Origin of the sequence: Type-D symbiont of Plautia stali (genome assembly GCF_001485335.1) — a bacterium.
Lineage (GTDB): Bacteria > Pseudomonadota > Gammaproteobacteria > Enterobacterales > Enterobacteriaceae > Pantoea > Pantoea vagans_C.
The window spans coordinates 1-57,671 of the sequence record NZ_BBOC01000002.1 but is presented as its reverse complement, the minus strand read 5'-3'; the positions used below and the strand labels follow the sequence as shown (position 1 = coordinate 57,671).

General features: G+C 55.3%; 47 protein-coding genes and 2 pseudogenes (1 of these 49 running past the window's edge). 31 read left to right on the top strand and 18 right to left on the bottom strand.

Annotation, left to right across the window (positions count from 1 at the left end):
* Together PSSD_RS01005 and ftsP are read left to right on the top strand one after the other, a co-directional pair.
* Positions 1 to 675, top strand: the 3' portion of a protein-coding gene (locus PSSD_RS01005) for a 1-acylglycerol-3-phosphate O-acyltransferase (protein ID WP_039328606.1). The gene continues 63 nt to the left of window position 1, outside the view; 675 of the gene's 738 nt are visible here — the last part of the coding sequence; its start codon lies beyond the left edge, outside the window; the stop codon is at positions 673 to 675.
* 108 nt (positions 676 to 783) lie between these two features.
* On the top strand, positions 784 to 2,211 hold the full coding sequence (ftsP, locus tag PSSD_RS01000) for a cell division protein FtsP (RefSeq protein WP_058968782.1): 1,428 nt from the start codon (positions 784 to 786) through the stop codon (positions 2,209 to 2,211).
* A 90-nt stretch (positions 2,212 to 2,301) separates the two neighbouring features.
* On the opposite strand, the gene dkgA is transcribed toward ftsP, so the two are convergent.
* On the bottom strand, positions 2,302 to 3,129 hold the full coding sequence (gene dkgA, locus PSSD_RS00995; protein WP_039328609.1) for a 2,5-didehydrogluconate reductase DkgA: 828 nt from the start codon (positions 3,127 to 3,129) through the stop codon (positions 2,302 to 2,304).
* A 206-nt stretch (positions 3,130 to 3,335) separates the two neighbouring features.
* Between dkgA and PSSD_RS00990 the strand changes: the two genes are divergently transcribed.
* Positions 3,336 to 4,244: an AraC family transcriptional regulator gene (locus PSSD_RS00990; protein ID WP_039328611.1), complete on the top strand. Its 909-nt coding sequence runs from the start codon at positions 3,336 to 3,338 to the stop codon at positions 4,242 to 4,244.
* 168 nt (positions 4,245 to 4,412) lie between these two features.
* Here PSSD_RS00990 and PSSD_RS00985 read toward each other — a convergent pair whose 3' ends face one another.
* From PSSD_RS00985 to PSSD_RS00965, 5 genes are all read right to left on the bottom strand, one after another.
* A complete protein-coding gene (locus PSSD_RS00985; RefSeq protein WP_058968779.1) occupies positions 4,413 to 5,075 on the bottom strand; it encodes a DedA family protein in 663 nt (220 codons plus the stop codon).
* 104 nt (positions 5,076 to 5,179) lie between these two features.
* Positions 5,180 to 6,370 carry a cystathionine beta-lyase gene (gene metC / locus PSSD_RS00980; protein WP_058968775.1) on the bottom strand — a complete coding sequence of 397 codons (1,191 nt, stop codon included), beginning with the start codon at positions 6,368 to 6,370 and terminating at the stop codon, positions 5,180 to 5,182.
* Positions 6,371 to 6,503: 133 nt separating this feature from the next.
* Positions 6,504 to 7,790 carry a TRAP transporter large permease gene (locus tag PSSD_RS00975; RefSeq protein WP_058968772.1) on the bottom strand — a complete coding sequence of 429 codons (1,287 nt, stop codon included), beginning with the start codon at positions 7,788 to 7,790 and terminating at the stop codon, positions 6,504 to 6,506.
* A 15-nt stretch (positions 7,791 to 7,805) separates the two neighbouring features.
* The gene (locus PSSD_RS00970) at positions 7,806 to 8,312 is read right to left on the bottom strand and encodes a TRAP transporter small permease (RefSeq protein WP_058968769.1); all 507 of its coding nucleotides are present in this window, start codon (positions 8,310 to 8,312) and stop codon (positions 7,806 to 7,808) included.
* Positions 8,313 to 8,361: 49 nt separating this feature from the next.
* Entirely contained in the window at positions 8,362 to 9,339 is a 978-nt protein-coding gene (locus PSSD_RS00965) for a TRAP transporter substrate-binding protein (protein ID WP_058968766.1), read from the bottom strand.
* Positions 9,340 to 9,692: 353 nt separating this feature from the next.
* Here PSSD_RS00965 and exbB point away from each other — a divergent pair, with 353 nt between their 5' ends.
* From exbB to PSSD_RS00950, 3 genes are all read left to right on the top strand, one after another.
* Entirely contained in the window at positions 9,693 to 10,421 is a 729-nt protein-coding gene (gene exbB, locus PSSD_RS00960; RefSeq protein ID WP_201023795.1) for a tol-pal system-associated acyl-CoA thioesterase, read from the top strand.
* Between the two features lie 5 nt (positions 10,422 to 10,426).
* Entirely contained in the window at positions 10,427 to 10,849 is a 423-nt protein-coding gene (gene exbD / locus PSSD_RS00955) for a TonB system transport protein ExbD (protein ID WP_039328885.1), read from the top strand.
* 183 nt (positions 10,850 to 11,032) lie between these two features.
* On the top strand, positions 11,033 to 12,355 hold the full coding sequence (locus PSSD_RS00950) for an MFS transporter (RefSeq protein ID WP_058968760.1): 1,323 nt from the start codon (positions 11,033 to 11,035) through the stop codon (positions 12,353 to 12,355).
* Between the two features lie 33 nt (positions 12,356 to 12,388).
* Here the strand turns inward: PSSD_RS00950 and PSSD_RS00945 are convergent, their stop codons facing one another.
* From PSSD_RS00945 to PSSD_RS00925, 5 genes are read right to left on the bottom strand one after another with little or no spacing between them, the layout of a single operon-like run.
* A complete protein-coding gene (locus tag PSSD_RS00945; protein ID WP_058968757.1) occupies positions 12,389 to 13,354 on the bottom strand; it encodes a Csu type fimbrial protein in 966 nt (321 codons plus the stop codon).
* The gene (locus tag PSSD_RS00940) at positions 13,351 to 15,786 is read right to left on the bottom strand and encodes a fimbria/pilus outer membrane usher protein (RefSeq protein ID WP_058968754.1); all 2,436 of its coding nucleotides are present in this window, start codon (positions 15,784 to 15,786) and stop codon (positions 13,351 to 13,353) included. The genes PSSD_RS00945 and PSSD_RS00940 overlap by 4 nt, the downstream gene beginning before the upstream one ends.
* Complete coding sequence (locus PSSD_RS00935) at positions 15,786 to 16,484, bottom strand: fimbrial biogenesis chaperone (protein ID WP_201023794.1); 699 nt, start codon at positions 16,482 to 16,484, stop codon at positions 15,786 to 15,788. Before PSSD_RS00935 ends, PSSD_RS00940 begins: the two co-directional genes overlap by 1 nt.
* 25 nt (positions 16,485 to 16,509) lie before the next feature.
* Positions 16,510 to 17,022, bottom strand: coding sequence for a Csu type fimbrial protein (locus PSSD_RS00930; protein WP_058968748.1), 513 nt, complete (start codon positions 17,020 to 17,022; stop codon positions 16,510 to 16,512).
* A 22-nt stretch (positions 17,023 to 17,044) separates the two neighbouring features.
* Positions 17,045 to 17,614 carry a spore coat protein U domain-containing protein gene (locus PSSD_RS00925; RefSeq protein ID WP_058968745.1) on the bottom strand — a complete coding sequence of 190 codons (570 nt, stop codon included), beginning with the start codon at positions 17,612 to 17,614 and terminating at the stop codon, positions 17,045 to 17,047.
* Positions 17,615 to 18,161: 547 nt separating this feature from the next.
* Here PSSD_RS00925 and PSSD_RS00920 point away from each other — a divergent pair.
* The 3 genes from PSSD_RS00920 to PSSD_RS00910 all read left to right on the top strand — a co-directional run bounded on the left by PSSD_RS00920 (position 18,162) and on the right by PSSD_RS00910 (position 24,178).
* Positions 18,162 to 20,264 (top strand): putative bifunctional diguanylate cyclase/phosphodiesterase, encoded by a 2,103-nt coding sequence (locus PSSD_RS00920; RefSeq protein WP_058968740.1) that lies wholly within the window; start codon positions 18,162 to 18,164, stop codon positions 20,262 to 20,264.
* A 157-nt stretch (positions 20,265 to 20,421) separates the two neighbouring features.
* Positions 20,422 to 22,512 carry a putative bifunctional diguanylate cyclase/phosphodiesterase gene (locus PSSD_RS00915; protein WP_058968737.1) on the top strand — a complete coding sequence of 697 codons (2,091 nt, stop codon included), beginning with the start codon at positions 20,422 to 20,424 and terminating at the stop codon, positions 22,510 to 22,512.
* Between the two features lie 250 nt (positions 22,513 to 22,762).
* Positions 22,763 to 24,178, top strand: a complete 1,416-nt coding sequence (locus tag PSSD_RS00910) for an aminotransferase-like domain-containing protein (protein WP_058968734.1) — start codon at positions 22,763 to 22,765, stop codon at positions 24,176 to 24,178.
* Between the two features lie 94 nt (positions 24,179 to 24,272).
* Here PSSD_RS00910 and PSSD_RS00905 read toward each other — a convergent pair whose 3' ends face one another.
* Positions 24,273 to 24,755, bottom strand: a complete 483-nt coding sequence (locus PSSD_RS00905) for a YlaC family protein (RefSeq protein WP_039328872.1) — start codon at positions 24,753 to 24,755, stop codon at positions 24,273 to 24,275.
* 252 nt (positions 24,756 to 25,007) lie between these two features.
* Here PSSD_RS00905 and PSSD_RS00900 point away from each other — a divergent pair, with 252 nt between their 5' ends.
* From PSSD_RS00900 to PSSD_RS00845, 11 genes and pseudogenes are all read left to right on the top strand, one after another.
* Positions 25,008 to 25,622, top strand: a complete 615-nt coding sequence (locus PSSD_RS00900) for a cupin domain-containing protein (RefSeq protein WP_058968731.1) — start codon at positions 25,008 to 25,010, stop codon at positions 25,620 to 25,622.
* 125 nt (positions 25,623 to 25,747) lie between these two features.
* Complete coding sequence (locus tag PSSD_RS00895; RefSeq protein ID WP_039328870.1) at positions 25,748 to 27,187, top strand: circularly permuted type 2 ATP-grasp protein; 1,440 nt, start codon at positions 25,748 to 25,750, stop codon at positions 27,185 to 27,187.
* The gene (locus tag PSSD_RS00890; RefSeq protein ID WP_058968727.1) at positions 27,181 to 28,110 is read left to right on the top strand and encodes an alpha-E domain-containing protein; all 930 of its coding nucleotides are present in this window, start codon (positions 27,181 to 27,183) and stop codon (positions 28,108 to 28,110) included. The genes PSSD_RS00895 and PSSD_RS00890 overlap by 7 nt, the downstream gene beginning before the upstream one ends.
* Entirely contained in the window at positions 28,107 to 28,907 is an 801-nt protein-coding gene (locus tag PSSD_RS00885; protein WP_058968724.1) for a transglutaminase family protein, read from the top strand. The genes PSSD_RS00890 and PSSD_RS00885 overlap by 4 nt, the downstream gene beginning before the upstream one ends.
* Positions 28,908 to 28,926: 19 nt before the next feature.
* Complete coding sequence (locus PSSD_RS00880) at positions 28,927 to 29,631, top strand: proteasome-type protease (protein ID WP_039328866.1); 705 nt, start codon at positions 28,927 to 28,929, stop codon at positions 29,629 to 29,631.
* Positions 29,632 to 29,855: 224 nt separating this feature from the next.
* A pseudogene (gene olsF / locus PSSD_RS00875) lies at positions 29,856 to 31,575 on the top strand (bifunctional ornithine lipid synthase OlsF).
* Positions 31,576 to 32,029: 454 nt separating this feature from the next.
* On the top strand, positions 32,030 to 33,094 hold the full coding sequence (locus PSSD_RS00870) for an ABC transporter ATP-binding protein (RefSeq protein WP_058968722.1): 1,065 nt from the start codon (positions 32,030 to 32,032) through the stop codon (positions 33,092 to 33,094).
* 25 nt (positions 33,095 to 33,119) lie between these two features.
* On the top strand, positions 33,120 to 34,109 hold the full coding sequence (locus tag PSSD_RS00865) for an ABC transporter substrate-binding protein (protein WP_058968720.1): 990 nt from the start codon (positions 33,120 to 33,122) through the stop codon (positions 34,107 to 34,109).
* 2 nt (positions 34,110 to 34,111) lie between these two features.
* Positions 34,112 to 35,854, top strand: coding sequence for an ABC transporter permease (locus PSSD_RS00860; RefSeq protein ID WP_058968716.1), 1,743 nt, complete (start codon positions 34,112 to 34,114; stop codon positions 35,852 to 35,854).
* A complete protein-coding gene (locus PSSD_RS00855; protein ID WP_082672275.1) occupies positions 35,842 to 36,960 on the top strand; it encodes an MBL fold metallo-hydrolase in 1,119 nt (372 codons plus the stop codon). Before PSSD_RS00860 ends, PSSD_RS00855 begins: the two co-directional genes overlap by 13 nt.
* 166 nt (positions 36,961 to 37,126) lie before the next feature.
* Positions 37,127 to 39,969: pseudogene (locus PSSD_RS00845) on the top strand (EAL domain-containing protein).
* A gap of 162 nt (positions 39,970 to 40,131) precedes the next feature.
* Here the strand turns inward: PSSD_RS00845 and ftnA are convergent.
* A complete protein-coding gene (ftnA, locus tag PSSD_RS00840; protein ID WP_038644750.1) occupies positions 40,132 to 40,641 on the bottom strand; it encodes a non-heme ferritin in 510 nt (169 codons plus the stop codon).
* A 238-nt stretch (positions 40,642 to 40,879) separates the two neighbouring features.
* Between ftnA and PSSD_RS00835 the strand changes: the two genes are divergently transcribed.
* From PSSD_RS00835 to mrdA, 11 genes are all read left to right on the top strand, one after another.
* Positions 40,880 to 41,983 carry a M20 peptidase aminoacylase family protein gene (locus tag PSSD_RS00835; RefSeq protein ID WP_058968708.1) on the top strand — a complete coding sequence of 368 codons (1,104 nt, stop codon included), beginning with the start codon at positions 40,880 to 40,882 and terminating at the stop codon, positions 41,981 to 41,983.
* A 302-nt stretch (positions 41,984 to 42,285) separates the two neighbouring features.
* Positions 42,286 to 43,875, top strand: coding sequence for a peptide chain release factor 3 (gene prfC, locus PSSD_RS00830; RefSeq protein WP_039327028.1), 1,590 nt, complete (start codon positions 42,286 to 42,288; stop codon positions 43,873 to 43,875).
* Positions 43,876 to 44,194: 319 nt separating this feature from the next.
* Complete coding sequence (gene osmY / locus PSSD_RS00825; protein WP_039327031.1) at positions 44,195 to 44,782, top strand: molecular chaperone OsmY; 588 nt, start codon at positions 44,195 to 44,197, stop codon at positions 44,780 to 44,782.
* Positions 44,783 to 44,878: 96 nt separating this feature from the next.
* Positions 44,879 to 45,040 (top strand): DUF1328 domain-containing protein, encoded by a 162-nt coding sequence (locus PSSD_RS26170; RefSeq protein WP_013510475.1) that lies wholly within the window; start codon positions 44,879 to 44,881, stop codon positions 45,038 to 45,040.
* A 183-nt stretch (positions 45,041 to 45,223) separates the two neighbouring features.
* Complete coding sequence (locus PSSD_RS00820) at positions 45,224 to 46,267, top strand: patatin-like phospholipase family protein (RefSeq protein ID WP_039327032.1); 1,044 nt, start codon at positions 45,224 to 45,226, stop codon at positions 46,265 to 46,267.
* Positions 46,264 to 47,040, top strand: coding sequence for a TatD family hydrolase (locus PSSD_RS00815; RefSeq protein ID WP_058968705.1), 777 nt, complete (start codon positions 46,264 to 46,266; stop codon positions 47,038 to 47,040). The genes PSSD_RS00820 and PSSD_RS00815 overlap by 4 nt, the downstream gene beginning before the upstream one ends.
* 287 nt (positions 47,041 to 47,327) lie before the next feature.
* Positions 47,328 to 48,107 (top strand): deoxyribose-phosphate aldolase, encoded by a 780-nt coding sequence (deoC, locus tag PSSD_RS00810; protein WP_058968701.1) that lies wholly within the window; start codon positions 47,328 to 47,330, stop codon positions 48,105 to 48,107.
* Positions 48,108 to 48,279: 172 nt separating this feature from the next.
* Positions 48,280 to 49,602 (top strand): thymidine phosphorylase, encoded by a 1,323-nt coding sequence (gene deoA, locus PSSD_RS00805; protein ID WP_058968697.1) that lies wholly within the window; start codon positions 48,280 to 48,282, stop codon positions 49,600 to 49,602.
* A gap of 90 nt (positions 49,603 to 49,692) precedes the next feature.
* Positions 49,693 to 50,916, top strand: coding sequence for a phosphopentomutase (gene deoB, locus PSSD_RS27925; RefSeq protein ID WP_058968694.1), 1,224 nt, complete (start codon positions 49,693 to 49,695; stop codon positions 50,914 to 50,916).
* 33 nt (positions 50,917 to 50,949) lie between these two features.
* A complete protein-coding gene (gene deoD / locus PSSD_RS27920; RefSeq protein ID WP_034828492.1) occupies positions 50,950 to 51,663 on the top strand; it encodes a purine-nucleoside phosphorylase in 714 nt (237 codons plus the stop codon).
* 240 nt (positions 51,664 to 51,903) lie between these two features.
* On the top strand, positions 51,904 to 53,781 hold the full coding sequence (gene mrdA / locus PSSD_RS00790; RefSeq protein WP_058968691.1) for a penicillin-binding protein 2: 1,878 nt from the start codon (positions 51,904 to 51,906) through the stop codon (positions 53,779 to 53,781).
* A gap of 143 nt (positions 53,782 to 53,924) precedes the next feature.
* Here mrdA and PSSD_RS00785 read toward each other — a convergent pair whose 3' ends face one another.
* The 5 genes from PSSD_RS00785 to PSSD_RS00765 form a co-directional block, all read right to left on the bottom strand.
* Positions 53,925 to 54,635 (bottom strand): GGDEF domain-containing protein, encoded by a 711-nt coding sequence (locus PSSD_RS00785; RefSeq protein WP_082672274.1) that lies wholly within the window; start codon positions 54,633 to 54,635, stop codon positions 53,925 to 53,927.
* Positions 54,632 to 55,018 carry a DUF1987 domain-containing protein gene (locus tag PSSD_RS00780; protein ID WP_039327053.1) on the bottom strand — a complete coding sequence of 129 codons (387 nt, stop codon included), beginning with the start codon at positions 55,016 to 55,018 and terminating at the stop codon, positions 54,632 to 54,634. Before PSSD_RS00780 ends, PSSD_RS00785 begins: the two co-directional genes overlap by 4 nt.
* 7 nt (positions 55,019 to 55,025) lie before the next feature.
* On the bottom strand, positions 55,026 to 55,577 hold the full coding sequence (locus PSSD_RS00775; protein WP_058968688.1) for a SiaB family protein kinase: 552 nt from the start codon (positions 55,575 to 55,577) through the stop codon (positions 55,026 to 55,028).
* A 10-nt stretch (positions 55,578 to 55,587) separates the two neighbouring features.
* Positions 55,588 to 56,811, bottom strand: a complete 1,224-nt coding sequence (locus PSSD_RS00770; RefSeq protein ID WP_039327059.1) for a SpoIIE family protein phosphatase — start codon at positions 56,809 to 56,811, stop codon at positions 55,588 to 55,590.
* 139 nt (positions 56,812 to 56,950) lie between these two features.
* The coding region (locus PSSD_RS00765) for a methyl-accepting chemotaxis protein (RefSeq protein WP_153011385.1) at positions 56,951 to 57,671 on the bottom strand (721 nt) is incomplete at its 5' end.

Genomic DNA, 57,671 nt, shown 5'->3' with positions numbered 1-57,671 from the left:
AGTATCTGGTGTCTGTTTTCACCGCGTAATCCGCGTCACGTCGCGACGTTTGGTCATATGCTGGGTCGCCTGTCGACCGTGTTTGGCGTCAAAGTGGAGTTGCGTAAACCGGCCGATGCGGAGAGTTACGGCAACGCGATTTATATCGCTAACCATCAGAACAACTACGACATGATCACCGCAGCGAAGATCGTGCAGCCTACCACGGTTACCGTGGGTAAAAAGAGCCTGCTGTGGATCCCGTTCTTTGGCCAGCTTTACTGGTTAACCGGCAATCTGTTGATTGATCGCGACAACCGCGCCAAAGCACACGGTACCATCGGTGAGCTGGTGGCGCAGTTCAACAAAAAGAAAATCTCCTTCTGGATGTTCCCGGAAGGCACGCGCAGCCGTGGTCGCGGTCTGCTGCCGTTCAAAACCGGCGCTTTCCATGCTGCAGTGGCCGCTGGTGTGCCGATCATCCCGGTGGTGGTGTCTAACACCCACGACAAAGTGAAACTCAACCGCTGGAACAACGGTCTGGTGATTGTTGAAATGCTGCCACCTGTCGATACCAAACAGTTTGAAACCACTTCAGTACGCAAGTTAGCGACCCATTGTCGCGAATTAATGTCTGCTAAGCTGGAAGAATTGAACGCCGAAGTCGCCGAACGCGAAAAAAACGGTAAAATCTAGCCAACCTGGGGCAGTACCGCTGCCCCATGCTCATCACAGCAATAACCCACTAACAAAAACAACATGGACACGGCGTCTTCACGCCCCGCTCAAAAGGTCTGAAGTTTTATGTCTTGCAGCAGACGTCAGTTTATTCAGCTTTCCGCCGGCGTTGCGCTGGCTTCAGGCAGCATGCCTTATGCTGCCCATGCTGCGGCACCGCCAGGCGATGTGCCGCTTCCGATTCCACCATTGATCGAATCGCGTCGTGGTCAGCCGCTGTTTTTGACGTTGCAACGCAGCCATTGGTCGTTCAGCGGAAACAGCAACAAGGTGCCGGTATGGGGTATTAATGGCATGTACCTCGGCCCCACTGTGCGCGTGTACAGCGGCGATGATGTGAAGCTGATTTACAGTAACCGCCTCAACGAACCGGTGGCGATGACCGTCAGCGGGCTGCAAGTGCCAGGTGCGTTAATGGGCGGTGCGCCGCGTTTGATGTCTGCGGGCGTAGACTGGGCGCCAGTGCTGCCGATTCGCCAGGGCGCTGCCACACTGTGGTATCACGCCAATACGCCAAATCGCATGGCGCCGCATGTTTACAACGGCCTGGCCGGCATGTGGCTGATTGAAGATGACGTCAGCAAAGCGCTGCCGTTGCCTAAGCACTATGGCGTCGATGATTTCCCGCTGATTATTCAGGATAAGCGTCTGGATAACTTCGCCACACCGGTTTACAACCCCCCTTCAGACGGCGGTTTCCTCGGCGACACCCTGCTGGTGAATGGCGTACAGAACCCGTACATCGAGGTTTCTCGCGGCTGGGTACGCTTGCGCTTGCTGAATGCGTCCAACGCGCGCCGGTTCGATCTGAGCTTCTCGGACAACCGCCCGTTCACGGTGATCGCCAGCGATCAAGGCTTCCTCGCCGCTCCGGTGGCGGTGCAGACGCTGTCACTGGCACCGGGTGAACGCCGTGAAGTGCTGGTAGATATGTCGCAAGGCGATGAAGTGTCGATTACTGCAGGTACCGCCGCCGGTCTGATGGATCGCCTGCGCGGTCTGTTTGAACCCTCGTCCATCCTGGCAAACACCCTGGTGCTGAGCCTGCGCCCAACGGGCTTACTGCCGTTGGTTACCGATAATCTGCCGATGCGTCTACTGGCGGATCAGATTCTGGATGGCGTCGCGGTGCGCACGCGTGAATTCCGCATCGGAGACAGTGCGCCGGGCATTAATGGCGCGCTGTGGGATATGAGCCGCATCGATACCACCGTGCAGCAGGGCACCTTTGAACGCTGGATTATCCACGCCGATCGTCCGCAGTCGCTGCATATTCAGGGTGTGATGTTATTGATTAAGAACGTCAACGGCGCGCAACCGATGGGCGAGGATCGTGGCTGGAAAGATACCGTCTGGGTTGATGGCGACGTGGAGCTGTTGGTGAGCTTCCCGCAGAGTTCGTCGGATCACTTCCCGTTTGTCTACTACAGCCAGACGCTGGAGTTAGCGGATCGCGGTACGGCAGGGCAGTTGCAGGTGAACTCAGTTCCTTAAAGTAAAAGTGCGCATCAATGCGCACGCTACAATCCCGCGACAAACGCGTAGGGTCGCCATTCATGGCGACCGCTACTGAGCCACATAATCCTACCCGTTAAACTTCTCCGGGTCTGGCCCCAAACGATTGCCGCTATCCAGCTTGGTAATCTCGCTGATCTCCGTTTTTTCCAACCTGAAATCAAACACCTGGAAGTTTTCGCGAATGCGTTCTGGCGTAACGGATTTAGGGATCACTACCAGTCCGCTATCCAGATGCCAGCGAATCACGATCTGCGCCGGGGTCTTGCCATACTTTTTGGCTAAATCGCGGATGATCTCCTGATCGAACACGCCTTTACCGCCTTGCGCCAACGGACTCCAGGATTCTGTCTGAATGTGATGCATTGCATCCCAGGCATGCAGGGTGCGCTGTTGCAGCATCGGGTGTAGTTCAATCTGATTCACCACCGGTGAAACCCCGGTCTCATCGATCAAACGTTTGAGGTGTGCTTCGTGGAAATTACAGACGCCGATACTTTTGGTTAAGCCCTGTTTTTGCAGCTCAATTAAGCCTTTCCAGGCTTCAACATAGTGATCTTTCTCTGGGCACGGCCAGTGCATCAGGTAGAGGTCGACGCTCTCCAGCTGCAATTTCTTTAGGCTGGTTTCCATCGCCGCCTGCCAGTTTTGCTGGTCGTCATTCCACAACTTGGTGGTAATGAAAATATCTTCACGCGCCACGTCGGTATCCTGCAGCGCCTGCCCGACTGCTTCCTCGTTTTTGTAAATAGCGGCGGTATCGATGGAGCGATAACCCACTTTTAACGCTTCCACAATCGCATTGCGGGCATCCTCAATGCTAGCCTGCCATACGCCGAGTCCAAGCTGAGGCATCATATTGCCGTCGTGCAGTTTAATAATGGGTTGCTCTGCCATAGTTGCTCCTTATCTGTCGCAGTGACTTACCGTTAAAAGCGCTGTGGTTAAGTCTAGTCAACAAACTTAACCGAGGAGATCATTGTGGCAATCAAACCGCCGTTTTGCCCTGGTCATTTCTGCCAGAATCTTGCCTGATTCTCCAGAGTGGTGGAGCTTTAAGCAGCATTGCGGCACACTGGATTTTTGCTGCCAGAGAGAAAACCATGCCGAATGATGCCCTTTGCCGCCAGCTGGCGCAGCGAGTGATTGCGTTAATGAATGATGCCCGGCAACCGTTGTGCGCGGTGGATAACGTCAAGCTGATCTATGCCTGTGAAACGCTGCCGCGCACGCCGATGATGTACCAACCCGGCATTGTGATTCTGTTCCAGGGACGTAAAACCGGCTATCTCGGCAGCACGGTGTTCCACTACGATGCCACCAAATATCTGATGCTGACCGTACCGTTGCCGGTGGAGTGTGAAACCGAAGCAACGTTAGAAGAGCCGCTGGCGGGCATGTGTCTGAGCGTGGATACGGCCAGTCTGCAGGATCTGCTGATGGATATTGGCGATGATGAGCAGTTTCAGCCGCAGCTGCATACCTCGGGCATCCATTCGGCTTTTATGAGCGAGGAGATGCTCTGTGCAGCCGAACGCTTGCTGGATGTGATGAACAAACCGCGTGACGCGCGTGTGTTGGGTCCGCAGCTGGTGCGTGAGATTATTTACTATGTGCTAACCGGGCCGATTGGCGGCGCACTGCTGTCGCTGGTGAATCGTCAGACACAGTTCAGTCAGATTGCGCGCGCGTTGCGCCGCATCGAAAACCATTTCTCAGAAAGCCTGAGCGTCGAAATGCTGGCGGCGGAAGTCAACATGAGCGTGTCGGCATTTCATCACAACTTTAAAGCGGTAACGCAAACCTCGCCGCTGCAATACCTGAAGCGCTATCGCCTGCATCAGGCGCGATTAATGATGTTGCAGGATGGCATGAAAGCCAGTGCGGCAGCGGTGCGCGTGGGTTACGAGAGCCCTTCGCAGTTTTCGCGGGAGTTTAAACGCTATTTCGGCGTAACGCCGGGAGAAGAGGCCAGCCGCGTGCGTCTCACGTTACCGTTTGACGCCGCATAAACTCGTTTCACTCGCCTTGAACGTCAAGGTTCTGTCGGTACGGTCTGTAGGGTGCGGTCTTTTGGCCGCCCGTTGCCGCCCATCTGCAACATAACCGTAGCGGCGTGATTCATCGCGCGTGATTCTAAACACGCGCAATAAATTGCGCCCCTATGGAGTGGTGGAGCATCAAGATACTTTCTGGCGTCGCTTTTTCCAAATCACCACAATGCTGCCAGCCAGCCCAACACACAGCAGTACCATTGGCAGCACCATTAGCACGGCCATCACCTGGTCTTCGTGGCGCTTGATAAACGGCACCTGACTGATGCCATAACCCATTGCTACCACAATGCCGACCCACAATGCGCCGCTCAGCCAGTTGAACAGCTGGAAGCGACCATTCTGCAAGCCAGAGATGCCCGCCATGGTTGGCAGCAAGGTGCGTACAAACGCCAGGAAACGACCGACCAGCAGCGCCATCAATCCATGACGGTTAAACAGGTTCCACGCCCGCTGGTGGTATTGCGCGGGAAGGTGCATCAACCAGCTTTTCACCAAACGGGTATTCCCGAGCCAACGGCCTTGCAGATAGCTCAGCCAGCAACCGAGGCTGGCGGCGGTGGTCAGGATCAGCATGGTCGGCACGAAATCCATCACACCTTTGGCAATCATGGCCCCCGCGAGCAGCAGCAGGCTGTCGCCCGGCAAAAAAGAGGCCGGCAACAAACCGTTTTCCAGAAACAGCGTCAAAAACATCACGCCATAGACAACCCACACGACATCTGGATTGGCCAGCGCGGCAAAATCCTGATGCCAGAGCGCGTGGACAATCTCATGTAAAACACCCATCTGCTATCCCATCGAGTCACAAGGATTCTATTTTAACGTTCTGTGGCATCGTATTCGTTGATCTCACCTATGCCACCCAGAACGGTTTAGGTTTTGTTTATTTTTTACTGCTTTAAACGGGCAAAGCCGGCTTTCAGGTCATCTAACAGGTCATCGACATGCTCAAGACCAATGTGCAACCGCACCAGCGTTCCGGTGAAGTCCACGCCGCCCACTGGGCGAATTTCTGCCAGTTCTTCCGGTTGGTTGGCTAGTATCAATGATTCATAACCGCCCCAGGAATAGGCCATGCTGAAGTGGTGGAAATGGTCGAGATAATTTGCCAACTGCTCGCGGCTCAGCTTTTCATGCAGGATAAAAGAGAAGAGTCCGCTGCTACCGTTGAAATCACGCTGCCAGAACTCATGCCCTTTGCATTGCGCTAACGCAGGGTGATTCACGCGTGCCACTTCTGGCTGTGCAGCCAGCCATTCTGCCACCTGCAAACCGCTCTCTTCATGCTGGCGCAGGCGCGTACCCAGCGTGCGCAATCCGCGGCTGGCCATATAGGCGGTATCGGCATCCACCATCTGACCCATCAGGTACGAATTCTCACGCAGCTGAGGCCAGCAACGTTCATTGGCAACGGCGGTGCCGATCATCGCATCGCTGTGGCCAATAATGTATTTGGTGCCCGCCTGGATAGAGATATCGATGCCATGCTCCATTGCGTTAAACAAGACGCCCGCCGCCCAGGTATTATCGATCATGATGATTGCGTCTGGCGCTTTAGCCCGCACCGCCGCCACGATGGCTGGGATATCCTGCACTTCCATGGTGATGGACGCGGGCGACTCAAGGAATACCACGCGCGTATTCGGCTGGACTAATTCACCGATTTCGCTGCCAATGCAGTGATCAAAATAGGTGGTGGAGACGTTCAGCTTACTGAGGATTTTTGAGCAGAAATCCTGCGTGGGTTCATACACCGCGCCGCTGACCAGAATGTGATCGCCTGCTTCAACAAAAGAAAGAATCGCGTTTGACACCGCCGCTGCACCGCAAGGATAAAGCGCGCAGCCTGCGCCGCCCTCCAGTTCCGTCATGGCGTCCTGGAACGAGAAGTGGGTGAGCGTGCCGCGACGGCCATAAAAAAGCTCACCGGATGCACGACCTGCAGTCGCACGTTTTTTGTCAGCAACGGTGTCAAAAACCAGTGACGAGGCGCGTTGAATCACGCTGTTAACTGAGCCCTGAGTGTAACGTTTGCTGCGTCCCGCGCTGACCAGCGTGGTATCAATTTTATTCGTTGCCATCACTGCCTTTCCTGACACTTACCGCAAAACATCCACGTTACCACGAAATGTCTCAGTGGGTTGACCCTGATTGTGGATTATCAGAGTCAGTCGATGAATTGGCCGGGCAAAAGCGCGTCCCTGCGATTTCGCGCTACATCACACCCATGACATGTGGCAACCAAAGCGAGAGTGCGGGCACATAGGTGATTAGCATCAGAATGAAAAACAGCGTGACATAGAAGGGCAGCATGGCTGTTACTACTTGCTCAATTTTTTGTTTACTGACGGCGCTGGCAACGAACAGCACGGTACCTACCGGCGGGGTGATCAGGCCGATACCCAGGTTGGTCATCATAATCATGCCAAAGTGTACGGGATCGATACCCAGGCTGGTGGCAACGGGCAGCAAAACAGGCGTTAAAATCAGAATAATAGGGGCCATGTCCATCAAAGTGCCGATGACCAGCAGCAACAGGTTGATGCACATCAGAATGACGTATTTATTATCAGAGATGCTGGTGAAGGCATCGGTGATCATGGTCGGCAGTTGCATAAAGGTCATCACGGCGCCAAAGCCCGCCGCAAAGGCAATCAAAACCATCACAATAGTGACGGTTTTGATGGTGCGAAACACCAGAATATGCAGCTGAGTCCATTTGAAGTCGCGATAAATAAACATGGTGACAAAAAACGCCCACAGGCAGGCTATCGCAGCCGATTCTGAAGCGGTAAAAATGCCGGAAAGAATGCCTCCCAAAATAATGACGATGGTAAAGAGTCCCCAGAACGCATCGAAGAAGATTTTCACTGCCTGACGCAATGGAATCGCTTCACCTTTGGGATAACCACGCTTGCGTGCGAACGCCAGGCACATCACCATCAGACAGAATCCCAGCATCAGCCCTGGGATAATGCCCGCGACAAACAATGAGGATATGGTGACCACGCCACCGGTGGCCAGCGAATAGATAACGGAGTTATGGCTTGGCGGCGTTAATACTGCCTGCACCGAACCGCTGGCGGTCACGGCGGCCGCAAAGTCCCTCGGGTAACCTTTTTGCTCCATTTGCGGAATCATCACCGATCCGATCGAGGCGGTATCGGCCACTGACGATCCTGAAATCGCGCCAAAAAATGTCGATGCTACGATGTTCACCAACGACAATCCTCCGCGGATAAAACCCACGAAGATATAGGCAAAGTTGACCAGGCGTCGGGCAATCCCTCCTTCAGCCATGATCGCCCCGGCTAAAATGAAGAACGGAATGGTGAGAAGTGAAAATTTATTGACTCCGTTGGTGATTTGAATCACCACGGCTTCCAGTGGCAAATCGATCCACCAGGCGCCAATAAAGGCGGCAAAGCCCACGGCAAAAGCTACCGGAAAGCCGACCAACAACAGCAACACCAAACTACCAACCAGAATATAAGCATCCATTTTAGTGCTCCGAATTTAGTGTGTACCGCCCATCGTTACCAGCGGACGCTGACTTTGGTCGCCATTTAGTATTCGCTCGATCACAAACAGCAAGGTAAACAGCGCGCCGATGGGAATGGGCAGATACATCTCTCCATACGTCACAGCAGGCAAGGCCGCCAGCGGTTGAATCCACATGGCATCGCACAAGCTGTAGCTGGCCTGCAGCAGGATTAAGCACACCGCAATTAGCAGCAGGTTACATAGCCGTTGCGCCCATTTTTGGCCTGTTTCGGAAAGGCGATCGGTCACCATCGAGACACAAATGTGTGTGCCAGCCCGCAGCCCAACGGGCGCGCCAATAAAGGTAAAGATGATCATACAGACGATAGCGACCGGCTCCGGCCATGAGAGGGCACCGTTCAGCACATAGCGCGCGAAGATACCAATGGGAATCACTGCGACCATGATTAACAGCGCTACCGCAGCGATGCCCATGCACAACAGATAGAGCCCATCCATCAAACGGGAATATGCATTCATGCTTCGTTACCTGAACAAGGCGCCACGCGGTCGCGTGGCGCTGAGAGGGTTATTTCACATCAGCAATCTGTCTCATCAGATCCTGATAATTGCCACCGAACTGGTCACGTACCGGCTGTGTGGCTTTCATAAAGTAGTCGCGGTTGGTGTCCTGGAATGTCACGCCGCCGGCTTTCATTTTCTCCACCGACTGCGCGGTGTAAGTGGCCCACAGCTGGCGCTCTTCATCCTGCGCTTCTTTGCCGAGTTTCTTCAGCAACGCCTGATCTTCTGCGGAGAGTCGTCCCCATGAGGCTTTAGAGAACAGGATCATCTCAGGCTGAATAAAATGGCCGCTTAGGGTGTAGTACTTCGCCACGGGCAGATAGTTGTGGGCGACAAAAGTCGGAGGATTGTTCTCTGTGCCATCCACCACGCCGGTTTGCATGGCGCTGAACACTTCACTGACGCCCATAGCCACAGGGTTAGCGCCCATAGCTTTCAGGGTGGCGAGTGAAATGGCACTGTTTTGTACGCGAATTTTCATCCCCTGCAAATCTTCGGGTTTGGTGATGGGTTTTTTTGTGATCATGTTGCGTGTGCCCGCATCGGTCCAGCCGAGGAACACCATGCGCGTGCGGGGGTCGTTATCGAATTTCTCGACAATCTGTTTGCCGATATCGCCATCCAGCACTTTGTGCATATGGTCTTCATCGCGGAATACATAGGGCAGAGTCAGCACACTAGTTTCAGGGGCGATGGTAGTGACAGGAGCCAGAGAGACGCGAATCATATCAATCGCGCCAAGCTGAACCTGTTGTAGCGTTTGATCCTCATCGCCGAGTACCCCCCCGGCGTAAACCTTCAGCTCCAATCGCCCTTGAGTTGCTTCTTTTAACTTATCGCCCATATGTTGCAGAGCGACCACGGTGGGATACCCGGCGGGCTGTACTTCCGCGACTTTTAACACTTTGGCTTGAGCGCCACTCGCCAGCAGCATAACCAGAGAAGAGATTGCAATTGTGAGTTGTCGTTTTTTAGGCGTCATTATTATTGCTCCAGCTTGATGATCATAAGAGGTGTCAGACACACCACAATCGGGAAGGGCTGGCTCAGAATAGAGAAATTGTGCTGACTAAAAAGTGGTCAAATGTTGATTGAATGAAATGCATCACATTTTGAAACGATGTTTTAATAATTTTTCAATTAATGTCACATTTGTAAAACATCAGCCGCGATATCCATAAATACCGTATAAATTGTTGGAAATTGACGCAATAATCGTTTGTAAATAGTAATGAGAACTACTATCACTTCGGTCAATTTTTTTGCTATGATCCGCGCTTCAATCGTGAACTGTGCAACAGAAGTTGGAGACGCAGCGTGGTAGCCAGTGATTTGATGCAAACGGACCTCTCCGTTTGGGGCATGTATCAGCATGCCGATATCGTGGTAAAAATTGTGATGATTGGCCTGTTACTGGCCTCGGTTGTCACCTGGGCGATTTTCTTCGGCAAGTTTGCTGAGCTGAGCGGGGCGAAACGTCGCCTGAAACGCGAACAGCAGGCACTGGGCGAAGCACGATCGCTCGATGATGCTTACCGCGCCGCCGAAAGCTTTAAAAGTAACAGCCACAGTGCTGTGCTGCTGAATGATGCACAAAACGAGCTGGAACTCTCAGCGGGTGCCGACGATCTTGATGGTATCAAGGAGCGCACCAGCTTCCGCCTTGACCGTCGCGTTGCGGCATTCAGCCGTCATGCCGGTCGTGGTAATGGATTCCTTGCCACTATCGGTTCTGTTGCGCCATTTATCGGTCTGTTTGGTACCGTGTGGGGCATCATGAACAGCTTTATCGGTATCGCTAAAACGCAGACGACGAACCTCGCCGTTGTGGCGCCGGGCATCGCAGAAGCGCTGCTGGCCACCGCCATTGGTCTGGTTGCTGCTATCCCTGCGGTGGTGATTTACAACGTTTTCGCCCGCATGATTGCCAGCTACAAAGCCTCATTGGGTGATGTGGCCGCTCAGGTGATGCTGCTGCAAAGCCGCGATCTGGACCTCGGTAACGTGGATACTGCGAAAGAAGCGACCCGTCCGGCGGCGGCACAGAAACTGCGCGTAGGATAAGTATTATGGCGATGCGTTTAAACGATGACTCGGTAGGCGATGGCGAAATGCATGAAATCAACGTGACGCCGTTTATCGACGTTATGTTGGTTCTGCTGATCATCTTTATGGTCGCCGCGCCATTAGCCACGGTGGATGTGCGCGTTAACCTGCCTGCTTCCACCAGCGCACCGCAACCGCGTCCGGAAAAACCGGTCTATCTGTCTATCAAAGAAGATAAGCAGATTTACATCGGTAACGATGCGGTCACCAAAGAAACCCTGGTGAATGCGCTGACGGCACAAACCGAAGGCAACAAAGAGACCACCATCTTCTTCCAGGCTGATAAGTCAGTGGATTACGAAACGCTGATGAGCGTGATGGATCAACTGCGTGAAGCGGGTTATCTGAAGATTGGATTGATGGGTATGGAGACGGTGAAGAAATAATTCACCTTTCTCATCACCCCCGAGGGCCGCTATTCACAGCGGCCCTTTTTATTTGCCTCGCCATTCTAATGTTAATTTCTTGTTACCTTTGGTCTCACTTTTGTAAACTGCAATGGTGAAGCCGATCACATCTATTCCTGACGTATCCGGTTAAAACGGAAGAAAAACCCCAGGAAGATCAATATGAGTGCGAGCCAGTCTTTACAAAAGCCATCGCAAGGCGGTGCCAAAACCATCTTTAGTGTCACCAGCGGTAATTTCCTTGAAATGTACGATTTCATGGTATTTGGTTATTACGCGACGGCGATTGCTAAAACCTTTTTCCCCGGAGATGACCCTTTCGCCTCACTGATGCTCACTTTGATGACCTTCGGTGCGGGCTTCCTGATGCGCCCCCTTGGCGCGATTATTCTTGGTGCTTACATTGACCATCACGGTCGCCGCAAAGGACTGTTGCTGACGCTGGGGCTGATGGCGTTGGGTACGCTGACGATTGCCCTGGTGCCCGGTTATGCCACTTTGGGAGCCGCCGCGCCGATTCTGATTTTGCTGGGGCGTCTGCTGCAAGGCTTCTCTGCGGGTGTCGAATTAGGCGGTGTGTCCGTTTATCTGGCCGAAGTCGCGCCGAAAGGGCGCAAGGGCTTCTATGTCAGCTGGCAGTCTGGCAGCCAGCAAGTGGCGGTGATCTTCGCTGCACTGCTGGGGCTTGGCCTGAACCATCTGCTGGCGAAGGATGCGGTCACCGAGTGGGGCTGGCGTATTCCGTTTGTGGTCGGTTGTATGATTGTGCCGTTCCTGTTCTGGATCCGTCGCATGCTGGAAGAGACCGAGGCGTTTAGCCAGCGTAAGCATCACCCTTCGATGGGCCAGATTATGCGCTCAGTGGGGCAGAACTGGGCTCTGGTGCTGGCGGGGATGCTGATGGTGGTGACTACCACTGTGATGTTCTACATGATCACCGCGTTCACCCCGACCTTTGGCAAAACCGTGTTGATGATGAGTGATGAGCAGAGCTTTATGGTGACGCTGTTTGTCGGCATCTCCAACTTGATCTGGCTGCCGGTGATGGGGTCACTATCGGATCGGATTGGCCGTCGTCCCTTGCTGATCACCTTTACCATTCTGATGATCCTGACGACCTGGCCGGTACTGCACTGGTTGGTGGGTTCACCGAGTTTTGCGCATCTTGTTGAAGCCGAACTGTGGTTGTCCTTCCTGTATGCCAGCTATAACGGTGCGATGGTGGTGTATCTGGCTGAAATCATGCCAGCGGAAGTGCGCGCGTCTGGTTTCTCGCTGGCTTACAGCCTGGCAACAGCCTTGTTTGGTGGTTTTACGCCAGCCGTTTCCAGCTATCTGATCCATGCCACCGGTGATAAAGCGATGCCTGGCGTCTGGCTGTCGTTTGCCGCGGTATGTGGATTGATTGGCACGCTGTTAATTGGCCGTATGGTGAAGCAGTATCAGGCACGCCACAGCGGTTCGCCAGTGAGTGCATCCTTGTAACATCCGGGCGGCCATAAGGCCGCCTTTACCTCTCTAAAACGATAAATCCACCACCACACTATCGGTATAGCTGCCTGCGGCAGGGGTATTCTGCGTGGTCAGAATCTGCGCCGTGTAGGTGAAATTGCGCGTGATGAGATCGCTGTTCAGCGATGTCGCGCTTGCGCTACTCCAGCGATCGGTGCCCGTTGGTCCCCAGCGGGTGGTGGTGGTGGTGCCTTTATAGATGTCATAGGCCAGCCGGTTAGTGCCGCTCGCCATCTGGCGTGTCGTGCCGCTGTAATAACTGCCGTTGCTCAGGCCCACCGTGAAGGTACTGCCTTTCGAACACACCACGTTGATGGTTTGCTGCACGGTAGAGAAACTGCCGACCAGCGGGGCACTGCCGAAACTGACGTTGGGTGCGGTGATGGTGGTGCAATCGTTGGTGATGACCATATTGACCGCAAACGTCATCGCTGTACCTGTGCTGGTTTGCACGGTGCCAACGCACAAACCCGCTACGTTAAGCCCCGCACAGACCGTGTAGCTTACGGTTATCGTCACCATCGTGGTGTAACTGCCTGCCGCCACCACCTGTCCCGGTACGGTGCGGAAATAGAGTGGAATGTTGAAGTTCAGGCTGTTCCCCAAACCCAGCAGTAGCGAAGAACTCCAGGTATATTTCCCACCCTGTTGCAGTTCAGTGGCGCAGGCGCTGTCGATGCATATCTGAAACGGGATAGTATCGGTGCCGATACTGCCGGTTTTCAACGCTGCGCGCGTGCCACTCAGATAGGTTGAGGTGGTAAAGGTGTAGGCCACATTATCGGTGCCCAGCAGCGACAAGGTGCCTGAACCACAGTTAACGTTGGTGATGGTTGAAGTGCTCTGCGCGGTTGAGCCGACGGCAAAGGTGGTAACAGAACCAAAGGTCGCCGTCGGTGCCGATAAGCTACACAGCGCGTAGCTGGTACCCGGCAGAATAAACAGCGCCAGCAACAAAAGTAGCTTTCTCATGGTGAAATCCCTGACTGTGAATTATTGGCCGTACTAATTGCTGATCCCGGCGGTGGCGGTGGCAGCGCACAGGTGAGCGGCCCGTAAGTTTCCAGCGCTTTGGGCTGGCCACCCTCAATGGTCAGCGTGGTGTCGCACGTGCGGCCATCCGGTGTGACCACGTGAATGGGGTTCTCGGCGCTGAGATCCTCCATCCACACAATCCCGTCCCAGCCAACATATTCGGTCGCCTGGCTGGGACGTAAAATCTGGCTGGAGATAGGGATCGGCTGACCGTTGCTGTCGTGCAGCACCACGCTGGCAGCACGCAGACGCTCGACCGGGAAGTGCAGCAGATAACCGCTTTTCCGTTTCACCGCGAAGCGTTGTTCCACTTTGGGTGCGGTCCGGTCAGCAGGTAAATCCAGGGTATCAAGATCGTATTTCGCGCCGTAATAACTGCTGATCGAGGGCACCAGCAAATAGCCCTCTTTATCGGTGCGCCCCATTGACTGGTTCTCATAGCGCACCGTTACATCCGGATAATCGGTTTTCACCACCACAAAGGCATCGTTGATATCGTTGGCGGCGAAGACGCGATTATCCATCAGCACCAGTGATCCCGTTAAATCTGCCCACTGCGTGGTGTTGTCGTTATCCCCGTAGAAACCGGCAGAGGTATCAATTTTGTTGTTGCGATAGCGCAGGCTCGCCTGGCGATAATCTCCGCTATCGCCGCCCTGATTGGCCCACGCGGCATCGTAAGCAAACCCGCCGTCCGTTGGCATGGCGCGTGAAACGTAGACGCGCTGGTTATTGCGGCCTTGCTGATCACGTTCATAGCTGACCGAGGCGCTGCTCTGCTCACCGAAGGGAATGACGAGGGAAATCGCGCCGCTCCAGTCGCCTTGTTCCTGATCGCGGCTGGCCGAGATATACAGGCTGCTGTTGCCCCAGAGATTCTTACTCCATGACAGGTTCCACAGTCGGGTGCGGTCGCCCGATCCGCCAGCGATATCAAAGTAAGCCAGGCCAAGACTGCCGTATTGGTTAAGGGAGACGCTGGCCGTATATTGCGCGCTGCGCCGTGCCAGCGAGTAACTGGTATTGGCGCTGTCACCACGGCTGCCGACCAGGGCCAGGTTGCCGAAATCAGCCGTTCGCAGCGTGTGTTGCGTCCCTAAACTGAACCAGCTGTTGTTGTACTGATAGCCCCAGCTGTATTGCGTGCCCGGTTTGCCCTCCATCTGGCTCTGCGCCAGTGCACCGTTCACCACGCCCCAACTGCCAATCTTCACTAATCCTCCGGCTCCCCCCATCGCCACGCTGTCGCTGCCCTCGGCATGGCTCTCTAATGTCAGCCAGTCGGTTAAGCCATAACGATAAGAGCCGCTGGCGGCTGCCGCCCCGTAATCGAAGTTTTGCAGACCGTAGTTTTCGCGAATCGCACCGGCAGAGAAGGAGTAATCGGATAAGCCCTGACGCAACAAACTGCTGGAAACATAAAACGGCAGCGTGGTCGTCACCTGGCGCCCCACGGCATCGGTAGTGGTGATCACCGCATCGCCCGCACCATTAACAAACGGGACATTGGTAAGTGACCAAGGGCCGGGTTGCACATTGGCCTGGGTGCTGCGATAGCCGTTGATAAACAGATCAACCGACGAGGGAACGGCTGCCTGGCCAGAAAATGCGGGCAGGGGATAGGTCACCAGATCAGGGCGCACGCTGAAATCACGTGCGATCTGCACCCCGCCAAGACGCACGCTGTTGCTCCAGCTTAGCGCGTCAGTGACCAAATCCCCGGCGCGCCAGCTGATGGCATCATTTTCATCTTCGTTACTGAACCAGGTGTCATAGCGGATATAGCCCTCTTGCTGACCGCTCACGCCACCTTCTAACTGCTGGGTGTAAACCCCGTTGGTGGAGAACTGTCCCACGGGACCGAAGAAGCGCAACTCGTTCCAGCTGGAAAGGCGCGAACCTGCGTTATCGGTGCGCGTCGCGTAGAAATCGTAATTGAGTAAGGCACCGTTGCTGGAGCGCCCTGGGTAGCGCGGACCCCGCTGATCTTTGCCAATCACCTGGCCTGGCAGCCATGCGGGTGGAACCGTCAGCAGCAAGCGTTGGCGACGCTCGTCGTAATCCACCTTCACGTCCGCCAGTTTATTGATATCGACTTGCTGGCCCTGCAGCTTCTCGGCGGGAATACCTGCGCGTTGTAAATCGCCGCTGCGTACCCAGAAATCTCCGTTTTTACGCTCGACCGGTACGATGTCACCACGATCGCTCTGGTTAACCACCAGCTCCAGCATATATTGCTGGCCGCTGGCGTTATTTTCCATGGCAGGCGGGGGCGGCAGCTCGGAGAAAGTTTCCGCGCCGCTGGTCAGGGGACTGAGACAGAGTACGCTGGCAACGGCGAGCGCACAGGGATGCAGCGTAAACCTCATTAGCGCGCGGCCGCGCTGCTCCAGTGGACTTTATTCACCTCGGCCGATAGCTCGCCACTCACGCTACTGGTTAACGGCCAGCGGTTGCTGCTGTTGGCGAGCACATAACCGAACAAGCCATTCCCGAGGCGACGACCACCAACAGTGACGTTACTTAACCGCGCATGGCCATTACCCCGGTTAGTGAGTTCTAGCCAGCGTCTGCCACCGCTGTCAATTTGTTGCCAGCTGAGTTGCGGTTTCGCACTGTCGCTGGTGACGCCGTTACCGTAGACAAACAGCGGGACCGAATAGCGCATCTGGAAGGTCAGCCCCGCCTGGTTCTCTCCTGGGGTTCGCGGTGTAGGGATCTCATCCAGCACCACGCGGTAGGACATTTCACGCCCAGCTTCGGGTGGCGTTTGTTTGATCAAACGAACCAACTGTTTCTGACCCGGCTCCAGGCGCACCATGGGTGGGCTCGCCACCACCTGCTGCTGGGTTTGATACTGCTCCTGACCGCCGACTTGCAGCCAACTGAAAATGCGAACCTGCATGATCGTGGTGGCGTTGCCGCGGTTTTCCAGCCACAGTTCGCTGGCCTTATCTTCAGGGTTAATCGCCGGATCGATCGGCCAAATCATCAGCGAATTGGCCGCGTGGGCGACGGGGATTAGGGCCATGACAAACAACAGTAACAGGGCGCGCAGGTTCATGATTATTCATCCTTCTTTAATACTTCCATCACCAACTCAGTGTGACGGTTAAGGTGTCGGTATAAGTCCCGGCGCGCGTCGGGCCGGGCAGCGTTAACAGGCCGTAAATCGGCAAAGTGATGTTATTAGCGTTGCTATAGCTCAATGCCACAGCCGTATTCACCGGTATCGCGGTGGTATGCGCCGCATTGGTGTACAGGCTATAAGCCACGGTGTTGGTGTTACCGGAGACTTTAAGGTTGCGGGTGGTGGTGTAATTGCTGCCGCCGTTAATACTCATGCTCACGGCGGTGCCTGGCGTACAGGCGAGGGTGATAGTGGTGCTTTGCACATAGCTGGCGCTGACACTGCTCGACGCCACGCCAGACTGTGTGCCGAAATTAAGCGTGCCAAAAACCCCGGTATTGGTACCGGAAACCACACAGCCTGCCACCACTGACGCAGAGACCTGAAACGTTGCCGTTGGCAACGCCCAGGCGGAGACACTCCCTATCAGCAGGGCCAGGCCGCCCACACTGTGCACCCAACGCACCACGGCCACCCTGATTACCCCAACCGATCCCTTAGTAATTCACCGCCACGTTGATGGTATCGGTATAGGTTCCCGCTGGAATGAGCGGGTTAAAGCCACCCCCAACCACACGACCATAGATGGCGTAATTGGTGCCCAATGTTGGGTCGGTGGTGCCGCTGGCCGCAATGTTGGTGTTATTGGCAATCGCGGTAGTGAACGCGGCGTCGCTGTACAGGGTGTAAGCAATACCTTGGGTGTTATCGGAACCGAGAATTAAATAGCGCGGCTGACCACTCACAGTGCCATAGATGGTGGCAGGAGCGGCATTACTGCTGGTGACCTGCACGTTAAAGGTTTGGCCGGTGGTGCAGCGCACATAAATACCGTTACCTGATGCACCTACTAAGGTGGCGTTTAAGGTATCAAAGGTGGCAGCACTGCTACCAAAGTTCAGGGTACCGAAGTTGACACCGGTAGTGGCAGACTGACCATTCACCAGACAACCGGTGGTGAGGGTCAATGTGGCATTGATAGTTCCCGTTGTGGTGGCGGCAAAAGCAGCGGTGGGGGCGAGCGTGACGCTCAGGCTGGAAGCCAAAAGAAAAAGCTTGAGTTTCATAATCATTCCTTACTGATTATCCAATGTCATTGCTTTTTCACCTGGTGATTCATTTATGTAACGAATCCGAATTCAAACAAGAGCCGCGATCGGCTGCACTTCGTAAGTGCCCGTCACCTAGGAATATTCTTAGATTGTGGGTTTATGATTTATATCAGTTTTCTTTACTATAGATCAGCAATTCAGCAGTTGTGATGCTGCGCTTAGTTTTTTCACTAATCAATTCACACTTTTCGCCGATAACTCAGTGACTACGAGGGGTAGCGACCTGTTAAAAAAACTAAACAACGAGTGATTTAACCCTCTACCGCGTCTCACGGTTCAATGCTATGTTCGTGTATTAATCAGATATTATTAATTTTTCTGACTGCGACAGATGATGAAAATAAAAAACACAGCGCGGTGATTCCAGAATTGTCTGGATCGGCTCCTTTCTCTGCCTCACTGCATGCGGTCATTAATCGCCCTTAATCGATGTTCGAATACTCTTTGACCTTTTTTGACGATACAGCACCTGCTCCGCAGCGGGCTGAGCTTAGGAGCGCACATGCTGCTGGTTACCTGGGATAGCGTTCTGGTTATGGTTTCACTGATTGTGGCCTTTATCGCCGCGTTTACCGCGCTGGACACGGCTGGACGCGTTGCGGTTTCGCGCGGCTGCCTGGCGAAGATGTGGCTCGTGGGCGGCGGCACCGCGATGGGCATTGGTATCTGGGCGATGCACTTCATCGGTATGTTGGCGATGATGATGCCAATGACCATGCGCTACGACATCCCCCTCACGGTCATTTCCCTGGTGGTGGCGATCCTTGCCTCCATTTTTGCCTTTGCGCAGGGCGTCCAGGGCAGCCATCTGACCCGTCGTCGGCTGATACGTGGCACCCTGATACTCGGCAGTGGCGTGGTGATGATGCACTATCTTGGCATGAACGCCTTGATGATTGAGCCCGCGATACGCTGGAATACGTTGTTAGTCGCGGTGTCGGTGTTCATTGCCTACGCTGCCTCTGGCGCAGCATTGTGGCTGGCTTTTCATCTGCGTCAGGGCGAAAGCGTGCTGATGATGCGCGTCTGTGCTGCGTTGGTGATGGGCATTGCCATTGCAGGCATGCACTACACCGGCATGGCGGCGGCGGAGTACAGCATGCCGAGCACCATGATGCAGCATCACGGCGTCAGTGAAGATGGGCTGGCGGTGTGGGTGACCATTATTACGCTCTCCATTCTGGGTTTAACGCTGTTAGTATCGATGCTGGATGCGCAACTGCGTGCCGCGCGTCTGGCTGCCAAACTCAAACGTGCTAACAATGAACTGCGTCAGTTGGCGATGCATGACAATCTCACCACGCTGCCTAACCGCGTACTGCTGGAGCAGCAGCTCAACGAGCAAATCAAGCAGGCGACTTTACAAGATCAAACCTTTGCGCTGATGTTCATGGATCTCGATGGCTTTAAAGCCGTCAACGATACCTGGGGACATCATGTGGGTGATCGTTTGTTGATTGCGGTGGCAGAGCGGCTGCGCGTGCAGCTGAGTGATGACATTTTCCTTTCCCGACTCGGCGGTGACGAATTCGTGCTGCTGTGTCCGCAATACAACGCTTTGCAAGCTTCAGCCTTGGCGCAAAGGTTGGTCAATACCATCGATTTACCCTTTGAGCTGGATCGCTACTCGCTGCGCGTGTCGTTGAGTGTCGGTATCGTCACCTTCCCCGAACACGGTCGTAGCCAGCAGGAGATGATGTTCAACGCCGACTCTGCCATGTATCACACCAAACACAGTGGCCGAAACGGCTGGTGCTTATTTGAACCGGTAATGAGCGCCACGGCACAACATCAGTTGGCCTTGGCCAATGACCTGTGGAATGCGCTGGAGTATCAGGAAATGTGCCTGTTCTATCAGCCAAAATTCCGCGCGGGCGGCACGGTGTTGATGGGCTTTGAGGCACTGTTGCGCTGGCAGCATCCCCGCCGAGGTTTGCTAATGCCCGATATGTTCCTGCCGCGAGCGGAAAAAACCGGACAAATCGTCGCGCTGGGTAACTGGGTGATCAATGAAGCCTGCCGTCAGTTAAAACAGTGGCACAGCGAAGGCAACAGCGACTGGAGCGTGTCAGTGAACCTCTCTGCGCTGCAATTTCACCAGCGAGATTTGATCGACAGTCTGCGCCTGGCACTACAACGCCATCAGTTGCCGGAAGGGGCGCTGATGCTGGAGATTACCGAAAACATTGCCATGCGCGACCCGCAATTTAGCCAGCAGCGCATTGCCGAACTGCATCGCCTGGGGGTGAAAGTCGCGATTGATAACTTTGGTATTGGTTATGCCAATCTGCTGCATCTTAAGCACCTGGAAGCCAGTGAACTAAAAATTGACCGTGCTTTTGTGAATAGCCTGCGGGCCGACAGTGAAGACGCCACGGTAGTGAGCGCGATGCTGACGCTGGCACAAAGCCTGAACCTGCGCATGGTCGCGGAAGGGGTCGAAACCGAGGAGCAGCAACGTTTACTCACCGGACTGGGTTTTGACACCTTACAAGGTTATTTGTTGGGTAAACCGACACCCGCAGAGCGCATTGGTGAATTTACCGCTGCGCTTAATATGCCGCTGCCCTTTGCCGATAACGTCATGCCACTGGCAGGCGCATAACAAACAATTTTTATTTTCTTCCACATCGGAAGGTTTCATCGTTCAAAGACTCAAATCGGCAGTGATCCTGCCGATAATTTCAACAATAAAACCAATAGCCTTCATTTTCTTTCATAACACCACAGCTGATTTAACGGCTTTAACTTGGGAAATCACTATGTTAGTGACTTCGTATGATTCGTTTACCGTGATCGTCTCGATTCTGGTGGCGATGCTGGCCTCGTTTACCGCATTAGATATGGCGGGACGCGTGGCCTCCTCAACCGGCAAGGTGGCGCTGGTTTGGTTGTTGGGCGGTGGATTCGCCATGGGCGTTGGCATCTGGGCGATGCACTTTATCGGCATGCTGTCGATGAGTCTCGACATGGTGATGAGCTACGATCCGATGCTGACGGTGACCTCCATGGTGGTCGCCATTCTGGCCTCGATCTTTGCCCTGTGGCTGGTCTGTTCCTCAGCGGATTTACCCTGGAAACGCTTAGCGGGCGGCGCCTTCGTGCTCGGTTCTGGCGTTGTGGCGATGCACTATACCGGCATGGCGGCCCTGATGTTCGCGCCAGGTATCACCTGGAACTGGAATTGGGTAGCGGCTTCGGTGGTGATTGCCATGGTGGCCTCTGGCGCGGCATTGTGGTTGGCCTTCAACCTGCGCGAAGGTCACGGGCGCGTCACCCTGTTGCGTCTGGGTGCATCGGTGGTGATGGGCTGCGCGATAGCCGGTATGCACTACACCGGTATGGCGGCGGCGTCTTTCCCGATGCACAGTCACGCGACGCATATGGGCGTTAACAGCAACTGGCTGGCGATTGTGGTTACCGTCGTCACCCTGGCAATTCTGGGTATCACGTTACTGGTGTCGATGCTTGACGCCCGCCTGCAGGCGCGCACCTCGATCCTGGCGCACTCCCTTGCCGAAGCCAACCGTGAACTGGCACAGCTGGCGCTACACGATAACCTGACGCGTCTGCCCAACCGCATACTGCTGGAGGATCGTCTGGAGCAATCCATCAACAAAGCCAACCGTGAAAAATCACAGTTTGCCTTGATGTTTATGGATCTGGATGGCTTCAAAGCGGTCAATGACGCCTTTGGACACCACGTGGGAGACAATCTGCTGATCGCCGTGGCCGAACGCATGATTGGCCAGATGAAAGGGCACTTCACGCTGGCGCGCATGGGCGGCGATGAGTTTGTACTGCTGATTGAAATCGACGATCCCAACGATGCGGCAGCCGTGGCGGATGCCCTGGTGAAAGCGGTGGACCGTCCGTTTGATATCTCCCGCTATGAGTTAATGGTCTCGCTGAGTATCGGTATCGCGGTCTATCCTGGCGATGGTAAAGATGATCGCGAGCTGATGTTCAATGCCGATGCCGCGATGTACCACACCAAAAACAACGGTCGTAACGGATACAACTTCTTCCAGCCATCAATGAATACGCTGGCGCAGTCACAGCTGCAGTTGAATAACGACCTGTGGCAGGCGTTGGATAATGGCGAACTGCGTTTGTTCTACCAGCCGAAATACTGCGCGCCCAGTGGCCCAATTATCGGTTTTGAAGCGCTGTTACGCTGGCAACATCCGACTCGCGGTTTACTGGCACCGGACACATTCCTGCCGATGGCCGAGAAGACCGGCATGATTATTAATATCGGCAACTGGGTGATTGATGAGGCTTGCCGTCAGCTGCACAGCTGGCATCTGCAGGGCCATCCGCACTGGTCGGTGGCGGTGAATCTCTCTGCGCTGCAATTTGAGCAGTGCAATCTGGTGGAGACTGTCACGCAGGCGCTGACAAAGCATAAGATTCCCGCTGAACTGCTGACGCTGGAAGTGACCGAAACCACGGCAATGCGCGATCCGGAAGAGAGTGTGCGCATCCTGACCGAGTTGACCAATATGGGTGTCAAAGCCTCAATCGATGACTTTGGTACCGGTTATTCCAGTTTGCTCTACCTTAAGCGCCTTCCCGCGAGCGAGCTGAAAATCGACCGCGCGTTCGTTAATGAACTGCAGGCCAAATCGGAAGATGCCACCATTGTGTCTGCCATTGTGGCACTGGCGCAGTCACTGGACCTCAAAGTGGTGGCCGAAGGGGTGGAGACTCAGGAGCAGCAAGCGTTCCTGACTGGCCTCGGCTGCGATACGTTGCAAGGCTATCTGCTCGGCAAGCCGGTACCGCCAGAGCGCGTTAACGAGCTGGCCAATTTTGTAGAGGAAGAGCTGGAGTTGGTGCGGCTGCCGTAGACTTCGCTGGTGCGGTATTTCGGTCAATGCGGGTATTTAAGCGGTTTTTGGTCGCCATAAATGGCAACCCTACGACGATCGCGCGCGGTTTGCGTAGGGTGCGCATTTTTGCGCACCAGGATAAGCATGCATTTTGGATTTAATTGTCAGGCATAGGCTTTTCAGCCGCCCGTCGCGGCCTATTGCGGCTTGCGGGAGAGGGCCGGGGTAAGAGAAAATAGCCGCACAAATCCCAAACAGCGGAGGTCGGGTGGCGAAATACCAGCAGTTGGTCGATCAGTTACGGGCACAAATCGAAGCACGCATCTGGCCGCCGGGAGAAAAGCTGCCGTCGCTACGTCAGCAAGCGGAGCAGAGCGGGCTTAGCTTGATGACGGTGATGCACGCCTACGAAGTGCTGGAGAGTCAGGGCTGGATCGTCTCTAAGCCGCAGTCCGGCTACTATATTGCCCCGCGCGCCGCTGAAAGCCGTCCACGTTTACCCACGCAGGCCATTGCCAGAACTGAGCAGGCAGACACCAACAGCTTCGTATTCGATGTACTGCAAGCCACGCGCGACCCGGCGATTATTCCCTTCGGCTCGGCGTTTCCCGACCCTGAACTCTTTCCGCAGCGCCAGCTGATGCGCTCGCTGGTGAAAGTCTCGCACAATCTCAAGCCCTCTGACGCGCTCAACAATTTGCCGCCGGGGAACGAAGCGCTGCGTAAAATTCTGGCCCAGCGTTACGCCCAGCAAGGCATCACCTTATCACCCGACGATATCGTCATTACCAATGGCGCGATGGAAGCCCTCAATCTCAGTTTGCAGGCCGTAACGGAACCCGGCGACTGGGTGGTGATTGAGAACCCCTCTTTCTACGGGGCATTGCAGGTGATTGAGCGCCTGAAGCTGAACGCCATCGCCATCGCCAGCGACGTCGAACAAGGCATCGATCTTGATGAACTGGAGCGGGCGCTGCAACGCTGGCCGGTGAAAGCCTGCTGGTTGATGACCAACCGCCAAAATCCGCTCGGCTTTACGCTAAGCGTCGAACGTAAGCAGCAGTTGGTGGCTTTGCTGGCGCGGCACAAGGTGGCGATGATTGAGGATGACGTCTACAGCGACCTCTACAATGGTCACGACAAACCCCTGCCCGCGAAAGCTTTTGATCGTGAAGGGAATGTCCTGCACTGCGGCAGTTTTTCAAAAAATCTGGTGGCGGGATTTCGCGTCGGTTGGGTGGCGGCCGGACGTCACGCCCAGCGCGTGCAGCGGATTCAGTTGATGAGCACGCTCTCCACCAGTGCGCCGATGCAGCTGGCGCTGGCCGATTTCCTCAGCACCCGCAGCTACGATACCCATCTAAAGAAGCTGCGTCAGACGCTGGCAAAGCGTAAGCAGCAGGCGCAGCAGGCGCTGCGCCGCGTCTTGCCGATTGAGGCGCACATCAGCGATACGCCCGGTGGCTATTTCCTGTGGATTTCACTGCCCGAGCAGATCAACACCACGCAGCTTTATCATCTGGCCTTGAAAGAGGGCATCAGTATTGCGCCGGGCCAGTTGTTCTCCGGCAGTGAAGGATTCAGCCACTGCTTCCGATTCAATACCGCCTGGCCGTGGGATGCACGGGCCGAGGCGGCAGTGGAGACGCTGGGCAAATTGATTGCGCAATTGCGGTCGCCATAAATGGCGACCCTACACGTAGCGGCGCCATTTATGGCGCATCTGACTGCGAGGGTATGGCTCAACTACGCGCGATAAATCGCGCCATGACATCCCTTTAAACCGTTGCCGCCTGCTGGTGGCCCCAGGTCAGATAATACACATCGTAAAAATCGACTTCGCCTTTCTGTTTCATCAAACGATCGATACCACTGCGCACGCGATCGGGCGTGCCGGGATGGTCGACAATTTTATCCAGCGCCTGCTGTGAAACCGGCTGTACGTAATACCATTCGCCGTTGTAGCACACCCGCAGATCCAGCGTATCGATATCTTCGAAGCGGTATTTGGGGTTGATGTCCATCAGCATCAGTACACTCATCACCAGCACAAACGCGGTGGCAAACCAGAACGCTGGCCAGCCCAACATCTCAGTGGAGAAAATCAGCGCCACGCACAGCGCGTAGCACAGGTACATCACCGCCCAGAGGCCGGGATGGGTTTTGAGGAAAGAAAAACTAAAGCGCGGCAGATTATCGCGCTGGCCTTCACGGTTCAGCGTGGCGATCTCATCGAGCAGGATTTGTTTGATCGTGTCCATTGTTCACCTCTCATTATCACTGCCTGCCAGTTAATCACATAACAGTGAAGTGAATCAGATACAGATCTGGGATGTTTTTATATAACAGTTTAGGCTTCTCTCCCTCACCCCACGAAATGTTAAATATGTTGCCAACTAATTTGGCTTTAGTAAGGTAAATCATTCTTTTATGTGAATTTTGTTGGCGGGCGCACATTGCAATGCCTCCGGGCTTTGCCACAATTAAGCAACGTGGCTTTCCGGAGAAAGAGTATGACTGCCAACACTTCCAGCCTGCTGTTACTGATGTCTTTCGCCGCCGGTACCTTTTCAGCAGGTTCATCCAGTAATCCGCAGCATTTGATGCTGTCGCTGCCGTCGGGCGGCATACCCAACAATCTGCTGCCGCTGATCATTTGGCCTGGCATCGCACCAGACTATGATGAGGAACTGCAGAGCGACAGTGCGGCCTGGTTCGAGAAAACGTTTAGCGCGAACGGCTGGCCTGCTGCGTGGCGCGCGCCAATCTATCCTTATACCCATTACCATCCCAATACCCATGAAGTGCTGGGCGTTGCATCCGGTTGGGCTGAAGTGCTGTTCGGCGGCGACAGCGGCCGCATGGTGACGCTGCGTGAAGGCGATGCGGTGCTGATCCCCGCAGGTGTCGGCCATAAACAGGTGTTCGCCTCGGACGATTTTTTTGCCGTTGGCGCCTATCCTGAAGGAATGTCGCCAGAAACGGTGCGTGATGAGCCTTCTCGTTTACGTGCTGCGAAAGATCAGATTGCGCGCGTTCCGCTTCCGCATCGCGATCCTTTTACTGGCGGCGATGGGGCGATGACCGATATCTGGCTGCCAGTTGCGCAGCAGTTGATGCACCAGTAAGGTGCAACACCACCGTTATCCGGCGCTGCTCCGCTATTGGGGCGCGTGTGCCGTTGCGGGCGCGAGCCTCTGGCACACTTTGTGCAGGAGAGGAGATACGTCCTCTGACAAGCGCCGGGTAAATCATGAAAGAAAGCTACCAGATAGCGTCACACTTCTATGATGAGATGTTGCTGAGCGACGGCCAACACCGCGCGCACTATCAGCATTACTGGGAATGGTTACAACAGGCGGACAAAGAGGCAGTGGCGCGTAAGCGCGAAGAGGCGGAATTATTGTTTCATCGCGTGGGCATCACCTTCAACGTCTATGGTGATGATGGCGGAGCGGAGCGTTTAATCCCGTTCGACAGTGTGCCGCGCATCATTCCTGCTCGCGAATGGTCGATGCTCGATCGCGGCATCCGCCAGCGTGTGCAGGCACTCAATGCCTTTCTGCACGACATCTATCATCAACAACACATCCTTAAAGCCGGTATCGTGCCTTCCGAGCAGGTGCTGGTGAACGATCAATACCAGCCGTGTATGCAAGGCGTTGATCTGCATCGCAACATCTATGCGCATATCACCGGCGTCGATATGGTTCGTAATAATGATGGTGATTATTACGTGCTGGAAGACAACCTGCGCACGCCGTCTGGCGTCTCCTATATGCTGGAGAACCGCAAGATGATGATGCGCCTCTATCCGGAGCTGTTTATCGAACAGCATGTGGCCCCGGTGGAGCGTTATCCTTCGCACCTGCTACAAACGCTGCGCGAAAGCTCACCGGTTAACGATCCGGTAGTGGTGGTGCTGACGCCAGGGCGCTTTAACAGCGCTTACTTTGAACACAGCTTCCTCGCCCAGCAAATGGGGGTGGAGCTGGTGGAAAGCGCCGATCTGTTTGTGAAAGATGGTGCAGTGATGATGCGCACCACCGCAGGACCCTGCAAAGTCGATGTGATCTATCGCCGCGTGGATGATGCCTTCCTCGATCCTTTGGCGTTTAGGCCGGATTCAATGCTGGGCGTACCGGGCTTATTGTCGGTGTATCGATCCGGAAACGTGGTGCTGGCCAACGCCATCGGTACCGGCGTAGCGGACGATAAATCGATCTACCCTTACGTGCCTGACATGATCCGCTTCTATCTGGATGAGGATCCGATCCTCAACAACGTGCCGACCTGGCAGTGCCGCAAACCGCAGGATCTCTCCTACGTGCTGGCGAATCTCAACAAAATGGTGGTGAAAGAGGTTCACGGCGCAGGGGGTTACGGCATGCTGATTGGCCCGGTTGCCAGCCAGCAAGAACTCAGCGATTTTCGCGATCGCTTAAAAGCGCGACCGGCTAACTATATCGCGCAGGACACGCTCTCCCTCTCGACTTGCCCGACCTTTATCGACAACGGTCTTGCGCCACGCCACATCGATCTACGCCCCTTCGCCTTGAGTGGCGCGGATATCCGCATCGTGCCTGGCGGCTTAACCCGCGTGGCGTTGACGGAGGGTTCGCTGGTGGTGAATTCATCGCAGGGCGGTGGCACCAAGGACACCTGGGTTCTGGAGGATGACGCATCATGCTAAGCCGCACGGCCAGTGGCCTTTACTGGATGGCGCGCTATCTGGAGCGCGCAGAACAACTCGCCCGGGTGTTGGATGTGACCAACCGCCTGTCGCTGATGCCGGTACGTAACAGCCACGGTGATGAACTGCTGTTGCCACTGAATCTCACCGGGACACGACCGTTGTTTGAAACCCTCAACGGGCGTTTCACCATGCCGCAGTTGTTTAATTTCTTTGCCCTTGATGATCGTAACCCCAGCAGCATTTTCAGTTGCTGGCAGGAGGCGTGGAACAATGCGCACGCGGTGCGCGGCAGCTTGTCATCGGAAGTGTGGGAGAGCATCAACTCCACGTGGATCGAGATGCGTAACACCCGGCGACGCGGGATCACCAGCGCCAATGCCGACAGCTTTTTTGACTGGGTCAAAGAGCGCTCCCATCTGTTTCGCGGCGCGATGTTCGGCACCTTGCTGCGCGGCGATGCCATGAGTTTTATCCGTCTTGGCACGTTAATGGAACGCAGTGACGGCACTGCGCGTTTACTCAGCGTTAATCAGCAGCTGCTGGAGCAGCATCCCGACTCGGTACGAGAGTACTACTGCCTCGATACGCTATTGCGTGCGGTATCGGCGCGTGAAGCCTATAACGCGATCTTCAAGCAGCAACTGATGCCGGATCTGGTCAATGAGATGCTGATCCTGCGCAGCGAAAGTCCGCGATCGCTGCACTCCTGCATTGAAGAGATCGCCACGCAGCTGGAGCAGATCGGCAGCAGCGGTGAGGATCGCCCGCGCTATCTGGCCACGGTGCTGTTAGCGGAGATGCGCTTTAGCACCTGGGAAAGCCTGACGCGTGAAGGGTTGTATAGCTGGCTTAATCACTTTCTTTCGCAGATCAACGCGCTGGCGGAAAGCATCAATCAAACCTATCTGGAGGCGAAATGAGACTGAACATCGAGCATAAAACCTGGTATGCCTATGAGCAGCAGGTGAAACTCAGCACCCAGTATCTGCGCCTGACGCCGCAAAACTCGGTGCATCAGCAGATTCTGTCGTGGGACCTGGAGCTGCCTTGTGAAGCCACACGCACCCTGGATGCTTACGGCAATGTGATGCATGTGTTAACCCTGGATATGCCTCACCAGCAGTTGGAGATTGCGGCGCGCGGCGTGGTGGATATTCTGGACGCGGGGGAACTGTCACCGGACCCGGAATCGACGTTGTCGCCGTTGGTGTTTTTGCGCGCCACGCCGCTGACGCTGCCGGATGCGGCCATCCGTGATTTTGCGCTGCGCTACTGGCATGCGGAAAAACCGCTCGCCAGCCTGGAAAAGCTGATGGGTGAGCTGTTGCTGAAAATGCCTTATCGGCCAGGCAGCACCCAGGTCACCGATACCGCTGCGAAAGTATTTGCCGCCGGCAGCGGCGTTTGCCAGGATCACAGCCACGTGTTTCTGGCGTGCTGCCGTAGCCTCGGGATCCCCGCGCGCTATGTCAGTGGTTATCTCTATACTGATAACGTTGAACACGTTGCCACCCACGCTTGGGTCGAAGCCTGGCTGGATGGCAATTGGCACAGCTTTGATATCACCAATAATACCCGCAGCACGCGCCAGCATTTACGGCTGGCGGTGGGTGTGGATTATCTCGATGCCTGTCCGGTGCGCGGTATGCGGCTGGGCGGTGGCGGTGAAGATATGCTGGCGGTCGCCGCGGTGCAGCAGGTGCATTCGCAGCAGTAATTTTTTTGCAGGCGTGACTATGACTTATTGTGTGGCAATGCGTTTATCGTCAGGGATGATTTTTGTGTCGGATTCACGCACCAATGCGGGCGTCGACCATATTTCCTCGTTCCGTAAATTGCACGTGTTTCAGGTTGATGATGAACGCACCCTGGTGCTGCAAAGCGCCGGTAATCTGGCGACCACGCAAAGCGTCATGAGCCTGCTGCGGCGCAACAGCCATGACAGCGATCAGCCCAACTTATTGAATGGGCGATCGCTGTATGACATTGCGCTACTCGTGGGGGAAACTCTGCGAGAGGTGATCAAACGTGACGGCGAAGAGTTTGGCGGCACGCTGCTGTTAGGCGGCCAGATTCGCGGTGAAGAGCCGCGCCTGTTTCAAATCTATCCGCAAGGCAACTTCATTGAAGCCAGCGTGGATACGCCCTATTTCCAGATTGGTGAAAGCAAATACGGTAAACCAATTATTGACCGGGTGCTGCGCTACGAAACGCCGCTGAGTCAGGCGATGCAATGTGCGCTGATTTCAATGGATTCAACGCTGGCGAGTAATATTTCAGTCGGGCTGCCACTGGATGTGATGATTTATCACACCGATACCTTCAGTGATAACGAGCAGTATCATATCACTGAACAGCATCCCTATTTTTCGCAGATTCGTCAGCTTTGGAGCAAAGGTTTGCTGAGTGTTTTCTCGCAGTTACCGCCGTTGAAGCTGTAATACCCACCTGTGTGACTAGCGCTTTCGGTCGCCATAAATGGCGACCCTACAACGACAAGGCACGATTTTCGTAGGGTGCGCATTGATGCGCACCTGCAATCTGCCATGAATGACGCTGCTTATCCGTTCTACGCTTTTTCCGGTCCACCCCGTCACCAGTCATAAATCTGAAAACAAGCCTGTTTACCTTCGGTGCGATAACCTCTGCGCACAAAAGGTGAATGATGTTCTCTGTTGATCAACTTCTCGATACTTACTGGCCAGGCCATCACCCCGCGAACTGGCAAAAACGCCTGCTGAAATGGGCGGTTCGCGAACATGAATTCCAATCCTTTGCTGACCGTTATCGCCACCTGAAAGGGGTGGATATGGTTGAGCAAGTGCTGGAGCACCTGGATGTGCGCTGTGAATTAAGTGAACGCGATCTGGAGCAGATCCCGACTCAAGGCCCGGTGGTGATTGTAGCTAACCATCCGCTGGGTGCGTTAGACGGTCTGGCACTGCTGGCGGCGGTCTCTCAGGTGCGTCGCGATGTGAAAATTGTCGCGAACCGTATGCTGATGATGCTGGAACCGATCAACAACCTGATGTTACCCGTGGATAACATGGGTAATCGCACCAGCCGTGAACAGCTGTCACGCATGCAGCAGCATCTCGACAATCAAGGTGCGCTGATTATCTTCCCAGCGGGTGAAGTCTCACGCCTTGGCACTCAGGGCGTACGCGACAGCAAATGGCACCACAGCTTCCTACGTCTGGCGGCGCGTGCTCGCGCCCCGATTGTGCCGGTGCACGTGGTGGGTCGTAACAGCCTCGCATTTTACGCGGCGGCAAAAATTGCCTCGCCGCTGGCGCTGCTGATGCTGGTGCGCGAGATGTTTCGTCAGCGCGGTTCCCGCATCAAGCTGCACATCGGTGAGCAAATTCCCTTCGCCAACTGGCACGACGGCCACACGCCGGGTAAAGAGCTGGCAAAACGGCTGCGCAAACATCTCTATCGCATTGGTCAGGGGCGGCGCGGTTTGTTCCTGACAGAAGCGGCGATCGCGCGTCCGGAAGATCGTGCCGAACTGAAAAAAAGCGCTAATGGAGAGTGAGCGACTTGGCTCGCTGCCGGATGGCAAGCAGATCTATCTGTGGCGACGTAACGGGGCCACTTGGGTGCCGCTGTTACGCGAACTGGGACGCCTGCGCGAGATTGCTTTTCGCGCGGTAGGCGAGGGCAGCGGCCGCCGCCGTGACCTCGATAAATACGATGATGATTACTATCACCTGATTTTATGGGATGACGATGCGCTGGAGATCGTCGGGGCGTACCGCTTCATTCCGGGGGCCGAGCAGTTAAATCGTCGTGGCCTGGAAGGCATTTACAGCGACAGCCTGTTCCACTACGACGAGCGCATGCTGCCGATCATCAATCAAGGGCTGGAACTCGGGCGCAGCTTTATTCAGCCCGCCTACTGGGGTAAACGCGGTCTGGATTATCTGTGGATGGGGATTGGTGCCTACATCGCTAAATACCCGGAAACCCGCTACCTGTTCGGCCCGGTATCGATTTCCGGTGGCATGCCACTGGCCGCGCGCGATCTGTTAGTGGCGTTCTACCGCATGTACTTCCCGACCGAGTTGCCGCTGGCGAAGTCACGCCGACCGTATCCGGCTTCGTTGCCAGAGGTGCTGGCGCAGTTCACCGGGGATAATTACACGGAAGATTTACGTCGCCTCAAGCATCTGCTGGCAAACCTGGGCACCGCGATTCCAACGCTCTATAAGCAGTACACAGAGGTGTGCGAACCGGGAGGAGTGCAGTTTATTGATTTCGGCAGCGATCCCGATTTCAACAACTGTATTGACGGGTTGGTGTTGGTGGATCTGACACGCGTTAAGCCATCCCGTTATGAGCGTTATATCGGCATGCATTTGCTCCCGCAGGATATGGCATAAAATTGTAGCGGCGCGATTTATCGCGCGTATTTTAGGCTTTTTAACGCTGAAAGATGCGCAATGAATTGCGTAATGCTCGTCAGTTAAGCGACTGACGATAACGCCGTCTGGGGCCGCACCGGGGCTGGCGGTCCTCGCGCCGCTGTCGCGGTGCCTTCACTTCACTCGCCTGCCTTACGGACCGGTGCCGATGGAACATCCATGTTCCAGCGCCACCTTTCGCCCGCGTCCTGCGGGCTCTCCTGGCATACTCACTCAGCTCAGCGCTGCGGATGCCAGCTCCGGTGCGGCCCCAGCCAGCTCATTAGCTTCAGTGCGGGTTGTCAAAAAGGGCACATTGGCGGCAGAGCCCGCACAGAAAAGAAAGGCCACTGGTGTAAGTACAGCCATGTCATGTAATCGTCATCGTCGTGTCGTAGGGTCTTAGCCGGACTGTCAGATAAAGGCCAGAAACATGGCAACGATCACACTTCGCGGGTTGTGCAAATCTTTCGCCGCTCAACCGGTACTGCAAGATATCTCTCTGCAGATTGCGCAGGGCGAGTTTATCGCCGTGCTCGGCCCGTCAGGCTGCGGCAAAACCACCTTATTACGCTTACTCGCCGGGTTTGAAACCGCCGATGCCGGTGAAATCCACGTTGGCGAACGCTGCTTTGCGGCACCGGGCGTGCATCTGCCGCCGGAGGATCGTCAACTCGGCGTGGTATTCCAGAGTTATGCGCTGTGGCCTCATATGACGGTGGCAGAAAACGTCTGCTACAGCCTCAAAGTCAACGGTGTGGTGCGCCATGAACGCGACAGCCGCACCCAGCAAGCGCTGGAACTGGTGGGGTTAGAAAAATTTGCCGCGCGACGTCCGGCGGATCTCTCTGGCGGTCAGCGTCAGCGTGTGGCACTCGCCCGCTGTCTGGTGGCCCAGCCCACGCTGGTGCTGCTCGACGAACCGCTTGCCAACCTCGATGTGCATCTGCGTGCCACGATGGAAGAGGAGTTCCGCCGCTTCCATCGTCACAGCCACGCTACCTTGATTTACATCACCCACGATCAGCACGAAGCGATGGCGCTGGCCGATCGCATTGTGGTGATGGATGGCGGCCGCGTCATGCAATTCGCCACACCCCAAACCCTGTGGCGCGAACCGGCGAACGCCATGGTCGCGGGATTTATCGATGACGGCAAAGTGCTGCCGGTCAGTGACATTGAACCCTGCGCTGACGGCCACGCCTTTGCCACGCTGTGCGGCCTGCGCGTGACGTTGCGCTGCGCACCCGATCAGCGTCCGATGCCCCACGGCCACGCCAGTTTTCACGCGGTGGATTTCCGCCTGGCACAGCCGGGCGAACCTCAGTTTGCGGTGCGCGTACAGCGGGTGATCTATCGCGGCGGGCACTATCAGATTGATGTGGCCCCTGTGGCGTCACCCGACACCAGCATCACGCTGCTGTCCGATACCCCTTTACCCGTTATCGACGCGACGCTGGGTGTCGCGCTGCGTGACGGTTGGATTCTTCCTTCATAACGTTCAGATACTTAGGGAAATTGCTATGCGCACGTCGTTTAACGCTTTGATGTTAGCCAGTGGATTACTGCTTGCCGCCGCCAGCCAGGCGGAAGATGCACCCTCCGGGAAGCTGGTGCTTTACACCTCGCAGGCGCCAGAAATCGCGCAGCAAACCGTGGATGCGTTTAAAGCCGCCTATCCGAACGTGCAGGTGGAGTGGACGCGCAACGGCACTACACAGTTGATGAACGTGTTGCAGACCGAGATGATGAGCGGCGGGGCCAAGCCCGATGTGTTGCTGATTGCCGATGCCATCAACCTCGGCGCGCTGAAGAACCAGAATCAGCTTTACAGCTACACGGATGCCCCGCTGAGCCACATCAACCCTTCGTTTTACGATAAAGATAAAACCTTCTTCGGCACCAAAATCATCGCCACGGTGATTGCGTACAACACCCAACACGCACAGCCGATCGACAGCTGGAACGCGCTGGCGGTGGAAGCCAACAAAGGCCAGATCGCCGTGCCAAGCCCACTTTACTCTGGCGCGGCGCTCTACAAACTGCACACCGACATCAATACGCCAACCATTGGCTGGAACTTCTATAAGAAGCTTGCAGCAATCGGCGTGGCACCGCAGGGCGGTAACGGCCCGGCGCTGAAAGCGGTGGCCAGCGGGCTGGATAAATACGGCATCATCACCGATGCCGACGTGATTCTGGCGAAGAAAAAAGGTTCGCCGGTGGATCTGGTGTATCCGAAAGAGGGCGTTTCTTACGTCACCGAGCCGGTTGCCATCATGAAATCGGTACATAACCTGCCAGCCGCCAAAGCCTTTGTGAATTTTATGCTGTCCGAGCAAGGCCAGAAGCTGGTGGTCGAGCAGGGTAACCGTCCGGTTGACGATCGCGTTTCTGCGCCGGCAGGCTTCACGCCGATCAACAAAATCAAGCTGCTGACGCCTGATGTGGCGAAAGCCATCAAGGAAGATGCCACGGTGCGCGATCAGTTCACCGCGCTGTTTGGCGGCTAAGCATGAGCGTGGTGAGCAACGAATGGCGTAACGCGACGCGAGGCGTTCAACGCCTCCGTTTCAACAGTGAAAAGCTGGTCTTGGCGCTGATGGTGCTGCTGATTGGCCTGCTGTCGGTTGCGCCCTTAGTGCGACTGGTATGGACGGCGATTGCGCCGCAGGGCGTGCCGGATATGGCACGTCTGATGCATCTGATCGCCAGCGACCGCGTATTGATCGCCAGCGGCAATACTTTGCTCATCGCGCTGAGCTCGACCCTGATTTCCGTGCTGCTGGGTACTGCCGCCGCCTGGCTGGTGGCGCTCAGCGATTTACGCGCGAAAACGGCCTGGGTCTTCGCCTTTATCCTGCCGCTGATGATTCCACCGCAGGTCACGGCACTCGCCTGGCTCCAGGCGTTGGCCCCGTCGAGCCCGTTAGCGCTGCTGTTTGGCTCGCTGGGTTTGCCGTGGTTTGCGCCGGGCGAGCAGCCGCTCTATTCGCTGAGTGGCATTGTCCTGCTGCTGGGCACCCACAATGCGCCACTGGTGTTTCTTACGGTACGCGCGGGTTTACGCCGCCTGCCCGCAGACCTGGTGGAAGCGGCGCAGGTTAGCGGGGCATCCCGCACTCGCGTGCTGTTCACCATTATTCTGCCGCTGGCACGACCGGCGATCTTTGCCGGGGCCGCACTGACCTTTGTTGCCGCCGCCGGTAACTTTGGTATTCAGGCGATGCTCGGTATCCCTGCGCGGGTGCCGACACTCATCACGCTGGTGTATCAGCAGCTCAACGGTATCGGCCCCAGCGCTCTTCCGAACACAGCCGTTTATGCGCTGCTGATCGCGGTGATTACGCTGGCGGGCATGGCGGCCAGCGCCTGGCTGGGCGGACGCCACGATGTGCGCGTCAACGGCGCACCGCGCCTGTGGCAGCAGTCATTGGGGCGTGGACGCATGGCGATTGAAGGGGCTGCCTGGCTGTGGATGGCGCTGACGCTGCTGCTGCCCATCAGTGCGCTGTTGATTACCGCGCTGACCAGCGGATTTGGTCAGGCGCTGACATGGCAAACCCTGACGCTGGAGAACTTCCGTAGCGCGCTGTGGGGCTATCCCGCGGTGCGACACGCGTTTATCACCAGTCTGGGATTAACCTCGCTGGCCGCGATCATTTTGACCGCCACTGCGCTCTTCCTTGCCTATTTCCTTAGCTGGCGGCGGACCAAACTGGTACGTGGCCTGTGGCTGGCCAGTGAACTGACCTACGCATTGCCGGGCATTGTTACCGGCGTCGCCGCAATGCTGTTCTTTCTGCGTCCGCTGCCGATTATCAATGTGTCGCTGTATGGCACGGTGTGGATCATCCTCGCGGCGTATCTCGCCAACTTCCTCGCGCTGGTGCTGCGCCCAACGCTGGCAGGATTCGCCCAGCTCGAACCGGCATTAGATGAAGCGGCACGGCTGTGCGGTGCCGGATTTATGCGTCGTATGCGCGATATTTTGCTGCCGTTAGCGGCGCCTTCTGCGCTGGCGGGCACGGTGCTGGTGTTCCTCACCGCACTCAATGAAATTCAGGTCTCGGTATTGCTGGTCACTTCGCAAACCCAGACCATCGGACCCACCATCGTGTTTCTGGACGAAGGGGGCTCCGCCTCGCTGGCGGCCGCGGTAGGCTGCCTGATGATTCTGGTCGTCTGTTTGCTGATGGGACTGGCAACGCGGCTGGCGCGGCGATTGCCGCAAGGGGTATTACCATGGCAAGCGTAACGGTGATCAGCGGTGTCGGTGGCAAACTGCCTGCGGCATTTTTGCTGGAGATTGATGGCTATCGATTACTGATGGATCTTGGCGCCGGGCCACAGCCCGGTGTGCGCCCGGACATTCCAGCCATTGGTCGTGTAGACGCACTGTGCCTGACGCATTCACACATTGATCATGCTGCCTCGCTCGATTGCTGGGGGCAAATTGGTTCTCCGCCCGTCTATGCCACCGAACAGACCTGGCTGCAGTTAGGCGACGTCGCGGTGCCGATGTATGCGCGCCGTCTGCTGCCCTTGCGCGGTCAGAGCGCGATTGGCCCGCTTAACCTGTTTACTGGCCGCAGCGGCCATTCACCCGGTTCGGTGTGGTTTCATCTGCCGGTTGCGGGCGGTATCACCTACATGGGGGACTGGAGCCGTGAAGCGTTGCTGCTGCCTTTTGACTGCCCGCCCCAGGCAAAATTACTGATCACCGATGCGTCCTACGGTGACCGTAATCAGCGCCTCAGCGAGCAGATGGACGCGCTGGCGATAGCCGCCTGCAACGGTGCGGTGGTGGCGGTGCCCGAACACGGACGCGGGCCGGAGGTGGCATTACAGCTGGTGGCGCGTGGTCTGGCTGTGCAACTCTGTCCGCAAATCCGCAGCGAAGTTACCCAATTGCTGGCGATGGATAAGTTACCGGCTGCGACGGTGTTAGGCTTGGTGCGTCTGTTGCAACAGCCACAGCCGGAGCAGTGGTTGCCCACCAGCGTGATCGTTGCGGCGGATGCGGTGGCCGATCACGGCTTAGCGGCCCAGCTCAGTCAGTGGGATGATTTCCGTCTGATCTTCAGTAGCCACGTAGCAGCGGGTACGCGCGCAGCGGAACTACTGGCTACCCAGCAGGCGCGCTGGCTGCCGTGGAACGTGCATCCCCCGCTGGATGACCAACAGTGGCTGATCGGCAAAACCGGCGCACAGCGGGTGGTCCCGGCGTTTGTCGCGGCGGCGGAATGCCCACAATTGGCCGCCAGCGCACCGCTATGCTGGCAGGCGCACATTCCTCTGCAATGTCATCTTGAGAGTCCCCGCTTTCCCCGCGAGCACCGTCAACGCAGCATAATAAGTTGAGTATCCCTCTGAATAATTTTTCGCCACTGCCGATAACCTGACTACCAACTTTTGTCTGATGTTGATTAGCGCTTGTAAGCCAAGCGCTTTTGCGTTTAAGTCAGCACATTGATTAAGAAATATCTTAAGCAGCAATGTACACCAGGCCAGCAATAGGCGAACAACAATGAATAATAACTCTGACGTCATGTACCGGCTTCTGGTGCAGAGCGTGGTGGATTATGCCATTTACATGCTCAAACCCGACGGCACTGTAGCAAACTGGAATGCTGGGGCGCAGCGTGCCAAAGGCTATACGCCGGACGAAATCGTCGGCAAAAACTTTGCGCTGTTTTACAGCGAAGAAGATCGTAAAAACGGTGCACCGCAGCGTGGGCTTTCCGTCGCGACAGCGGTGGGGCGCTTCGAGACGGAAGGTTGGCGCTATCGCAAAGATGGCAGCGCTTTCTGGGCACATGTGGTGATCGATGCGATTCGTGACGACTACGGCGAGCTGCTTGGCTTTGCCAAAATCACTCGCGACTGTACCGCACAGCAGGAGCTACAGCGTAAGCAGCGTGAGCAGGAGCAGCGTTTCCGTTTATTAGTTGAAGGCGTAACGGACTACGCCATCTACATGCTTGATCTCGACGGTAATGTCGAAAACTGGAATGCCGGCGCGCAGCGTGCCAAAGGCTATGTGGCTGAAGAGATCGTCGGCCAGCACTTCTCGCGCTTCTACAGCGCGCAGGACCGCAAAAATCATATCCCAGAAAAAACCTCAGCACCGCTTTCAGAACTGGACGTTTTGAAGACGAAGGCTGGCGTTATCGCAAAGATGGCAGTGCGTTTTGGGCGCATGTCATTATTGATGCTATTCGTGATGATTCAGGCAAGCTGATTGGCTATGCCAAAATCACCCGCGACTGCACCGAACAGCGTGAGCTTCAGCGTAAACAGCGTGAGTATGAGAAAACCTTCCGTCTGCTGGTGGAAGGCGTCACTGACTACGCCATCTACATGCTGGATTTGCAAGGCCGCGTAGTGAACTGGAACGCAGGTGCACAGCGTGCCAAAGGCTATGTCTCCGATGAAATTGTGGGTCAGCATTTCTCCGTGTTCTACGGTTCGCAGGAGCGCCTGGCCAATACGCCGGAAGCTAATCTCGGTATCGCACTGAAAACCGGTCGCTTCGAGGATGAGGGCTGGCGCTATCGTAAAGACGGCTCCGCGTTTTGGGCTCATGTGGTGATCGACGCGATTCACGACGAAGAGGGCAAGATGATTGGCTTTGCCAAAATCACCCGAGACGTCACAGAACGCCGTGAGAACGAACAGCAACTGCTGCGGGCGCGGGATTTGGCGCAGGCGCAGAGTGCCAAAATGTCTGAGCTTTCTACCTTCCTCGACACTGTCATCGCCAATATCCCGTCGTGCGTGATTGTCGAAGATGCCATCAGTCGCGAAATCCTGATGGTCAACGACAAAGCTGAGCAGCTGTTTGGCATCAGCAAACATCTGATCATGCACAAACGCCCGCATGAGTGTATGTCAGCGGAGCAGAGCGATTACTTCAACAGTCTGGCGGATATCGCGCTGCGCAGTGAAGGTATCCACTCGCGTGAGCAACTGCTGCTGACGGCGGGCGGGGAGCGCATTCTGCATACCCGCGCCACCACCATCAGCGGCAATGATATGCGACAGAATTACGTAATGCTGATTGTGGAAGACGTCACCGATCAGCGTGAAGCGGATGCGCGCATTCATCACATGGCGCATCACGATACGCTTACCAGCTTGCCAAACCGTGTACTGTTCCGGCAGAAATTGAGCGAAGCGTTGCGCGTGGATAATCAGCACCATTCGCTGAGTGCCACGCTGTGCCTTGATCTCGATAACTTCAAGAACGTCAACGATGCGCTGGGTCACCAGATTGGTGATGACCTGCTGCGGGTGGTGGCGAAGCGTCTGCGCAGTGCGCTGCGCGATCAGGACACGCTGGCCCGTATTGGCGGCGATGAGTTTGCCATCGTGCTGCCGAATATCAACAACGCCCAGGAAGCGGCGGTGGTGGCACAGCGCCTGATTGAAGCGATCCGTCCACCGGTCAACGTGGAAGGGCACAACCTGTCGGTTGGCTTGAGCGTCGGCATTGCCCTGACCTCGCAAACCACTAACACGCCGGAGCACATGCTACGCTGCGCGGATATGGCGCTGTACGAAGCCAAACGTAATGGTCGTAACCGCTTTGAGCACTTCACGCTGGAGATGGATGACCTGGCGCGTAGTCGTCGTGTGATTGAAAACGATCTGCGTGATGCGATTACCGGTCGTCAGCTCAAGCTTTACTATCAGCCGATCACCAATGAAGAAGGCATTATCGGTTATGAAGCGCTGATGCGTTGGCATCATCCGATCAAAGGATTGATCATGCCGAATGACTTTATTCCGATTGCCGAAGAGACCGGGCTGATTCATATGCTCGGCGCGTATGCGCTGTATGAAGCCTGCCGCGAGGCGCAGAGTTGGGGCACAGACCAGTCGGTGTCCGTCAACCTGTCGCCGCTGCAGTTCAAGAACAGCTCTCTGGTGTCGGTGGTGGAAGGCGCGCTGCGTGAGTCCGGTCTGGCACCGCATCGTCTGGAAGTGGAGATCACCGAATCGGTATTACTCGACGATACGCTGGGCAATATCCGCACCTTGCAAAGCCTGAAAGCGATTGGCGTACAGATCGCGTTGGATGACTTCGGCACCGGTTACTCATCGCTGAGCTATCTGCGTTCGTTCCCGTTCGACAAGATCAAAATCGACAAGTCGTTTATCAATGATATGGGTGACAGCCGTGAAGCCATGGCGATCATCCGTGCCATTACCGGCATGAGTCGTAGTCTGGACATTCAGATTACAGCAGAAGGCGTGGAGAGCGGCGAGCAGTTCGCGAAGCTGCGTGAAGAGGGTTGTACCCTGTTCCAGGGATACTATTTCGGTCGCCCACAGCCGTCCGAATTGCGTTTGAAAGAGTTGGAATAATTAAGGTCGCCATTAATGGCGACCTTACAACGGCATATCGTAGGGTGCGCATTGATGCGCACTTAGCCGATAACCGTATTACATGACGCAAATATGTGTTAATGCATAAAAAAACGCCCGGCAATGCCGGGCGTTGTGCTGTCTGCTGTGTGTAATCTTTGCTTATGACTGGCCGTGGCCTTCCACGTTCATGCGGCCCAGGTCTTTATCGACCAGGAACAGCCCTTCGCCTTTATTGCCGACCAGTGCCAGTTTATCCAGTACGGTTTTGAACAGCTTCTCTTCTTCGTGCTGCTCAGCCACATACCACTGCAGGAAGTTGAAGGTTGAGTAGTCTTGAGACATCAACGCGGTGTGCACCAGATCGTTGATGCGCTGGGTGATCAGCTGCTCATGCTTCAGCGCTTCTTCCAGCACGTCATTCAGTGAGTTCCAGCTAACGGCAGGCGCGGCAATGCTGCCCAGCACCGGCAGTGAACCGGCATCGCTGACGTAATCGAACAGGCGCTGCATGTGCTCCATCTCTTCACGAGAGTGCATCTTCAGGAAAGAAGCAGCACCTTCAAAGCCTTTGTCGCTGCACCATGCGCTCATCTGCAGATACAGGTTGGCTGAGAAGAATTCCAGGTTCAGTTGGTCGTTCAGGCGAGAGGTCATTTCAGCAGTTAACATGGCTGAGTCCTTTTTAATTTGTCAGGTGAAGTACGGTGAATTATGCATCAATCTATACTTTTTTGTGAAGGCTTTTTCGCAAAAAAGTTGAATTTATCTTATTGATTGTAAATGGAATTATTCCGTTTGTTGAATGCGAAGAGTTCTCAGTTTTGACTCATTTTCATTCACGCTGGATTGATTATAGCTGCGCATCGGCGGATGCTGGAGCGAGCCTTTACTTGTCAGGAGCTTAGCGGTGTCGAACGTATTAGATCATTACCATTACCTGCATGAAATTCCGGAACTGGGATTTGAAGAATTCAAAACTTCCGCCTATATCGCCGAACAGCTGGAGCAAGCCGGGATCAAGGTGACGCGCGGCATTAACAACACCACCGGCATCGTGGCGGAAATTGATAGCGGCGTGCCGGGTCCGGTGCTGGCGTTGCGCGCGGACATGGACGCGCTGGGTCATATCATTAACGGTGTCGCGTGTGCGCGTCATACCTGTGGCCATGATGGGCACTCTTCGGTGGTGCTGACCGCAGCGCAGGAACTGCTGAAAGAGGGCACAATCAAAAAGGGCAAACTTAAGCTGCTGTTCCAGCCCGCTGAAGAGTTGGGTGCCGGTGCGCTGGCGATGATTGAAGGCGGCGCGATGGATGACGTGGAGATGATTCTCGGCTTCCACGTCCGCCCACTGGAAGAGTGCCATGTTGGTCAGGCGACACCTGCCGTGATCTACTCAGCCTGTAGCACGCTGGAAGCTACTATCAAAGGCGTTCCCGCCCATGCGGCACGTCCCCATTTAGGGGTGAATGCGTTAGACGCTGCCGTACAAGCGGTGCAGGCCGTCAACAGCATTCATCTCGCTCCGGGTTTGACCTGGAGTGTCAAGGCAACGCGTTTCCTGTGCGATGCTGGCGTCACCAACTCGGTGCCGGATGAAGCGCGCGTGGTGTGGGACCTGCGTTCACAGGAGAACGCGCCAATGGATGTGCTCAAGGATAAAGTCACCAAGGCGATTCAACACAGCGTGGCCGCGCTGGGTGCCACTGCTGAAGTGGTGGTGTTGAAAGAGATGCCAGCGGCTGAGATCCATGAAGACGCTACGGCGGTAATTCGTGCGGCGATTGTCGATGTGCTGGGTGAGGAAGGATTGCTGGATACCAAAACCACCCCAGGCAGCGAAGATTTCTTCTACTACCCGGTGAAGCGCCCGCAGGTGAAAGCCGGCTTCTGGGGCCTGGGAACCAATCTGGTGCCGGGCCTGCATCATCCTGATATGCGCTTTGAGCTGAGTTCGCTGGAGATCGGGGTGAAGATCTTTAAAGCGGCAGTGGTGCGTGTTTTAGGCTGATAAGCTGACTACGCGCAATGAATTGCGCCGCTACGTATCAGCAACATGCTGTAGCGGCGCGATTCATCGCGCTTTATTAATCTTTCTGCACGAATCCCACGATTTCCCCGCCTGCCGAATTATTGTATGCTATGCCGCCTCAATGCTGACTGGATAACCGGACTGCCGCCCATGTAGATCGCGCACATCTTGCTGTGAACTGACGCCTTTGCGTCACTATTGGGTCCGTTATCCTCCGGACAGCCCGGAACAATTTATTCGCAACGCGCCCCCGCGTGTTGCCCTTGAAGAAGAATTCACTCATGTCTATTGCTCCCTTTTTAGAAGAAGTGGCGCGCCGTCGTACGTTTGCGATCATCTCGCACCCGGATGCTGGTAAAACCACAATTACCGAAAAAGTGCTGCTGTTCGGGCAGGCGATCCAAACCGCCGGTACCGTAAAAGGCCGTGGCTCCAGCCAACATGCGAAATCCGACTGGATGGAGATGGAGAAACAACGTGGTATCTCCATCACCACCTCAGTGATGCAGTTCCCGTATCGCGACAGCCTCGTCAACCTGCTGGATACCCCAGGACACGAAGACTTCTCGGAAGATACCTACCGCACCCTGACGGCGGTGGACTGCTGTTTGATGGTGATCGACGCTGCAAAAGGTGTTGAAGATCGTACCCGTAAGCTGATGGAAGTGACCCGTCTGCGCGATACGCCGATCATCACCTTTATGAACAAACTTGACCGTGATATCCGCGATCCGATGGAGTTGCTGGATGAGGTAGAAAGTGAGCTGAAAATTGCCTGCGCGCCTATCACCTGGCCAATTGGTTGCGGCAAGCTGTTCAAGGGGGTGTATCACCTCTACAAAGATGAAACTTACCTGTATCAGACCGGTAAAGGCCACACCATTCAGGATGTGCGCATTGTTAAAGGTCTGGCGAACCCCGATCTGGATGCGGCAGTCGGTGAAGATCTGGCGCAGCAGCTGCGTGATGAGCTGGAACTGGTGCAGGGCGCTTCACACGAATTCGATCAGGATCTGTTCCTGAGCGGCGAAATTACCCCGGTGTTCTTCGGTACCGCATTGGGTAACTTTGGCGTTGACCACATGCTCGATGGCTTAGTGGCTTGGGCACCTACGCCGATGCCGCGTCAGTCAGATTCGCGTCTGGTTGAAGCGAAGGAAGAGAAGTTCAGCGGATTCGTGTTCAAGATTCAGGCCAACATGGACCCGAAACACCGTGACCGCGTGGCCTTCATGCGCGTGGTGTCGGGCAAGTACGAGAAAGGCATGAAACTGCGCCAGGTGCGTACCGGCAAAGACGTGGTGATCTCCGATGCGCTGACCTTTATGGCGGGTGACCGTTCCCATGTGGAAGAGGCGTATCCGGGTGACATCATCGGTTTGCATAACCATGGCACCATCCAGATCGGTGACACCTTTACTCAGGGTGAAAACATGAAGTTCACCGGTATTCCGAACTTCGCCCCAGAGCTGTTCCGTCGTATCCGTTTGCGCGATCCACTGAAGCAGAAACAGCTGCTGAAAGGGCTGGTTCAGCTGTCGGAAGAGGGCGCAGTGCAGGTGTTCCGTCCAGTGCACAACAACGACCTGATTGTTGGTGCAGTAGGTGTGCTGCAGTTTGAAGTGGTGGTGGCGCGCCTGAAAAGCGAATACAACGTTGAAGCGATTTATGAAGCCATCAACGTCTCGACTGCACGTTGGGTCGAGTGCAAAGACGCGAAGAAATTCGATGATTTCCAGCGTAAAAATGAAGTGAATCTGGCGCTGGATGGCGGTGACAACCTCACCTACATCGCCCCGACCATGGTTAACCTCAATATCACCCAGGAACGCTATCCTGACGTGACCTTCCGCAAGACGCGCGAACACTGATGCTGCGCGGCCCTTAGGGCTGTAGGGTGCGCCCTTACTGACGCCCGCCGACTCATTAAGATGCATCTCTGCTTCAGGGCCAGTGGTTATCACTGGCCCTGTTTTTATCCTACAGACTGTTCCTATTTACGCTGCGTTTATCGCTTTTTGGCGAGATATCAACCACAAAAGCCAGCAAAACCTGTAATCCCTACTATGATTATCCTGTCGGACGAGAAAAGAGACCTCTGGTTTCATTACGTCCATTCACGCAGCGACGCCGTTTGTTGCTGGCGCATTCGCAGTTGCGAGTGAGTTAACTGATAGAAGGATGATATCGATGAATAAGACTAAGATTGCTAAAACCCTGATTGCTGCGCTGGCCAGTTCTGTCTTGCTGAGCGGTGCTGCGTTTGCTGCAGATACCAGCAGCACGGGTTCCAAAATCGATAGTTCTATGAAAAAAGTCGATGGTTTTATGGATGACAGCGGCATCACTGCCAAAGCCAAAGCGGCGCTGGTGGATGATGAAGCGATTAAAAGCACGGATATCTCAGTAAAAACGCATCAGGGCGTGGTCACGCTGAGCGGTTTTGTCGCCTCGCAGGATCAGGCAGAAAAAGCCGTGGCGCTGGTGCAAAAAGTTGAGGGTGTGAAATCCGTCAGTGACAAACTACACGTTAAAGACAGCAAAGAAACCACGCTGAAGGGTTACGCGGGTGATACCGCCACCACCAGCGAAATCAAAGCTAAGCTTTTAGCAGATGACATTGTGCCATCGCGCAACGTGAAAGTGGAAACTAACGATGGCGTGGTGCAGTTATCAGGGAATGTGGCAACCCAGGCACAGTCTGATCGTGCTGAGAAAATTGCCAAAGCCATTGAAGGCGTGAAAAGCGTGAAGAATGACCTGAAAGTGAAATCTTAACGCGAGCAGAACGGCATCAGTTTGACGCCGTTCTTTAATAAAAACAGTGATGTATGAATAAGCAGTTCGATTTTCACTATGGTAAAGGAGAGGCTTATGTTTCGTTGGGGTATTATCTTTCTGGTCATCGCTCTGATTGCTGCAGCATTAGGTTTCGGCGGTCTGGCGGGTACGGCAGCATGGGCAGCTAAAATTGTCTTCATCGTCGGTATTATTCTGTTCCTCATCAGCCTGTTTACCGGGCGTAAACGACCCTGACCGATTGCGTTAACACAACGCTAACCCGCGAGTCACTAAAGCGGAGAACCGTCATTTGCGGCATACTAACCCGCCGCGCCGATTGCTGATGCAGATGCAATGGGTCAGGGAACGACAATGACTGGTTCTCCGGGATGCTGCCTCAAGCGGCTCCCTCAGAGCAGGAAAACTGAGGGACATCCATTGGGAATACGCATCCCGGTGTCACTGGACACCTTTGAGCCGTTGGCGCTCACTCCTTTCAAATCCAACAAAATCGCCCTGGTCTGCGAAGGCGGCGGTCAACGCGGCATCTTTACCGCAGGCGTGCTGGACGAGTTTCAGCGTGCGGGATTTAATCCCTTTCAATTGATGTTAGGCACCTCGGCAGGCGCCCAAAACCTGTCAGCGTTTGTCTGCGCGCAGCCTGGCTATGCTCGCCGCGTGATTACCCGTTACACCACCAGCAAACTGTTTTTTGATCCGCTGCGCTTTGTACGCGGTGGTCATCTGATCGATCTCGACTGGCTGGTGGACATCACCAAACAAGAGTTTCCACTGGCGCTGGACACGGCTCAAGGTCTGTTTGCCAAGGGCAGCGAGTTTTACATGTGTGCCTGTCGTGGCGACGATTACTCGGCTGAGTATTTCAATCCGACTCACACCACATGGCACGACATTATTAAAGCCTCCAGCGCAATCCCTGGATTTTACCGCAGCGGCGTGGAGATGAACGGCATCAGTTATCTGGATGGGGGCATCAGTGATGCGATCCCGGTGCGCGAAGCGGCCCGGCGTGGCGCGGACACCATTGTGGTGATCCGCACGGTGCCTTCACAGATGTCCTATACGCCGAAATGGTTTAAACGCATGGAGCGCTGGCTGGGTGACAGTGCGCTGCAGCCGATGATTAACATCCTGCATCACCACGAAGAGAGCTACCGTGAGATTCAGCAGTTCATCGATCAGCCACCGGGCGATCTGCGTATCATCGAGATCTATCCGCCTAAACCGCTGGCCAGTATGGCGCTGGGCAGCCGTCTCGCCTCGCTTAATCAGGATTACCATCTGGGCCGCCGCAGTGGTCGCTATTTCCTCGCTACCCTCGGCCAGTGGTTGAGCGATGCCGAACCTATCCTGCGCGTGACGCCTCCGGCCGCAGTGGCGAATGCCCCCGATAATCGTGCCGTGCATACGCCATTGCTGGCGGATAACGATGCAGACTTTGATGCAGGGTCGCTGGCATGAGATTTATCGATACCCACTGCCATTTTGATTTTCCCCCTTTTGTCGATGACGCAGCGGGCAGCATCGATCGGGCGGCGCAGTCGGCGGTGGAACGGATTATTGTGCCAAGCGTCGATGCCAGTCGATTCGCTTTGGTCACTCAACTGGCGCAGCAACATGACGCGCTGTATGCCGCGTTGGGGTTACATCCGATCAATATCGCCGTGCATACCGATGCGCATCTGGAGGAGCTGGATCGCTGGCTGCAAACGCCCGATCCTAAACGGGTGGCGATCGGCGAGATCGGCCTCGATCTCTATATGGATGATGCGCAGTTCAGCAAACAAACGCATCTGCTGGATGCGCAGTTAAAATTAGCGAAGCAGAATGACTTGCCGGTGATCTTGCACTCGCGGCGTACGCACGATCAGTTAGCGTTGCATTTGCGCCGTCACAACTTAGCGCGCTGCGGTGTGGTACACGGCTTTGCCGGGAGCCAGCAGCAGGCCGAGCGTTTTATTCAGCTCGGCTATGCCATTGGCGTTGGCGGCACCATCACATACGAGCGGGCCAGTAAAACCCGCAATACTATCGCCAGTTTACCGCTGTCATCGCTGTTGCTGGAGACCGATGCGCCAGATATGCCGCTGCAAGGTTTTCAGGGCCAGCCTAATCGTCCTGAAAGGGCGCGTAACGTATTTGATGTGCTGTGCGAGCTGCGCAGCGAGCCGCCTGAAATCATCGCTGAAGCCCTGTGGCAAAACAGCCTGCGCGTGTTTGCACTCCCCGACTGACACCCTCCCGACAGATTCTGGAAATGCCACTTTTGTGGTCCGAATTGGCTACAGTATTAAAGCCGCTATACACTTTTTCACCAAAAATTGTGATAATATTAACAACCAGTATTTCGCCAGAAATCGGTTGTGCCAGCGGCTATTTGTGATGAATGTCACTATATGACTGTATTTACATGACAAGTTTCTTTTTGTGTGACTCAAGGCGCAATTAATTCGTGCGAGGATTGTTAGAATTATCACATTGCCCGGTGGCACCGTCTGCCGGTTACCTTTTGGAGAGCACCATGACCGATCTCAACGCTGCTGCACAACGTGCACTGCAACTGATGGACTTAACCACGCTGAATGAAGACGATACGGATGAGAAGGTGATCGCCCTGTGTCGTCAGGCGAAATCGCCAGCCGGTAACACCGCGGCTATCTGCATCTATCCACGCTTTATTCCAGCGGCGCGTAAAGCACTGCATGAGCAGGGCACCCCAGAGATTCAGATTGCGACCGTGACCAACTTCCCGCACGGCAACGATGATATTGACATCGCGCTGGCAGAAACCCGTGCGGCTATCGCTTACGGTGCCGACGAAGTGGATGTGGTTTTCCCGTATCGCGCGCTGATTGCCGGTAATCGCGAAGTCGGCTTCGAACTGGTGAAAGCCTGTAAAGAAGCCTGCGCAGCCGCAAACGTGCTGCTGAAAGTGATTATCGAAACCGGTGAGTTAAAAGAGGAAGCGCTGATCCGTGCCGCTTCTGAAATTGCCATTGATGCGGGTGCTGATTTCATCAAAACCTCCACCGGTAAAGTGCCGGTCAACGCCACACCAGAAGTGGCGGCGATCATGATGCAAGTGATCCGTGATAAAGGTGTTCAGCAGCAGGTTGGTTTTAAACCGGCGGGTGGCGTACGTACCGCCGAAGATGCGGCCATCTACCTGAAACTGGCAGACGATATCCTCGGCGAAGGCTGGGCGGATGCGCGTCATTTCCGCTTTGGCGCGTCAAGCCTGTTGGCAAGCCTGCTAAACACGCTGGGCCACGCAACGGCGACCAGTAAGACGGGTTATTGATTTCACGCCAATGGTCGCCATAAATGGCGACCCTACAGGTGTCTGGCGCATTTTAGCGGATTGCCATGAACGGTGATCCCACGCATGTCTGATACGTTTTTCGTAGGGTGCGCATTTATGCGCACCTGGCCGATGTTCTGCCATTTTCACAGCAATCTCCGGGGAGGCAACCTTGTTCCTGCCACAAGAAATTATTCGAAAAAAACGCGATGGCCTGCCACTGACTGAGGCGGAAATCCGCTTCTTTATTAATGGTGTGCGCGATAACAGCGTGTCAGAAGGTCAGATCGCCGCGCTGGCGATGACCATCTATTTCCACGACATGAATCTGGAAGAGCGTGTGGCGCTGACCATGGCAATGCGCGATTCCGGCACCGTGCTCAACTGGCAATCGCTGAATCTCAACGGTCCGATTGTCGATAAACACTCAACCGGCGGCGTGGGTGATGTGACATCGCTGATGCTCGGCCCCATGGTCGCTGCCTGCGGCGGTTACGTGCCGATGATCTCCGGGCGTGGCCTCGGACATACCGGCGGCACGCTGGATAAGCTGGAAGCGATCCCCGGTTTTGACATCTTCCCGAGCGACGACCGTTTCCGCCAGATCATCAAAGAGGTCGGCATCGCGATTATTGGCCAGACCAACTCACTGGCACCGGCCGATAAACGTTTCTACGCCACGCGTGATATCACCGCCACCGTTGACTCAATCCCGCTTATCACCGCCTCGATCCTCGCCAAAAAACTGGCCGAAGGTCTGGATGCGCTGGTGATGGATGTCAAAGTCGGTTCCGGTGCCTTTATGCCGACCTTTGAAGCCTCAGAAAATCTGGCGCAGGCGATTGTTGGCGTTGCAAATGGTGCAGGCTGCAAAACCACTGCGCTGCTCACCGACATGAATCAGGTGCTGGCCTCAACCGCGGGCAATGCCCTGGAAGTGCGTGAAGCCGTGCAGTTCCTTACCGGCGAAGCGCGCAACCCACGTCTGCTGGAAGTCACCATGGCGCTGTGCTCTGAAATGCTGATCTCCGGCAAACTGGCAGAGAATGACGCCGAAGCGCGACAAAAACTGCAGCAGGTGCTGGATAACGGCAAAGCGGCAGACGTGTTTGCTCGCATGGTGGCTGCCCAAAACGGCCCGGTCGACTTTATCGAACGCATGGACCATTACCTTCCTGCGCCTACGCTCAGCAAAGCGGTGTACGCCGACCGCGCGGGTATTGTCAGTGCGATGGATACACGAGCGCTGGGCATGGCGGTGGTGGCGCTCGGCGGTGGTCGCCAGCGCGCCAGCGACAGTATTGATTACAGCGTGGGCTTAAGTGAGATGACCACGCTCGGCACGCAGATTGATGCGCAACGCCCGCTGGCGGTGATTCATGCCGCCTCGGAAGCGCAATGGCAGCAGGCTGCTGAAGCCGTCAAAGCGGCTATCACCTTAAGCGATACTGCGCCTGCGGCAACACCGGTGGTTTATCGCCGCGTCAGCGAGTAACGCTTCTTCGTGCCAGGGAGCGGCCGTTCGGGTATACTGATCTGATCGCTTTTTTTGACTTGTCATCGCGCAGTTGCGCAGGAGACTTGCATGAAACGTGCTTTTATTATGGTTCTCGACTCCTTTGGGATCGGCTCCAGCAAAGACGCCGATAAATTCGGTGATGAAGGATCGGATACGCTCGGCCATATCGCCGAAGCGTGCTTCGAAGGCCGCGCCAATATTGGTCGCGAAGGCCCGCTGCACCTGCCTAACCTGACCGCACTCGGTCTGGGGAAAGCGGCTGAACTCTCTACCGGTCGCTTCCCGCCGGGTCTGGACGCCAATGCGGAAATCATTGGTGCCTATGCCTACGCCAGCGAGCTGTCGTCGGGCAAAGACACGCCGTCAGGCCACTGGGAAATCGCCGGTGTGCCGGTGCTGTTTGACTGGGGCTACTTCAGCGACAAAGAGAACAGCTTCCCACAGGAACTGCTCGATGTGTTGGTGAAACGCGCCGATCTGCCGGGTTATCTCGGTAACTGCCACTCATCCGGCACAGTGATCCTCGACCAGTTGGGCGAAGAGCACATGAAATCCGGCAAGCCGATTTTCTACACCTCGGCTGACTCGGTATTCCAGATTGCCTGCCACGAAGAGACCTTTGGCCTCGATCGTCTGTATGAGCTGTGTGAAATCGCCCGTGAAGAGCTGACCAACGGTGGCTACAACATCGGCCGTGTGATTGCGCGTCCGTTTGTCGGTGACAAAGCGGGCAACTTCGAACGTACCGGCAATCGTCACGATTTAGCGGTGGAACCGCCTGCGCCGACTATGCTGAAAAAGCTGGTGGACGAGAAGGGCGGCGAAGTGATCTCCGTGGGCAAGATTGCGGATATCTACGCCGAGCAAGGCATCACCCAGAAGGTGAAAGCCACCGGTCTGGATGCGTTGTTCAACGCCACCATCGAGCAGATGAAGAAAGCGCCGGACAATTCCATTGTGTTCACCAACTTCGTTGATTTTGACTCAACCTGGGGTCATCGTCGCGATATCGCGGGTTATGCTGGCGGCCTTGAGTTCTTTGATCGTCGTTTGCCAGAGCTGATGGAACTGGTGAAAGAGGGGGATATTTTGATCCTCACCGCCGACCACGGTTGTGATCCAAGCTGGCAGGGCACCGAGCACACGCGCGAGCACATTCCGATTTTGATTTACGGTCCGAACGTGAAGCCGGGATCGCTGGGTTACCGCGATACCTTCGCCGATATCGGCCAGACCATTGCGACCTATTTTGGCCTGTCCAGCATGGACTACGGTAAAAGCCTGCTGTAAAACAGCCCACCAATTTTAAAAAGGAAAATAACCATGGCAACGCCTCATATTAATGCAGAAATGGGTGATTTCGCAGACGTCGTACTGATGCCAGGCGATCCGCTGCGCGCGAAGCACATCGCAGAAACCTTCCTGGAAGATGCGGTTGAAGTGAACAACGTGCGCGGCATGCTGGGTTACACCGGGACGTACAAAGGCCGTAAGATTTCAGTGATGGGTCACGGTATGGGCATTCCTTCTTGCTCAATCTACACCAAAGAGCTGATCACCGATTTCGGCGTGAAAAAAATCATCCGTGTTGGCTCCTGCGGCGCGGTACGTGCAGATGTGAAACTGCGTGATGTGGTGATTGGTCTGGGTGCCTGCACCGATTCCAAAGTGAACCGTATGCGTTTCAAGGATCACGATTTCGCGGCGATTGCCGATTTCGATATGGTGCGCAACGCGGTTGACGCGGCAAAAGCACTGGGTGTGGATGCACGCGTGGGTAACATCTTCTCCGCTGATCTGTTCTACACGCCAGATCCGCAGATGTTCGACGTGATGGAAAAGTACGGCATTCTGGGCGTGGAAATGGAAGCGGCCGGTATTTACGGTGTGGCAGCGGAGTTCGGTGCTAAAGCACTGACCATCTGTACGGTGTCGGACCATATCCGTACCCACGAGCAGACCACTGCAGCAGAGCGCCAGACCACCTTCAACGATATGATTAAGATCGCGCTGGAGTCGGTGCTGCTGGGGGACTGATCCTGTCAGGTTTTAGGTGCGCATAAATGCGCACCCTACAAAACACATCGTTCCCGTAGGGTCGCCATTTATGGCGACCTGATTAATCTCTGCACGACATCATCCATGTCATTTGTGGCGTCCGGAACATCCGCCGTAAACATCTGACACACTTTTACCCAAGCTTGTGCATCTTCCTGCTGGCTCTAAAGCCATCTCTGCTTATCATTAGCGTGATAACAAAGAGACTAAGCCCCCCTGATGAATTTCCGTAATTTCGAAGCTGAAGAGAAACTGTTTGTCCGCCGTGCGCTTGTCGCTTTTGCTCTGGTCGTCATCTGCTTCATCATTCTTGGCGTCAACCTGTATCGTATTCAGGTGGATCAGCACAGCTATTATCAGACACGATCCAACGAAAACGACATCAAAATGATCCCCATCGCCCCCACGCGCGGGCTGATCTACGATCGCAACGGCATTCCGCTGGTGCGCAATGTCACCTGGTACGACATTCTCATCACGCCTTACAAAATCGCCAATATGCAGGAAACGCTCAAAGAGCTGACGCCGATTGTCGATTTGACGCCAGAAGAGATCGAAACCTTTGAGCATGAGCTAAAACAGAACAGCCGTTATAAGCCGGTAGAGTTGAAAGGCGAGCTCACTGACGAAGAGGTGGCGCGTTTTTCCGTTAACCAGTTCCGCTATACCGGCGTCACCATCGATACCTATCAAGACCGTGAATACCCTTACGGTGCCGATTTGGCGCACGTGGTCGGCTACGTTTCCAAGATCAACGACAACGATTTTAAACGCCTGAACGCGGAAGGCGTGGGAGAAAACTACGCGGCGGACCACAACATCGGTAAGCAGGGCATCGAAGGCTATTACGAATCGCTGCTGCATGGCAAAACCGGCTATCAGGAAGTCGAGGTGGATAACCACGGCCGCATCGTACGCGTGCTGAAAGAGGTGCCGCCCGTCGCTGGGCAGAACATCTACCTTACGCTGGATCTGCATTTGCAGCAGTATGTGGAGAGCCAGCTGGCCGGACAGCGAGCAGCGGCATTGATTGAGGACCCGCGCGATGGCAGCGTGTTAGCGATGGTGTCTGCGCCGAGCTACGATCCCAACCCGTTTGTGAAAGGCATTAGTTATAAAGCCTACAAAACGCTGCTGCAGGACAAAAACCTGCCGCTGATCAACCGCGTCACTCAAGGTCTCTATCCGCCTGCCTCCACGGTTAAACCCTATATGGCGATGTCGGCGTTATTAAGCAAAGTCATCACCCCGACCACCACGTTCTTCGGGGCACCGACCTGGACCTTGCCGGGGACCGATCGTAAATACCGCGACTGGAAAAAATCGGGCCATGGCATGTTGGATGTTACCCGCGCCATTGAGGAATCCGCGGATACCTTCTTCTATCAGGTGGCGTTTATGATGGGCATCGATCGCATTCACACCATGCTGAGCCAGTTTGGTTACGGCAAACCTACCGGTATCGACCTGAATGAAGAGTACGCGGGCCTGTTGCCAAGCCGCGAGTGGAAGCAGAAAGTGCACAAGCATGCCTGGTATCAAGGGGATACGGTGTCCGTGGGTATCGGGCAAGGCTACTGGATCGCCACGCCGATTCAGATGGTGAAAGCGTTGGTGGCACTGCTTAACAATGGCCGCGTCATTAACCCGCACTTGCTGGAGAAATCACAGCGCGGTACCGTGCAGCAACCTTATCAACCGAAAGAGCCGCAGCCACAAATTGGCGATCCTAAATCACCGTACTGGTCGCTGGTGCGTCACGCGATGTTTGGTATGGCGAATGCACCAAATGGTACAGGTTATAAGTACTTCCATACCGCGCCTTACGGCATTGCGGCGAAGTCCGGGACATCTCAGGTCTTCAGCCTGAAACAGAACCAGGTGTATAACGCCAAGATGATCCCCACGCGCCTGCGTGACCATATTTTCTATACCGCTTTTGCACCCTTTGATGCGCCGAAAGTGGCGGTGGCGTTAATTCTGGAAAACGGGGGAAGTGAAGGGGTGACGGCGGCTCCGCTGATGCGCAATATCCTTGACCATATCTTCCTGCCGCCAGCAACGGACCCACCGATGCAAACGGCGCAGAAAAATTAGCGAGCGATTGGCCTGTAGGGTGCGGCGTGCGGCCTTGAGGAAGCCCGTCGCCACCATAACCGTAGCGGCGCGATTTATCGCGCTAAAATGAAGCAACGTTATCGCTGGCAGATGCGCAATAAATTGCGCCGCTACTACTGCTTTTAACGGAAAAACACCCGATTACGGCCATGGTTTTTGGCATCGTATAACGCGGCATCGGCATTGTTATACAGGGTTTCAAAATCGGAACCTGGTTTGCCATAGCTCACGCCGAGACTGGCTGTCACCAACTGCCCTGGCAGTACCGCCAGCGGTGAAGCATTAAGGGATGCGTGAATTGCGCCCGCCACGATCACCGCATCTGAGAGGCGATAGTGGGGCAGCAGTACGGTAAACTCTTCGCCACCAATGCGGCCAATGCTGGCATCTTCCGGGCAGTGGTTCTGAATACGTGATACCAGCCCACAAATCACTTTATCGCCCATCGGATGGCCGAACTCGTCGTTGATCTTCTTGAAGTGATCAATATCCAAAATGATCAGTGCCGCCGGGCCATTGCTCAACGTATGGGTAATACGCTGAATGATGGCACCGCGGTTCCACACCGCCGTCAACGGGTCGTGAGTGGCTTTGTACTCCAGCTCTTGCGCCAACTGCTGCAATTGCTCATTAACGCGGTTGAGTTCCCGCTCGGCGCGATCGCTGCGTGAGATCATGCGATAGGTTTCACGCATCAGGCGCTGATAATGGCGATTCACCATTTGCAGCGCATCACGGTAATCTTCCGCGCTCAGCGCGCTTTGTGCCGCAACATCCTGTGAACGAGTCAGTACCTCGCTCTCTTCGCGAAACAGCTCGTTCAGGTCCATCATGACGCCATTTCCGCTCGCAGATTGACCTGCAGATCGGTGAAGTCCAGCGCCAGCTCCTGACCGAACTCTTCAGAGACATCATCTTCTTCATCGAAGAACCAGTTCAGCTCCACCGTCTGGCCTTTTTGCGCCAGCTGGTTGAACAGGTCGAACAGGCTGAACAGCATTTTGGTGCTGGAGCTGTTGAAGTAGCGCAGTGCGATGTTGACTTCTACCTGACCGCCTTGCTCCGGCTGCCAGTTTTCCAGGGCATCCAGCAGGGGACGATAAAAGGCCGCGGCATTTTCGGGCCAGGACTCTCCGCGCAGGGCGAACTGGCTGGTTTCGAAATCAAAATTGACGTCGGGGGTGCTTTCTGTGGCAGCAATAACAAGGTTTTGCATAGCAAAATCAATCCTGGTGAATGGTGGCTTTCAGCCAAAACGTGGCGTAACCGCTGGACTCCAACGGACGCAGTTCATACTCCAGCGGTTCGCTGACGTCACGTGCTAACGTCAGTAAACCTATGTTGGCCCCTTTGCTTGTCGCAGGGCTCTCAGCACGCAGACCTACCCGGTATGCCTGTTTGATCTCTTCATTACTCATCGTACGCAGCAAATCCAGCCAGTAACGTAACTGCTCGCAGGCGACTTCATCCACCTGGTTGCTGCTCTCCAGCACATAGTTGTCACCCTCAACGTGCAGGGTGACGGTGCCAAAACGAAAATCCTGTTCGGCATAACTCATGCTACGACTGTCCTGCGAGTAGCGCAGGATGTTCTGTACGATTTCAACAAAACTGGAGAACAAGCGGCGTCGGACTTTGACGGGCGCTTGCTGGTTCTCCAAAAAGACCTTGATCACCTCGCCCATGGCGGTGATGTTCTGCGGCGAGAAAAAGCCTGTATAGTGCAGCGCAACACTTCTGGGCGGCACGTTGCTAAGGGTTGAACCTGAGTTCATACGGTGCTCATTAATAACGGAAGCCGAACCAGGTGACGTCATCGCGTCGCGGCTGGTTGCCTTGCCAGTTGAGAAATTCCCGCTCAAATGTTGCTGATAGTTCAGCCATCGGCAGGGTTTGATATTGTGAAACCAGCGTCTGAATGCGCTTTTTGCCAAACATAATATGACGTTCGCCGCCGGGCTGATCGGTAACGCCATCGGTCATCACCAGCAGCATGTCACCGGGGCTGAGCGTGCGTTGATGCTGAGGCCAGACATAATCCTGCGGCGTATCGGTATAACCCACCCCCACACGATCGGCCTTCAGCGATTCTGCATCGCCCTCGGCAGGGTGCAACAGCGCATGCATACGTGCACTGGACCAGCTGAGTTGATGTTGTTGTGTATCGAGCCGCAGCGCGATGGCATCACAGCCGTCATTGGATAAGGATGTTTGCTGTGAAGCATTGAGCTGACCTAAGGTTTGCTTGATATGTCGATTCAACGATTGCAGCAGATCGGACGGTGCACGACGATTTTTCTGCAGGGCGTTTTCCAATGCCGATTGCAGGATCACCGTCATAAAGGCACCCGGAATGCCATGGCCGGTACAGTCGGCAATCAATGCCAGCCAGCCTTGTTCATCCTGATGAAACGCATAGTAATCGCCGCCTACGCCATCGCGCGGCTGCCAGTGCAGGCACCAGTCATTAAGCTGCTGTGCCATTTGCTGTTTAGAACGATCGAGCATCGCGTCCTGAATCACGCGCGCGTAGTCAATGCTCTGCAAAATCTGCTGATGCTGCTGCGCCTGTAAATCCGAGACGGTGCGGATCAGATCGATACCCAAGCCGATGCCAATATAGCGGCCCTGCTCAGTGAGAATGAAGCCATCGGTAACCGATTTATCGCCGCTGGCCACCACCTGTTGTGCCACCTGATCAAGCTCGGTATCGGCATCAATCACCAGTGGCTCTTTATCCATAAAGGCGATGCAGCTTTTGCGGTCGTAGAGTTCGCGGAAGAAGGGGCGCGTCATCTGCGACAGGAAAATATGGCGGTTAATCATGCCAAACGGCGTGCCGTTTTCGACCACTGGCAGACCAATCAAATCTTTGTGTTCAGTAAACAACGCCATCACCGCGGTATTGTCGATGGCTGGACTCACAAACGGGACTTCAATGCACAGCGAACGCGCACGGGAGCGGCTCGACAAGGAGGCTAATCCTGCGCGTAAATCAGGCAACTGCATGGGAGTATTCTGGCGTTGGTTAGGAATTATCCTAGATTACTGCAATGCTATGACACTTTTATGTCATCAGCCTTGAACGTAGGGCGCGGCTCGCAGGCCGCACCTTACAAAACGTGGCGTGCACGTCGGTAGCTGCGGTTTATTGTTCTTCTTTCAATGCCTCAGCCACATGGCTGATAGCGCGGACCACTTCACTGGAGCTTCCGCGAATCTCTGAAATCACGCCACCGGCTTCTTTGGCCAGAACGACGCCATGATCGGCGCGTTTCAGGTTCGATTCGATGCCTTTCAGCGCTTTTTCCGCCAGCATATGGTTCTGCTGCACCATGTTCTCGATCTCGGTGGTTGCTCGGTTGATGTTGGCTGCCAGCGTACGCACCTCGTTAGCGACCACGGCAAAGCTGCGACCATGCTGACCGGCGCGGGCGGCTTCCACCGCTGCGTTGAGCGCTAACAGGTTGGTTTGATCGGCAATACGGCGGATGCTCTCGACAATCGCACCGATGCGATCGGAAGACTCGCTCAGATTGTTGATATCACCGGAGATGCCATGCAGCTCGCCCGCCAACTCATTGATGGTCTGCACGCTGTTTTCGATCACCGTGGCACCGAGTCGGGTGCTTTCGCTGGTTTGCAGCGCGGTTTGATAGGCCTGCTGCGCGGCTTCACGCTCAAGTTGGTTCTTCTCGACCTGCGCGGTGACATCAGTGGCAAACTTCACCACTTTGTAGAGTTCGCCGGCTTCATTAAATACCGGGTTATAGGTCGCGCGGAGCCACACGGTACGACCCAGCTTATTTACACGCTCAAACTGGCCTGAGATGTATTCGCCCTGGTTCAGTTTGTGCCAGAAGCGGCGA

Excerpts from the sequence above, each read along its gene's own strand:
- ftsP (WP_058968782.1), top strand. The coding sequence starts at position 784 with ATGTCTTGCAGCAGACGTCAGTTTATTCAGCTTTCCGCCGGCGTTGCG.
- dkgA (WP_039328609.1), bottom strand. The coding sequence starts at position 3,129 with ATGGCAGAGCAACCCATTATTAAACTGCACGACGGCAATATGATGCCT.
- PSSD_RS00990 (WP_039328611.1), top strand. The coding sequence starts at position 3,336 with ATGCCGAATGATGCCCTTTGCCGCCAGCTGGCGCAGCGAGTGATTGCG.
- PSSD_RS00985 (WP_058968779.1), bottom strand. The coding sequence starts at position 5,075 with ATGGGTGTTTTACATGAGATTGTCCACGCGCTCTGGCATCAGGATTTT.
- metC (WP_058968775.1), bottom strand. The coding sequence starts at position 6,370 with ATGGCAACGAATAAAATTGATACCACGCTGGTCAGCGCGGGACGCAGC.
- PSSD_RS00975 (WP_058968772.1), bottom strand. The coding sequence starts at position 7,790 with ATGGATGCTTATATTCTGGTTGGTAGTTTGGTGTTGCTGTTGTTGGTC.
- PSSD_RS00970 (WP_058968769.1), bottom strand. The coding sequence starts at position 8,312 with ATGAATGCATATTCCCGTTTGATGGATGGGCTCTATCTGTTGTGCATG.
- PSSD_RS00965 (WP_058968766.1), bottom strand. The coding sequence starts at position 9,339 with ATGACGCCTAAAAAACGACAACTCACAATTGCAATCTCTTCTCTGGTT.
- exbB (WP_201023795.1), top strand. The coding sequence starts at position 9,693 with ATGCAAACGGACCTCTCCGTTTGGGGCATGTATCAGCATGCCGATATC.
- exbD (WP_039328885.1), top strand. The coding sequence starts at position 10,427 with ATGGCGATGCGTTTAAACGATGACTCGGTAGGCGATGGCGAAATGCAT.
- PSSD_RS00950 (WP_058968760.1), top strand. The coding sequence starts at position 11,033 with ATGAGTGCGAGCCAGTCTTTACAAAAGCCATCGCAAGGCGGTGCCAAA.
- PSSD_RS00945 (WP_058968757.1), bottom strand. The coding sequence starts at position 13,354 with ATGAGAAAGCTACTTTTGTTGCTGGCGCTGTTTATTCTGCCGGGTACC.
- PSSD_RS00940 (WP_058968754.1), bottom strand. The coding sequence starts at position 15,786 with ATGAGGTTTACGCTGCATCCCTGTGCGCTCGCCGTTGCCAGCGTACTC.
- PSSD_RS00925 (WP_058968745.1), bottom strand. The coding sequence starts at position 17,614 with ATGAAACTCAAGCTTTTTCTTTTGGCTTCCAGCCTGAGCGTCACGCTC.
- PSSD_RS00920 (WP_058968740.1), top strand. The coding sequence starts at position 18,162 with ATGCTGCTGGTTACCTGGGATAGCGTTCTGGTTATGGTTTCACTGATT.
- PSSD_RS00915 (WP_058968737.1), top strand. The coding sequence starts at position 20,422 with ATGTTAGTGACTTCGTATGATTCGTTTACCGTGATCGTCTCGATTCTG.
- PSSD_RS00905 (WP_039328872.1), bottom strand. The coding sequence starts at position 24,755 with ATGGACACGATCAAACAAATCCTGCTCGATGAGATCGCCACGCTGAAC.
- PSSD_RS00900 (WP_058968731.1), top strand. The coding sequence starts at position 25,008 with ATGACTGCCAACACTTCCAGCCTGCTGTTACTGATGTCTTTCGCCGCC.
- PSSD_RS00895 (WP_039328870.1), top strand. The coding sequence starts at position 25,748 with ATGAAAGAAAGCTACCAGATAGCGTCACACTTCTATGATGAGATGTTG.
- PSSD_RS00890 (WP_058968727.1), top strand. The coding sequence starts at position 27,181 with ATGCTAAGCCGCACGGCCAGTGGCCTTTACTGGATGGCGCGCTATCTG.
- PSSD_RS00885 (WP_058968724.1), top strand. The coding sequence starts at position 28,107 with ATGAGACTGAACATCGAGCATAAAACCTGGTATGCCTATGAGCAGCAG.
- PSSD_RS00880 (WP_039328866.1), top strand. The coding sequence starts at position 28,927 with ATGACTTATTGTGTGGCAATGCGTTTATCGTCAGGGATGATTTTTGTG.
- PSSD_RS00870 (WP_058968722.1), top strand. The coding sequence starts at position 32,030 with ATGGCAACGATCACACTTCGCGGGTTGTGCAAATCTTTCGCCGCTCAA.
- PSSD_RS00865 (WP_058968720.1), top strand. The coding sequence starts at position 33,120 with ATGCGCACGTCGTTTAACGCTTTGATGTTAGCCAGTGGATTACTGCTT.
- PSSD_RS00860 (WP_058968716.1), top strand. The coding sequence starts at position 34,112 with ATGAGCGTGGTGAGCAACGAATGGCGTAACGCGACGCGAGGCGTTCAA.
- PSSD_RS00855 (WP_082672275.1), top strand. The coding sequence starts at position 35,842 with ATGGCAAGCGTAACGGTGATCAGCGGTGTCGGTGGCAAACTGCCTGCG.
- ftnA (WP_038644750.1), bottom strand. The coding sequence starts at position 40,641 with ATGTTAACTGCTGAAATGACCTCTCGCCTGAACGACCAACTGAACCTG.
- prfC (WP_039327028.1), top strand. The coding sequence starts at position 42,286 with ATGTCTATTGCTCCCTTTTTAGAAGAAGTGGCGCGCCGTCGTACGTTT.
- osmY (WP_039327031.1), top strand. The coding sequence starts at position 44,195 with ATGAATAAGACTAAGATTGCTAAAACCCTGATTGCTGCGCTGGCCAGT.
- PSSD_RS26170 (WP_013510475.1), top strand. The coding sequence starts at position 44,879 with ATGTTTCGTTGGGGTATTATCTTTCTGGTCATCGCTCTGATTGCTGCA.
- PSSD_RS00815 (WP_058968705.1), top strand. The coding sequence starts at position 46,264 with ATGAGATTTATCGATACCCACTGCCATTTTGATTTTCCCCCTTTTGTC.
- deoC (WP_058968701.1), top strand. The coding sequence starts at position 47,328 with ATGACCGATCTCAACGCTGCTGCACAACGTGCACTGCAACTGATGGAC.
- deoB (WP_058968694.1), top strand. The coding sequence starts at position 49,693 with ATGAAACGTGCTTTTATTATGGTTCTCGACTCCTTTGGGATCGGCTCC.
- deoD (WP_034828492.1), top strand. The coding sequence starts at position 50,950 with ATGGCAACGCCTCATATTAATGCAGAAATGGGTGATTTCGCAGACGTC.
- mrdA (WP_058968691.1), top strand. The coding sequence starts at position 51,904 with ATGAATTTCCGTAATTTCGAAGCTGAAGAGAAACTGTTTGTCCGCCGT.
- PSSD_RS00785 (WP_082672274.1), bottom strand. The coding sequence starts at position 54,635 with ATGATGGACCTGAACGAGCTGTTTCGCGAAGAGAGCGAGGTACTGACT.
- PSSD_RS00780 (WP_039327053.1), bottom strand. The coding sequence starts at position 55,018 with ATGCAAAACCTTGTTATTGCTGCCACAGAAAGCACCCCCGACGTCAAT.
- PSSD_RS00775 (WP_058968688.1), bottom strand. The coding sequence starts at position 55,577 with ATGAACTCAGGTTCAACCCTTAGCAACGTGCCGCCCAGAAGTGTTGCG.
- PSSD_RS00770 (WP_039327059.1), bottom strand. The coding sequence starts at position 56,811 with ATGCAGTTGCCTGATTTACGCGCAGGATTAGCCTCCTTGTCGAGCCGC.